Annotated in this window: 52 protein-coding genes and 1 tRNA gene (1 of these 53 running past the window's edge); 32 read left to right on the top strand and 21 right to left on the bottom strand. The window is 37.1% G+C overall.

Annotated features, from left to right (window positions below):
* Positions 1-171: 171 nt before the first annotated feature.
* A tRNA-Gln gene (locus I6U50_RS11420) sits at positions 172-244 on the bottom strand.
* Positions 245-565: 321 nt separating this feature from the next.
* Between I6U50_RS11420 and I6U50_RS11425 the strand changes: the two genes are divergently transcribed.
* Together I6U50_RS11425 and I6U50_RS11430 are read left to right on the top strand one after the other, a co-directional pair.
* Positions 566-3,859, top strand: a complete 3,294-nt coding sequence (locus tag I6U50_RS11425; protein WP_198638929.1) for a DUF2723 domain-containing protein — start codon at positions 566-568, stop codon at positions 3,857-3,859.
* Between the two features lie 121 nt (positions 3,860-3,980).
* The gene (locus I6U50_RS11430) at positions 3,981-4,772 is read left to right on the top strand and encodes a polysaccharide deacetylase family protein (RefSeq protein ID WP_232805927.1); all 792 of its coding nucleotides are present in this window, start codon (positions 3,981-3,983) and stop codon (positions 4,770-4,772) included.
* Here I6U50_RS11430 and I6U50_RS11435 read toward each other — a convergent pair.
* Together I6U50_RS11435 and I6U50_RS11440 are read right to left on the bottom strand one after the other, a co-directional pair.
* Entirely contained in the window at positions 4,769-5,065 is a 297-nt protein-coding gene (locus tag I6U50_RS11435) for a thioredoxin family protein (RefSeq protein ID WP_198638930.1), read from the bottom strand. The two genes, I6U50_RS11430 and I6U50_RS11435, sit on opposite strands and share 4 nt — an antisense overlap.
* Before the next feature lie 125 nt (positions 5,066-5,190).
* Positions 5,191-6,417 carry a metallophosphoesterase gene (locus tag I6U50_RS11440; RefSeq protein WP_198638931.1) on the bottom strand — a complete coding sequence of 409 codons (1,227 nt, stop codon included), beginning with the start codon at positions 6,415-6,417 and terminating at the stop codon, positions 5,191-5,193.
* 204 nt (positions 6,418-6,621) lie between these two features.
* On the opposite strand from I6U50_RS11440, the gene I6U50_RS11445 reads away from it, so the two are divergent.
* The 3 genes from I6U50_RS11445 to polA all read left to right on the top strand — a co-directional run bounded on the left by I6U50_RS11445 (position 6,622) and on the right by polA (position 11,842).
* Positions 6,622-7,593 (top strand): N(4)-(beta-N-acetylglucosaminyl)-L-asparaginase, encoded by a 972-nt coding sequence (locus tag I6U50_RS11445; protein WP_198638932.1) that lies wholly within the window; start codon positions 6,622-6,624, stop codon positions 7,591-7,593.
* Positions 7,594-8,907, top strand: coding sequence for a sugar MFS transporter (locus I6U50_RS11450; protein WP_198638933.1), 1,314 nt, complete (start codon positions 7,594-7,596; stop codon positions 8,905-8,907). It begins immediately after the preceding gene.
* 103 nt (positions 8,908-9,010) lie between these two features.
* Complete coding sequence (gene polA / locus I6U50_RS11455; protein WP_198638934.1) at positions 9,011-11,842, top strand: DNA polymerase I; 2,832 nt, start codon at positions 9,011-9,013, stop codon at positions 11,840-11,842.
* 111 nt (positions 11,843-11,953) lie between these two features.
* On the opposite strand, the gene I6U50_RS11460 is transcribed toward polA, so the two are convergent.
* Positions 11,954-12,544 (bottom strand): lipocalin family protein, encoded by a 591-nt coding sequence (locus tag I6U50_RS11460; protein ID WP_198638935.1) that lies wholly within the window; start codon positions 12,542-12,544, stop codon positions 11,954-11,956.
* A 343-nt stretch (positions 12,545-12,887) separates the two neighbouring features.
* On the opposite strand from I6U50_RS11460, the gene rplM reads away from it, so the two are divergent.
* The 7 genes from rplM to I6U50_RS11495 all read left to right on the top strand — a co-directional run bounded on the left by rplM (position 12,888) and on the right by I6U50_RS11495 (position 18,971).
* Positions 12,888-13,343 (top strand): 50S ribosomal protein L13, encoded by a 456-nt coding sequence (rplM, locus tag I6U50_RS11465; RefSeq protein WP_193710179.1) that lies wholly within the window; start codon positions 12,888-12,890, stop codon positions 13,341-13,343.
* On the top strand, positions 13,343-13,729 hold the full coding sequence (rpsI, locus tag I6U50_RS11470) for a 30S ribosomal protein S9 (protein WP_193710178.1): 387 nt from the start codon (positions 13,343-13,345) through the stop codon (positions 13,727-13,729). Before rplM ends, rpsI begins: the two co-directional genes overlap by 1 nt.
* Positions 13,730-13,895: 166 nt before the next feature.
* The gene (rpsB, locus tag I6U50_RS11475) at positions 13,896-14,780 is read left to right on the top strand and encodes a 30S ribosomal protein S2 (protein WP_193710177.1); all 885 of its coding nucleotides are present in this window, start codon (positions 13,896-13,898) and stop codon (positions 14,778-14,780) included.
* An 89-nt stretch (positions 14,781-14,869) separates the two neighbouring features.
* Positions 14,870-15,697 carry a translation elongation factor Ts gene (gene tsf / locus I6U50_RS11480; protein ID WP_198627949.1) on the top strand — a complete coding sequence of 276 codons (828 nt, stop codon included), beginning with the start codon at positions 14,870-14,872 and terminating at the stop codon, positions 15,695-15,697.
* Between the two features lie 85 nt (positions 15,698-15,782).
* The gene (locus I6U50_RS11485) at positions 15,783-16,505 is read left to right on the top strand and encodes a tRNA1(Val) (adenine(37)-N6)-methyltransferase (RefSeq protein ID WP_198638936.1); all 723 of its coding nucleotides are present in this window, start codon (positions 15,783-15,785) and stop codon (positions 16,503-16,505) included.
* A 56-nt stretch (positions 16,506-16,561) separates the two neighbouring features.
* Positions 16,562-17,740, top strand: coding sequence for an acyl-CoA dehydrogenase family protein (locus I6U50_RS11490; protein WP_198638937.1), 1,179 nt, complete (start codon positions 16,562-16,564; stop codon positions 17,738-17,740).
* Between the two features lie 421 nt (positions 17,741-18,161).
* On the top strand, positions 18,162-18,971 hold the full coding sequence (locus tag I6U50_RS11495; RefSeq protein ID WP_198638938.1) for a DUF3050 domain-containing protein: 810 nt from the start codon (positions 18,162-18,164) through the stop codon (positions 18,969-18,971).
* A gap of 166 nt (positions 18,972-19,137) precedes the next feature.
* Here the strand turns inward: I6U50_RS11495 and I6U50_RS11500 are convergent, their stop codons facing one another.
* The 7 genes from I6U50_RS11500 to trmB form a co-directional block, all read right to left on the bottom strand.
* Positions 19,138-19,473 carry a 2Fe-2S iron-sulfur cluster-binding protein gene (locus I6U50_RS11500; RefSeq protein WP_193710171.1) on the bottom strand — a complete coding sequence of 112 codons (336 nt, stop codon included), beginning with the start codon at positions 19,471-19,473 and terminating at the stop codon, positions 19,138-19,140.
* Positions 19,474-19,523: 50 nt separating this feature from the next.
* Entirely contained in the window at positions 19,524-20,585 is a 1,062-nt protein-coding gene (locus I6U50_RS11505) for an NAD(P)/FAD-dependent oxidoreductase (protein WP_198638939.1), read from the bottom strand.
* Positions 20,586-20,615: 30 nt separating this feature from the next.
* Entirely contained in the window at positions 20,616-20,858 is a 243-nt protein-coding gene (locus tag I6U50_RS11510; RefSeq protein ID WP_193710169.1) for a NifU family protein, read from the bottom strand.
* The gene (locus I6U50_RS11515; RefSeq protein ID WP_198638940.1) at positions 20,859-21,992 is read right to left on the bottom strand and encodes an Mrp/NBP35 family ATP-binding protein; all 1,134 of its coding nucleotides are present in this window, start codon (positions 21,990-21,992) and stop codon (positions 20,859-20,861) included.
* A gap of 195 nt (positions 21,993-22,187) precedes the next feature.
* A complete protein-coding gene (locus I6U50_RS11520; RefSeq protein WP_193710167.1) occupies positions 22,188-22,517 on the bottom strand; it encodes an MGMT family protein in 330 nt (109 codons plus the stop codon).
* 2 nt (positions 22,518-22,519) lie between these two features.
* The gene (locus I6U50_RS11525) at positions 22,520-23,143 is read right to left on the bottom strand and encodes a LysE family translocator (RefSeq protein WP_193710166.1); all 624 of its coding nucleotides are present in this window, start codon (positions 23,141-23,143) and stop codon (positions 22,520-22,522) included.
* 7 nt (positions 23,144-23,150) lie between these two features.
* Positions 23,151-23,825, bottom strand: coding sequence for a tRNA (guanosine(46)-N7)-methyltransferase TrmB (trmB, locus tag I6U50_RS11530; protein WP_193710165.1), 675 nt, complete (start codon positions 23,823-23,825; stop codon positions 23,151-23,153).
* A 68-nt stretch (positions 23,826-23,893) separates the two neighbouring features.
* Between trmB and I6U50_RS11535 the strand changes: the two genes are divergently transcribed.
* Positions 23,894-24,952 (top strand): glycosyltransferase, encoded by a 1,059-nt coding sequence (locus tag I6U50_RS11535; RefSeq protein ID WP_198638941.1) that lies wholly within the window; start codon positions 23,894-23,896, stop codon positions 24,950-24,952.
* On the opposite strand, the gene I6U50_RS11540 is transcribed toward I6U50_RS11535, so the two are convergent.
* The gene (locus I6U50_RS11540; RefSeq protein WP_198638942.1) at positions 24,884-25,969 is read right to left on the bottom strand and encodes a sensor histidine kinase; all 1,086 of its coding nucleotides are present in this window, start codon (positions 25,967-25,969) and stop codon (positions 24,884-24,886) included. The genes I6U50_RS11535 and I6U50_RS11540 overlap by 69 nt on opposite strands.
* Positions 25,969-26,652 (bottom strand): response regulator transcription factor, encoded by a 684-nt coding sequence (locus I6U50_RS11545; RefSeq protein ID WP_193710162.1) that lies wholly within the window; start codon positions 26,650-26,652, stop codon positions 25,969-25,971. The genes I6U50_RS11540 and I6U50_RS11545 overlap by 1 nt, the downstream gene beginning before the upstream one ends.
* Before the next feature lie 175 nt (positions 26,653-26,827).
* Between I6U50_RS11545 and I6U50_RS11550 the strand changes: the two genes are divergently transcribed.
* From I6U50_RS11550 to I6U50_RS11565, 4 genes are all read left to right on the top strand, one after another.
* The gene (locus I6U50_RS11550) at positions 26,828-29,629 is read left to right on the top strand and encodes a TonB-dependent receptor (RefSeq protein WP_198638943.1); all 2,802 of its coding nucleotides are present in this window, start codon (positions 26,828-26,830) and stop codon (positions 29,627-29,629) included.
* Between the two features lie 58 nt (positions 29,630-29,687).
* A complete protein-coding gene (locus tag I6U50_RS11555) occupies positions 29,688-30,728 on the top strand; it encodes a hypothetical protein (protein WP_198638944.1) in 1,041 nt (346 codons plus the stop codon).
* A gap of 163 nt (positions 30,729-30,891) precedes the next feature.
* Entirely contained in the window at positions 30,892-31,236 is a 345-nt protein-coding gene (locus I6U50_RS11560) for a T9SS type A sorting domain-containing protein (RefSeq protein ID WP_198638945.1), read from the top strand.
* 209 nt (positions 31,237-31,445) lie between these two features.
* Positions 31,446-32,423 carry a LuxE/PaaK family acyltransferase gene (locus I6U50_RS11565; RefSeq protein WP_198638946.1) on the top strand — a complete coding sequence of 326 codons (978 nt, stop codon included), beginning with the start codon at positions 31,446-31,448 and terminating at the stop codon, positions 32,421-32,423.
* A gap of 226 nt (positions 32,424-32,649) precedes the next feature.
* Here I6U50_RS11565 and tyrS read toward each other — a convergent pair whose 3' ends face one another.
* Positions 32,650-33,945, bottom strand: coding sequence for a tyrosine--tRNA ligase (gene tyrS, locus I6U50_RS11570; RefSeq protein WP_198638947.1), 1,296 nt, complete (start codon positions 33,943-33,945; stop codon positions 32,650-32,652).
* A gap of 175 nt (positions 33,946-34,120) precedes the next feature.
* Here tyrS and I6U50_RS11575 point away from each other — a divergent pair, with 175 nt between their 5' ends.
* Entirely contained in the window at positions 34,121-35,134 is a 1,014-nt protein-coding gene (locus I6U50_RS11575) for an NAD-dependent epimerase/dehydratase family protein (RefSeq protein WP_198638948.1), read from the top strand.
* On the opposite strand, the gene I6U50_RS11580 is transcribed toward I6U50_RS11575, so the two are convergent.
* Genes I6U50_RS11580 through I6U50_RS11590 form a run of 3 tightly spaced genes read right to left on the bottom strand, consistent with a single transcriptional unit; the run spans position 35,131 to position 37,734 of the window.
* The gene (locus I6U50_RS11580; RefSeq protein ID WP_198638949.1) at positions 35,131-35,658 is read right to left on the bottom strand and encodes a DUF4296 domain-containing protein; all 528 of its coding nucleotides are present in this window, start codon (positions 35,656-35,658) and stop codon (positions 35,131-35,133) included. The genes I6U50_RS11575 and I6U50_RS11580 overlap by 4 nt on opposite strands.
* Before the next feature lies 1 nt (position 35,659).
* The gene (locus I6U50_RS11585; protein WP_193710154.1) at positions 35,660-37,003 is read right to left on the bottom strand and encodes a dihydroorotase; all 1,344 of its coding nucleotides are present in this window, start codon (positions 37,001-37,003) and stop codon (positions 35,660-35,662) included.
* Positions 37,000-37,734, bottom strand: a complete 735-nt coding sequence (locus I6U50_RS11590; protein ID WP_193710153.1) for a polyprenol monophosphomannose synthase — start codon at positions 37,732-37,734, stop codon at positions 37,000-37,002. Before I6U50_RS11590 ends, I6U50_RS11585 begins: the two co-directional genes overlap by 4 nt.
* A gap of 145 nt (positions 37,735-37,879) precedes the next feature.
* Here I6U50_RS11590 and I6U50_RS11595 point away from each other — a divergent pair, with 145 nt between their 5' ends.
* Together I6U50_RS11595 and I6U50_RS11600 are read left to right on the top strand one after the other, a co-directional pair.
* Positions 37,880-38,497 carry a DUF4271 domain-containing protein gene (locus tag I6U50_RS11595; protein ID WP_317192030.1) on the top strand — a complete coding sequence of 206 codons (618 nt, stop codon included), beginning with the start codon at positions 37,880-37,882 and terminating at the stop codon, positions 38,495-38,497.
* 28 nt (positions 38,498-38,525) lie between these two features.
* Positions 38,526-39,272, top strand: coding sequence for a uroporphyrinogen-III synthase (locus I6U50_RS11600; RefSeq protein WP_193710151.1), 747 nt, complete (start codon positions 38,526-38,528; stop codon positions 39,270-39,272).
* A 132-nt stretch (positions 39,273-39,404) separates the two neighbouring features.
* Here the strand turns inward: I6U50_RS11600 and pckA are convergent, their stop codons facing one another.
* Positions 39,405-41,006, bottom strand: a complete 1,602-nt coding sequence (gene pckA / locus I6U50_RS11605; protein ID WP_198638951.1) for a phosphoenolpyruvate carboxykinase (ATP) — start codon at positions 41,004-41,006, stop codon at positions 39,405-39,407.
* 76 nt (positions 41,007-41,082) lie between these two features.
* A complete protein-coding gene (locus tag I6U50_RS11610) occupies positions 41,083-41,472 on the bottom strand; it encodes a DUF423 domain-containing protein (RefSeq protein ID WP_198638952.1) in 390 nt (129 codons plus the stop codon).
* Positions 41,473-41,539: 67 nt separating this feature from the next.
* Between I6U50_RS11610 and I6U50_RS11615 the strand changes: the two genes are divergently transcribed.
* From I6U50_RS11615 to I6U50_RS11630, 4 genes are all read left to right on the top strand, one after another.
* On the top strand, positions 41,540-42,913 hold the full coding sequence (locus I6U50_RS11615) for a saccharopine dehydrogenase family protein (RefSeq protein WP_198638953.1): 1,374 nt from the start codon (positions 41,540-41,542) through the stop codon (positions 42,911-42,913).
* Positions 42,914-42,965: 52 nt separating this feature from the next.
* Positions 42,966-43,436 carry an Lrp/AsnC ligand binding domain-containing protein gene (locus tag I6U50_RS11620; protein ID WP_193710147.1) on the top strand — a complete coding sequence of 157 codons (471 nt, stop codon included), beginning with the start codon at positions 42,966-42,968 and terminating at the stop codon, positions 43,434-43,436.
* Positions 43,437-43,479: 43 nt separating this feature from the next.
* Positions 43,480-43,794 carry a hypothetical protein gene (locus tag I6U50_RS11625; RefSeq protein ID WP_198638954.1) on the top strand — a complete coding sequence of 105 codons (315 nt, stop codon included), beginning with the start codon at positions 43,480-43,482 and terminating at the stop codon, positions 43,792-43,794.
* 83 nt (positions 43,795-43,877) lie between these two features.
* Positions 43,878-44,408, top strand: coding sequence for a ferritin (locus I6U50_RS11630; RefSeq protein WP_193710145.1), 531 nt, complete (start codon positions 43,878-43,880; stop codon positions 44,406-44,408).
* Positions 44,409-44,627: 219 nt separating this feature from the next.
* Here I6U50_RS11630 and I6U50_RS11635 read toward each other — a convergent pair whose 3' ends face one another.
* Positions 44,628-45,314 (bottom strand): zinc metallopeptidase, encoded by a 687-nt coding sequence (locus tag I6U50_RS11635; protein ID WP_193710144.1) that lies wholly within the window; start codon positions 45,312-45,314, stop codon positions 44,628-44,630.
* A gap of 217 nt (positions 45,315-45,531) precedes the next feature.
* On the opposite strand from I6U50_RS11635, the gene pyrH reads away from it, so the two are divergent.
* The 8 genes from pyrH to I6U50_RS11675 all read left to right on the top strand — a co-directional run bounded on the left by pyrH (position 45,532) and on the right by I6U50_RS11675 (position 57,011).
* On the top strand, positions 45,532-46,239 hold the full coding sequence (pyrH, locus tag I6U50_RS11640) for a UMP kinase (protein WP_198627977.1): 708 nt from the start codon (positions 45,532-45,534) through the stop codon (positions 46,237-46,239).
* 28 nt (positions 46,240-46,267) lie between these two features.
* Complete coding sequence (gene frr / locus I6U50_RS11645; protein WP_193710142.1) at positions 46,268-46,822, top strand: ribosome recycling factor; 555 nt, start codon at positions 46,268-46,270, stop codon at positions 46,820-46,822.
* A gap of 209 nt (positions 46,823-47,031) precedes the next feature.
* On the top strand, positions 47,032-49,485 hold the full coding sequence (locus tag I6U50_RS11650; protein ID WP_198638955.1) for a DUF5686 family protein: 2,454 nt from the start codon (positions 47,032-47,034) through the stop codon (positions 49,483-49,485).
* A 78-nt stretch (positions 49,486-49,563) separates the two neighbouring features.
* Positions 49,564-51,987 carry an efflux RND transporter permease subunit gene (locus I6U50_RS11655; RefSeq protein ID WP_193710140.1) on the top strand — a complete coding sequence of 808 codons (2,424 nt, stop codon included), beginning with the start codon at positions 49,564-49,566 and terminating at the stop codon, positions 51,985-51,987.
* A 159-nt stretch (positions 51,988-52,146) separates the two neighbouring features.
* On the top strand, positions 52,147-53,589 hold the full coding sequence (asnS, locus tag I6U50_RS11660; protein ID WP_193710139.1) for an asparagine--tRNA ligase: 1,443 nt from the start codon (positions 52,147-52,149) through the stop codon (positions 53,587-53,589).
* Between the two features lie 136 nt (positions 53,590-53,725).
* Complete coding sequence (locus tag I6U50_RS11665; RefSeq protein ID WP_232805928.1) at positions 53,726-54,631, top strand: RluA family pseudouridine synthase; 906 nt, start codon at positions 53,726-53,728, stop codon at positions 54,629-54,631.
* A 308-nt stretch (positions 54,632-54,939) separates the two neighbouring features.
* Entirely contained in the window at positions 54,940-56,406 is a 1,467-nt protein-coding gene (rpoN, locus tag I6U50_RS11670) for an RNA polymerase factor sigma-54 (protein WP_198638956.1), read from the top strand.
* Complete coding sequence (locus I6U50_RS11675) at positions 56,406-57,011, top strand: hypothetical protein (protein WP_193710137.1); 606 nt, start codon at positions 56,406-56,408, stop codon at positions 57,009-57,011. The genes rpoN and I6U50_RS11675 overlap by 1 nt, the downstream gene beginning before the upstream one ends.
* On the opposite strand, the gene I6U50_RS11680 is transcribed toward I6U50_RS11675, so the two are convergent.
* Positions 57,006-57,671, bottom strand: the 3' portion of a protein-coding gene (locus I6U50_RS11680) for a porin family protein (protein ID WP_198638957.1). Its footprint extends 63 nt past the window's final position; 666 of the gene's 729 nt are visible here — the last part of the coding sequence; the start codon falls outside the window, past its right edge; it ends in the stop codon at positions 57,006-57,008. The genes I6U50_RS11675 and I6U50_RS11680 overlap by 6 nt on opposite strands.

The following is a 57,671-nucleotide window of genomic DNA, read 5'->3' on the forward strand; positions in this document are numbered from 1 at the left end:
CAATTAAGAGGAGTAAGAAATACCGAGTTCTTCCTATTTAGACTCGAAAAATTATTTGCTTAAAAAAGCAAAAACCCAGAAAATGTTCTTGATCCTTGATCCCCCTTTATCCCCCGTCCAGTTTTCTCCAAAACAAAAAACCGAACTCTTTTCAGAATTCGGTTTAATTTGTTGGCCTACTAGGGCTCGAACCTAGACTCTTCTGGACCAAAACCAGACGTGTTGCCAGTTACACCATAGGCCATTACTGTAATGCGGATGCAAATTTAAAACAAAGTTTCTATTGCACAAACTTTTTCCACAAAAAAATTATAGTTTTTTCTTGAGGCCTGAATTCACTTTAAAAAAATGGTACAGAGAGCTTGCAAAACAGCTTCATTTCCAGTCTTTTCAGAAAATATTTTGTTTTAAAGTCCGTTACTAAACTACTTCAGCAAATCTTAAGGCAGTAATGTTGTAAAATAAGCTGTAAGTTCACTTAACCTCAATTCAATTAATTCCCGATTATCGGGCATTCTTATTTTTATTATTAAATTCGCCACATAAGATTCAATTTTACTATAAAATGACAGATTTTAGCTTTAAGAAGTGGAACAAAATATTGGGATGGCTGGTATTTTTAATTGCACTCACCACATACACCCTCACCCTGGAACCAACAGCAAGTTTTTGGGATGCCGGTGAGTATATTGCTACTTCAGCAAACCTTGAAGTAGGGCATCCTCCGGGAGCACCATTATACCAAATGCTAGGTGCATTCTTTGCTACTTTCGCACCCGACAATTCTCAGGTTGCACTTATGGTAAATTTCATGTCTGGGGCCGCCAGTGCTTTTGCTGTGTTGTTTATGTTCTGGTCTATAAGTTTACTGGTTTTAAAAATAGCCGGACCCGCAGAAAAGCTTAAGCCCGCCAATAAAGTGGCGGTTTTAGGAAGTGCCCTTGTTGGATCTTTAGCCTTCACTTTTACAGATAGCTTTTGGTTTAGTGCCGTAGAAGCCGAAGTGTATGCTATGGCCGCCTGTATTATGGCGCTGCTTTTCTATTTAGGCCTACTTTGGGAAAGGGATATGTTTAAACCAAGAGGAAATAAATGGCTTATTTTAATTTCACTGGTAGTAGGTTTATCTTTTGGAGTTCACTTTATGGGCCTACTTACCATTCCTGCAATTGGCTTCTTATACTTCTTTAAAAACTACAAAAAAGTTACTGTAAAGAACTTTATCATTGCAAATATTGTAGTGGTAGCTGTTTTGATGTTTATCTTTAAACTACTCCTACCCTACACCCTTACATTCTTTGCTGCTTCAGAATTGTTCTTTACCAACTCCCTGGGACTTCCCTTTAACACAGGTACCATCATAGCGCTTTTAGCCATTGTAGCCCTCTTTTACTTCGGAATTAATTATACCCGGAAGAAAAATTATTTTCAATTAAACACCCTATTTCTGTGCATTCTTTTTATCCTTATCGGGTTTTCTAGTTGGGTGATGCTTCCTATAAGGTCTAATGCCCCTACGGTTATTAATGAAAACAGCCCCGATAACGCCCGTGAACTATTGGCGTATTATAACAGGGAACAATACGGGGAAACTCATTTGTTTTATGGTCCGCAATTTTCTGAAATGTATGCTGGCCTGGATGCAAACAATCCGTATGCCGATGCAAAACCTAAATACGAGAAAGACGAAGAAGCCGGAAAATATATAATTGTTAACGATTATAAAAACGCAAGACAAAACCTGGACGATTCCCATAAGGCCATTTTGCCGAGAATGTGGAGTTCACAACACGCTGCCAATTATATGGATTTTACCGGCCCGTTGGAATTCACTATAAAACCCGAATACCAGGGCGAAGAGAGACTGGTGAGCGCGGTAAACGAATTTCAAAACAGGTATGCACAGGGTGAGTTAGATAATAACGATTATCATAATTTCCTTCGCCAGTTTGGGGATTACCTCAACATAGAAAAACCATCTTTCGCCTCTAATATTGGGTATTTATTAGAATATCAAATTGGCTATATGTACTGGCGTTATTTTATGTGGAATTTTGTTGGGCGCCAGGACGATAACCAGGGAAAATATACCGATTTGCATGGAAACTGGCTTAGCGGTATAGATTTTATAGACGAGATGCACATAGGGCCTCAGGATAACCTTCCCAGCGATGTTAAAAACAATAAAGCAAGAAACACCTACTATTTCCTTCCTTTAATTTTGGGATTAATAGGACTTGTTTTTCAATTTAAACGTGATAAAAATAATTTTTGGGTATTACTGGTGTTTTTCCTCTTTACAGGAATAGCTTTAAAAATATACCTTAACGAAAGGCCTTTTGAGCCACGTGAGCGTGATTATGCCTTAGTAGGCTCTTTTTATGTATTTGCTATCTGGATAGGTTTTGGCGCATATGCACTATTTGATTGGGCCAAAAAATTCCTAAAACCAAAACTGGCAGCACCTATTGTAATTGCTGCATCTTTACTGGCAGTACCGGTACTTTTAGCTTCAGAAAACTGGGACGACCACGATCGTAGCGGTAGGGACACTACCCTTACTATGGCAAAAATGTACCTGGATTCAGTAGATGAAAATGGAATTATTTTCACCATTGGAGATAACGATACTTTTGCGCTTTGGTATGTACAGCAAATTGAACGTTACCGTACAGATGTAAGAGTTGTAAATACCAGCCTGTTTGCTACCGATTGGTATATAGATCAAATGAAGCAAAAGGCTTTTGACAGCGACCCAATACCTTCGCAATTTGAAAATAAAGATTACAATGGGGTTAATGACGCCGTTTTTGCCAAAGAGGTTACAAACGATACTATTCCCATTAAAACCTGGCTGAATTATATTCAAAATGACGACCCAAGAACGCAAGCCGAATTGCAAAGCGGACAAATGATCAATACTTTCCCTACTAAAAATATTCGTATTCCGGTAGATAAAGAAACTGTGTTAAAAAATGGCATCGTAGACAAGCGATTTGCTGACGAGATTGTAGATGAAATTGTGATCAATATCGATTCAGATGTTATTTATAAGAATACATTGTTGATGCTGGATATTCTTGGAAATAATAACTGGGAAAGACCTATTTATTTCTCCGGGGGAAGCTTTAATGACGAAGATTATCTGTGGATGAAAGAATATCTTCAACTAGAAGGGGTTGCTTATAAATTAGTGCCTATAAAAACCCCGGTAGACCCAAGAAACCCTTATGATATGGGACGTATCAATACAGATAAAATGTACGATATAGTAACAAACTGGGATTGGGGTAATATGGGATCAGACGATATTTATCACGATCCGGAAACACGTAGAAACTCTATTACCTACAGAAGCAACCTGGCCAGGCTGGTAGAAAATCTACTAAATGAGCAAGATACCACAAGAGCCAAAAAAGTACTTGATCTTGCTATGGAAAATATGCCTGTAGAACATTACAATTATTATGCACTACTTGAGCCTTACGTAACCGGTTATTATGAAGTGGGGCAACCTGAAAAAGCCCGGGAAATTTGGAACAAAATCGCCACACATTATAAAGAGAACTTAAACTATTACGGCAGTTGGGATATAGATAGGCAATACCGTAGTTTTAATGAAATTATCTCTAATATTGAACGCTATAGAGCCCTTATAGATATACTTGTAATGCATCAGGATGAAGAGATTATTGAAGAAAAAGCCGATGAGTTTAACAAACATCTGGAAATGTTTAGGCATTTTTACGGTGAAGAAGAAGAAATAACTCCTGAGGCTCCTGAAGAGGTATTACGCGAAGAAGGAATAAATTCTGAATTAAATACAGGCAATTCTCTTAGGATAGATTCATCGGAATAGAAGAAATGGAATATCCAAAAAGCCTATTTTCGTCAAGCTGAACTCGTTTCAGCTTCTAATAGGCTTTTTGATTATCAATATCTAAAGTCCTGAAATAATCCCGAAAAGCTTCCGGGACACAATGAGAATTTTAAAATTTATTTCGACAGCCGATATGAGCTCGTTTTTAGTAAAATATCCTTTCCTTTTAAGAAAGCTTTATCCCAATAGGCTTACAAGACTTGAAGCAGAAAAGACCATTTTCCTAAGCTTTGATGATGGACCAATCCCCGAAATCACTCCCTGGGTTTTGCACACTTTAGAACAATATCATGCAAAAGCCACTTTCTTTTGCATAGGTGATAACATTAGAAAAAACCCGAAAATATTTCAGCAGATATTAAAAGGAGGACATCGTGTGGGAAATCACACTTTTAACCATCTAAACGGATGGAAAACGAAAACCGATGCCTATGTTAACAACGTATTGAAAGCTGAAGAAAGCCTTCTTGAAAATAGAGGCGAGAAAAGAGACAATAGAGAAAAGAGAAAGGGAACAGAAAGCAAGAACAAAAAAGGAAAAACCAGAAACCACGAAACCGGGGAACAAAACCCGCAACTCGCAACCCAGAACTTTCAATCCCAAAGCTTAAACCTAAAACTATTGCGCCCACCTTACGGAAAGATTAAAAATTCACAAGCTGCAGAACTTGTAAAACAGCATTATAAGATCGTTATGTGGGATGTGTTAAGCGGTGATTTTGATCACAGAATCTCTAAAGAAAAATGCTTAAGCAATGTTCTTAAAAATACTTCGGAAGGAAGTATTATTGTTTTTCACGACAGTATCAAGGCTTCAGAACACCTTAAGTATGTACTACCAAAAGTACTAAAACATTATACCGAAAAAGGCTTTGCCTTTAAATCGCTCTAAAGATATTCCTTTAGAATTCCTACGAGGGTTACTGCATCCTGTTCGCCGCTTTGGCGCCATTTCATCTCGCCAGACTTATAAATTATAAGTGTTGGCAATACTTTAACCCGAAGCGCTTCGGCAAGCTGTACATTTTTATCTACATCTATTTTTATCACTTTTACCTTATTGCCCATAGTGGCGGCAACTTCTCGCAAGACCGGGTTCATAAGTTTAGAATCCTCGTTCCATTCGGTATAGAAATCCAGCAACACCGGAATATTGAGGTCTATTAATTCACCAAATTTTGACATGCAGCTTTTGTTTTAATTAAATTCTCAGTCCCCTTTTCAACTTTAAAAATAAGACTGGTAATACAATGGTTAAAATGATAATTCTTTGGAGAAAACACTAATTCAAATATAGTAAATTCTATAAATTATGCGGGTTTTGAACCTTTTTTGAGTTCAATTACACTAATTTCAGGCCAAATTCCCACTCTCCCCGGAAATGCCAAATAGCCAAATCCGCGATTTACATTAATATAACGTCCAAATTCCTCATATATTCCTGCCCAATTTTGATATCTATACTGCACAGGACTCCATCTAAACCAACCGGGAATTTCAATTCCAAACTGCATTCCGTGAGTATGGCCGCTAAGTGTTAAGTGGTAATTCTTTTTGTCGTTTTTTATTTTTTCCTGCCAATAAGAAGGATCGTGACTCAATAAAATTTTAAAATCTTTCTCGCTTAGTCCCGCTCCTGCTTTATCTAAATCGCCAACTTTTTTAAATCCGCCGGCACCCCAGTTTTCCACACCAACCAGGGCAATTTTTTCTCCATTTTTTTCAATAAACTTATGCTCGTTTAGCAAAAGTTTCCAACCCATATTGGCGTGGGTTTCTTTTAAAGTATCTAAATTTTCCTTTTTCTCCCGGGCCGAATTCCATTGCTTATAATCGCCGTAATCGTGATTTCCCAAGACAGAGAAAACTCCGTCCTTAGCTTTTATTTGACCAAATAAGTCTTTCCAGGGCTCCATTTCTGAAGCTTCATTATTCACTAAATCCCCGGTAAAGACAGCGATATCTGCACCTTGTTCGTTTAAAAGGTCTATCCCGTATTTAATCTTTTTTTCATTATCAAAACTGCCACTATGAACATCGCTAATTTGTGCAAGTCTATATCCATCAAAAGCCTCGGGAAGATCTTCAAAATATAACGTATAATTAAGCACCCTAAAATTATACTTTCCTTTATACATACCATATAAAACCGAAGCAAATGGAATGGCCGCTATTCCCAGGGCCAACTGACTTAAAAATTTTCTTCTGGACGGAAGGGAAAAATCTTCTTTAGAGGAAAAGAACTTCTCAAAAGTCCCAACACCCAATCTATAGATATCTTCCCCAAACATTATTAAGGTTAAAATAAGCTTAAATAGGAGCACCGAAAGCAAAAAACCAAAAGCATATCCCCTGGCACCGGTAAGCACACTCCCTTCTACCGGTGTTAACCATTGGTAAAGAAAATTAGCAAATACAGCAAGTGTCACCACAAAATAAAGCAACACCGCCCAGTAATTTCGGGTTATGGTTTTTAATGCCTGGTAGGCGTAAATCTCAATAAATAAGACGAAAATTATAAATAATATCCAACGCATCAGCAATCCCATTTTTTTGCGAATATACTTTTAATCATCATTTTTAAAATTTGGTTTAGCTTTAATTTAACGCCTGTTACAAGCCTTAAACCATATTTACACAAGCACTTAAATAGTGCCAGAAATGTTGTTTAGCTATAAAATTTGACTATACCAGCAATAAGAAGTATTTTTCAAGGCTTTTTAATTATAATAAAACAAGCGATGAAACGAAGAAATTTTATAAAAGCAGCCGGTATATCCGGTGCTGGTGTCACCCTTTTACCGGGCACCTATAATTTACACGCCTCCACTTTTAAAAAACAGGACAAACCTTCCCCTATCTGTATAGCCACCTGGAATTTTCACGAAGCCAGTAAAACTGCCGGCGAGTTACTTTACAAAGGAGCCTCGGCCCTGGATGCCGCAGAACAGGGCGTAAGGGTTGAAGAAGCAAATCTTAACAACACAACGGTTGGAAACGGCGGCGCGCCCGATAGAGATGGAAATGTTACCCTGGATGCCTGTATAATGTCTCCGGAAGGAGAATGTGGCAGCGTGGTTTATTTAAAAGAAATTGAACACCCCGTTTCTGTAGCCAGAAAAGTCATGGAAGAAACACCCCATGTAATGCTTGCCGGGGAGGGAGCTTTCCAATTTGCCATTCAACAAGGGTTTAAACCAAAAAATTTACTGACGAAAGAGTCGGAAGAAAAATGGAAAAAATGGTTAGAAAAGAAAGAATACAAACCAATAATTAATATAGAAAACCACGATACCATTGGAATGCTTTGCCTTGATGAAAAAGGCGATATTGCCGGGGCTTGTACCACTTCTGGACTGGCCTACAAAATGAATGGACGGGTTGGAGATTCTCCTATTATAGGCTCAGGACTTTATATTGATAATGAAATTGGCGGTGCAGTAGCCACGGGAATGGGCGAAGCCATTATGAAAAGTGTAAGCAGTTTTCTTATTGTAGAGTTAATGCGCCAGGGCAAAAGCCCACAAGAAGCTTGTGAAATTGCCATACAGCGAATTGTTAAACAGAACAGCAATTACAAAGATTTTCAGGTAGCTTTATTAGCTTTGGGAAAAAATGGGGAAGTAGGTTCTTATTGCCTCCATAAAGGCTTTACCTTTGTAAAATATCAAGACAACAAAAACACCAATACACCCAGCCAATCTTATCTCTAAATGGAACAAAAAAGATCTTACCGTACTGCATTTATATTTGTAACTATACTTTTTTTCCTTTGGGGGTTTATAACTGTTCTCGTAGATTCTCTTATACCAAGACTTCGGGAAGTATTTACCCTCTCCTATTTTCAGGCCGGAATGGTACAATTCGCCTTTTTTGGGGCTTATTTTTTACTATCTATCCCAGCAGGTTATATTTTATCTAAAATTGGATATAAAAGAGGAATTATTCTAGGGCTTGCAACTATGGCGATGGGCTGCTTATTATTTTATCCGGCGGCCTCCTATCGTGTCTTCGGAATTTTTATGCTGGGATATTTTACACTTGCAGCTGGTATCACCATACTTCAAGTCGCCGCAAACCCCTATGTAACTATTCTTGGACCAGAAAAAACGGCTTCCAGTAGGCTTAACCTTTCACAGGCATTTAATTCACTGGGAACAGCAATTGCACCGGCATTGGGAGCTCTTTTTATTCTTCAGGACAAAGTAAAAACAAGTGCTGAAATTGAAGCTCTAGATGTTACTGCCCAAAAAACCTATTTAGCCGCTGAAGCAGCTGCAGTACAAACCCCATTTTTAGGAATTGCTGCTTTTATAGGAGTGATTGCGCTTGTTTTCTTTTTTGTAAAACTTCCAAAAGTTGGCGATAAAGAGGCGTCTAATGATTACAGAAAAGTACTAAAGAATAAAAATCTTATTCTTGGCGCTATTGGGCTATTCTGTTATGTAGGTGCCGAAGTTGCCCTGGGAAGCTATATGGTAAACTATTTTCTAAGCCTTGATCTTGCCACTACAGTAAGGGAAACTTCTTTTATGCGCAGCATTGCAGAATGGATCCTAACCACCGGTGTTTCAGCATCTAGCGATATGGCTGTAGTAGGAGTCTTTGTTACTTTTTACTGGACAGGAGCTATGATTGGTAGATTTATTGGCTCCTATCTTACCTCTATATTCAACCCGGCAAAAATTCTAAGCATTTTTGCTATTGGAGCCATTGGAATGATCCTTATCTCTAATCTAACAGTAGGGCTTACTGCCATGTGGACCATTATAGGTGTGGGATTATTTAATTCAATAATGTTCCCTACCATTTTTAGTCTTGCGCTAGATGGCCTGGGAGACGATAAAGCCCAGGGTTCGGGAATTTTATGCACCATGATTGTGGGAGGTGCTATTATCCCTCCTGCCTATGGCTACCTTACAGATTCTTTTAACTTTAATGTAGCCCTAATTTTGGTAATGCTTTGCTACGCTTATATTTTTTATTACGCTTATAGGAATAAGAAAAGAAAAGTTGCAGTAGCCTAATTTTATCTGGTGTTAATCTATAAGTTTTTAGCAAGGCCTAAAGCCAGTATGATAATATCTTTGTAGTTTTGGGATATTCAGAAAAAATAATATTCCAAAAGATATGTCTGCTCAAAAACGCCTGTTTCTTGTTGATGCCTATGCCCTAATTTTTAGGGGCTATTACGCCTTTATTAAAAACCCAAGGATAAACTCTAAAGGTTTTGACACTTCGGCCATCATGGGGTTTATGAATTCCCTTTTTGATGTTATTAGACGTGAGAAGCCAGACCATTTGGCCGTTTGTTTTGATAAAGAAGGCAGTCAGGTAAGAACCGAAATGTTTGCCGAGTATAAAGCCAATCGTGATGCAACGCCAGAACCTATAAAAGATGCTATTCCTATTATACAGGATATCTTAAAAGCCATGCATATTCCTGTGGTAGAATTAGCCGGCTGCGAAGCCGATGATATAATAGGAACTCTCGCCAAACAAGCAGAAAAAGAGAACTACCAGGTTTTTATGGTAACCCCCGATAAGGATTTTGCCCAATTGGTATCTGAAAATATTTTTATGTACCGCCCGGCAAGAATGGGAAATGGGATAGAAATTTGGGGAATTCCCGAGGTACAAAAGAAATTTGAAGTAGAGCGTCCCGAGCAGGTGATAGACTTCCTGGGAATGATGGGAGATGCAGTAGACAATATTCCCGGACTTCCTGGAGTGGGCGAAAAAACAGCTAAAAAATTCCTGAAGCAATTTGGAAGCATGGAAGAGCTGTTGGCCAATACCGACCAGTTAAAAGGAAAAATGAAAGAAAAGGTAGAAAGCCATGCCGAACAGGGTATTCTTTCTAAACAACTGGCCGCCATCCTAACCGATTGTGATGTAAAGTTTCACGCTGAAGATTATGAGCTTTCCCAACCTGACGCCAAAAAAGTTCAGGAGATATTTGATGAGCTTGAATTTAGAAGGCTTAAAGATCAATTTATAAAGTTATTTAGCGGCGAAGAAGACGCGCCTCAAACCCAGGTTAGCAACTCTCCTTCAGCTAAAAAAGTTTCAAAAAATGCCGGAGAAGGTCAATTTTCATTGTTTTCAGGAAATGATTCAGAAAAAATTGAAGCTACATCGGGCGGAAGAAAATCTTTAAAAGATACTGCACACGTCTATCAAAGCCTAAACAGCAAAATGGCCAGGCAAATCTTCCTTCAAAATTTGGCAAAACAAAAAAGCGTTTGTATAGATACTGAAACAACCAGCTTGAATGCTTTGGAAGCAGCACTGGTAGGTATTGCTTTTTCATGGGAAACCGGCAAAGGTTTTTACCTTCCTTTTCCCGAAGAAAAAGAAAAAGCACAGGAACTTATTGAGGAGCTAAGACCGTTTTTTGAAGATGAAAACATTGAAAAAATTGGCCAAAACTTAAAATATGACATCAAGGTTTTAGCTAAATATAATATTGAAATAAAAGGGAAGTTATTTGATACTATGATAGCGCATTACCTGATAAATCCGGATATGCGCCATAATATGGATGTTCTTGCCGAAACTTACCTTAACTACACCCCGCAGCCTATTTCAGAATTAATAGGAAAAAAAGGAAAGAACCAAAAATCTATGCGGGAAGTTCCTTTAGACCAGCAAACCGAGTATGGTGTAGAAGATGCCGATGTAACCCTTCAACTTAAAAAATTCTTTGAACAGGAATTAAAAGAAGCAAACACCCGAAAGCTGTTTGATAATATTGAAATCCCATTGGTTCGAGTACTGGCCGCTATGGAATTGGAAGGAATAAAATTAGACGAGAAATTCCTAAAATCACTTTCTGATGCCTTGGATAACGACATTAAAGACCTGGAGAAAAGTATATATGAAGAAGCTGGCGAAGAATTTAAAATAAGCTCCCCAAAACAATTAGGACTTGTTCTTTTTGAAAAAATGAAATTGGTTAAAAAACCAAAAAAGACCAAAACCGGGCAATATTCAACCAGTGAAGATGTACTATCTAATCTGGTTAAAGAACATAAAATCGTAGAAGATGTGTTAATGTATAGAGCTTTGGTTAAATTACAGAATACGTATGTAGATTCACTGCCAAATCAAGTACAAAAGGCTACCGGCAGGATCCATACCGATTATGTTCAAACTATTGCATCCACCGGAAGACTTAGCTCCAACAACCCTAACCTTCAAAATATCCCTATTAGAACCGAACGTGGGCGCCAGGTTAGAAAAGCTTTTGTTCCCAGAGACGAAAACCATATTCTGTTGGCCGCCGATTATTCTCAAATTGAATTACGAATTATCGCAGCGCTTAGCCAGGAAGATAATATGATAAAAGCCTTTAAGGAGGGGAAAGATATTCACGCCGCTACAGCCTCCCAGGTATTTAATGTACCCATAGACGAAGTTAGCAGGGAGCAAAGAAGTAATGCCAAAACGGTGAACTTCGGGATAATCTATGGTGTTTCGGCTTTTGGGTTAAGCAACCAAACCAATTTATCACGGGCCGAAGCCAAGGAACTTATTGACACTTACTATAAAACCTATCCTAAACTAACCGGTTATATTGCCGATCAAATAGATTTTGCTCGTGAAAATGGCTATGTACAAACTATTTTAGGCAGAAGACGTTATTTAAAAGATATTAATTCGCAAAATGCCGTGGTAAGGGGCGCTGCCGAAAGAAATGCTGTAAACGCACCCATACAGGGTAGTGCAGCAGATATTATTAAGTTGGCAATGATTAATATTTATAAGAAATTAAATGAAGGGAAGTTTAAAACAAAAATGCTACTCCAGGTCCATGATGAATTGGTTTTTGACGCCCATAAAGACGAAGTTGAAGAAGTAAAAAAGATAATCCAGTTTGAAATGGAAAACGCTTACAAACTAGATGTTCCTTTAGATGTAGAATTAGGAGAAGGCGAGAACTGGCTGGAAGCACATTAAAAAGCAGTGGGCAGTGGTCCGGTTGGCAGTAGAAATTACGATCTTAATGCAAAAAACCTCACAGCTTAAACTGTGAGGTTTTTCTATCTAACACTAAAAATATTGGCTGGTTTAATTCACTCTTGTGTATTCTAAAGATAAAACCCTAACATCTTCGGCATCGGTTCCATCCGGATTTCCATAATATTGTTCAGATTCAAATTTACTAATGTCAAAAGCGAAAGTATTGGCAGTTCTTTCCAGAACCCTGCTATGGGTTCTTGTGGTGCCATCTATGGTCATGGTAATCACCAAACGCTCTTCATTATTAAGATTTTCAACATCCCAGTTTCCCGAATCTGTGCGGCCAGAAAGACATGCGAATTCATCATCATTGTTTCCGGCTTTAAAATCTAACTTTGAGTTGGTAGTTATCATATCGCCATTTTGTAAAAAATTAACCCCCATATCCTGAAAACAATTTGTTTCCAAAAGTATGTTTGAATTAAAAACACCATCATCATTAAGATCTACTACAGTATCGGTTTCCATAGCCGAAAGTATCCATTCACCTTCAAGATCGGCTGGAGTAATAGTAGCTGTAGCATTGGCAGGATTTAATTGGTTCGAATTCAAATGATCTTCATTAGGCTCGCAAGACACTAAAGCAAGTGCTGCTAAAAATATGCCCATAACATTTTTAAAATTAAGTAGGTACTTCATAGCTAATTCAATTTGAGACTACAAAAATACAAAGCATTCAAACAATTTTATGACTTTTTTAACATAAAATTTACCACTCAACACATTTACAGGCATTTCATCGATATTAAATCTTCTAGATCAGGGAACAAAATAACGCTATACTTGCCTTTTGAAAGTAAATTCCAAATAGTGTGATTCTATTTCCGAGAATAGAAATTAAAGCTATATCCCTCAAAATAAATTAATTAATTTCCAATTTGCTATATGAATTTATAATTGTACATTTGCACCCCAATTTCCCGACATGATTCGTGTTGGGAATTGGGAATGGAATGTTTAATAACAAGTAAATTTAATTAGTGTGGACACATTAAGCTACAAAACAGTATCAGCCAACAAGGCTACCGTGACCAAAGAATGGGTACACGTAGATGCTGAAGGACAGACGTTGGGCCGCCTATCTTCTGTAGTAGCCAAGCTACTAAGAGGTAAGCACAAACCTAACTTCACCCCGCACGTTGATTGTGGTGATAACGTAATTGTTACCAACGCAGAGAAGATCAACTTAACCGGTAAGAAATGGGATTCGAAAGAATACATTCGTCACACAGGTTACCCGGGTGGACAAAAAAGTCTAACAGCCGCTGAATTATTCGAAAAGAATCCGGAGCGAATTATCGAAAAATCAGTAAAAGGAATGCTACCAAAGAACAAACTTGGAGCAGATCTATTTAGAAATTTAAAGGTTTACGCAGGATCTGAACATGATCATACTGCGCAAAAGCCTAAAACTATTAACTTAAACGATCTTAAGTAATGGAGGTTATTCACAAAATTGGCCGTAGAAAAACGGCAGTTGCGCGTGTTTATGTTTCTGAAGGAAGCGGAAAATTTAGCGTGAACAAAAAAGACCTTAAAGACTACTTTACCACAGGTCCTTTACTTTACAAAGTAAATCAGGCCCTTAACCTTACCGGAAACGATGGTAACTTTGATATTACCGCAAATGTTTACGGTGGTGGTATTACCGGACAGGCAGAGGCCATTCGTCTTGCCCTTTCCAGAGCAATGGTAGAGTTAGATGCCGAAAACCGTTCTATATTAAAGCCTGAAGGTTTAATGACCAGGGATCCAAGAATGGTAGAGCGTAAGAAATTTGGACAGAAGAAAGCCCGTAAGAAATTTCAATTCTCTAAACGTTAATTTTTATTGGAATTCATATTCCAAAGTTCATTTAATATTAAAAAGAATTTTGTTGTTATCCCAGTTGCTATTGGGAGTTAGTTTAGCATCTAAACAGGTAAGGCCGTGTTTTTAAAACAGCCACTTACGTGTTGCTATCTTCAACAGAACGTAAACTATTACAAAAATGGCAAATAAAGTAGAAGTAAAAGAATTACTTGATGCAGGTGTACATTTTGGACACCTTACAAGAAGATGGAATCCAAATATGGCCCCATATATCTATATGGAACGTAATGGGATTCACATCATCAACCTATACAAAAGTGCTGCTAAAATGCAGGAGGCAGGTGATGCCCTTGCCAAGATTGCAGCCAGCGGTAGAAAAATACTTTTCGTAGCTACCAAAAAACAAGCTAAAGAAATAGTAGCCGAACAAGCTGAAAAAGCAAATATGCCATACATTACCGAGCGTTGGCCCGGTGGTATGCTTACCAACTTTGTAACTATTCGTAGAGCCGTTAAAAAAATGGCCTCTATAGATAGAATGAAAAAAGATGGTACCTTTAATACACTTTCTAAAAAAGAACGCCTTCAGGTAGATCGTTTAAGAGCTAAATTAGAAAAGAACCTTGGTTCGATTTCTGATATGAGCCGACTTCCAGGAGCGCTTTTTGTTGTTGATATTACTCGTGAACACATTGCTATTAAAGAAGCTCAAAAATTAAACATTCCAATTTTCGCAATGGTAGATACAAACTCAGATCCTCGTGAGGTTGAGTACGTAATCCCATCTAATGACGATGCTTCAAAGTCTATCAACAAAGTAGTTTCTTATGTAGCTGATGCTATTGTAGACGGCCTTTCTGAAAGAAAAGCTTCAAAAGAGTCTAAAAAAGAGAAAGCTGATAAGGAAGAGAAAGCCCCAAAGGCTGCTGCCAAGCAACCAGAGGGAGAAGTTCCTTCTAAAGATGCTGAAGACAAAAAGGCAATGAAAGAAGCTAAAAAAGATGTGAAACTTGAGTCTAAAAAAGAAACTTTAGACAAAGCTGCATCTAACGAAGAAGAATAAAAACAACATTTTATAACCTTCAAAAAGTCGTTTAGTTTCTTTCTTAACAGTTGGTCTCTAAACGACTTTTTTAAATAAAAAATAATACTATGGCTAAAATAACCGCCGCAGAAGTAAATAAATTAAGAAAAGCTACCGGTGCCGGAATGATGGATTGCAAAAAGGCACTTGTAGAGGCAGAAGGTGATTTTGATAAAGCTATTGAAGTTCTTCGTAAAAAAGGACAGAAAGTTGCTGCTAAGAGAGCCGATAGAGATTCAGCCGAAGGTGCTGCCATCGCTAAAGTAAACGACGATAACACCAAAGGTGTTATTATTTCTCTTAACTGTGAAACCGACTTTGTTGCCAAAAACGACGATTTCATCAAAATGGCCAACAATTTTGCCGATATCGCGCTTACAGTTTCTTCTAAAGAAGAGTTACTTAAAGCAGATTACAACGGGATTTCAGTTGAAGATAAATTAACTGAGCAAACAGGAGTAATTGGTGAGAAAATAGAAATTGGTGCTTTTAAATCTTTAGAAGCTCCTTTCGTAGGTTCTTACATCCACGCAGGAAATAAAATTGCTGTAGTTACAGGTCTTTCTAAAAATGTTGAAGGTGCCGATGAAGCAGCAAAAAATGTTTCTATGCAAGCTGCCGCTATGAATCCTATTGCCCTTAATGAAGAAGGTGTAGACCAGGAAACCATAGACAAAGAAATAGAAATCGCTAAAGATACCCTTCGTCAGGAAGGTAAACCTGAAGAAATGCTAGACAAAATAGCAAAAGGAAAAATTCAGCGTTACTTTAAAGACAACACTTTAGTTAACCAGGCTTTTATTAAAGACAGCAAACAAAGCGTTGCAGGTTATGTAAAGACCCTGGACGCAGATCTTACTGTTGTAGGTTTTGAAAGAGTTGCTTTAGGAGAGTAATAAAGTCATTTCCGCGAAGACGGGAAGTCTCAATAAACTCAAAAACCGCTTCATTATTCTGAAGCGGTTTTTTTAATTTCACAAAATGTCAGAAAAAGCTTTTCAATTTAAAGAATTCAAGATAGAACAAGATCGCTGCGCCATGAAAATTGGCACCGATGGTGTTCTCTTAGCCGCCTGGACAACACTAGACACGAAACCCGAAAGTATTCTTGATATTGGCACAGGAACCGGCCTAATCGCTTTAATGTTAGCCCAACGTTCTAACGCAACACTAATAGATGCCCTGGAAATTGATGAAGATGCCTACGAACAAGCTGTAGACAATTTTGAAAACAGCCCCTGGGGAGATCGCCTGTTTTGCTACCATGCCGCCTTTGATGAATTTGTAGAGGAAATGCAGGATGAGGAAAAATATGAACTCATAATCTCCAATCCACCTTTCTATGTTGAAGATTATATTTCTGAAAACGAAAGTAGAAAAAAGGCTCGTTTCGCCGAAGCCCTACCCTTTTCACAACTAACCGAAGGTGTTTCAAAATTACTTCATCCAGAAGGGGAATTTAATACTATTATTCCGTTTAAAGAAGAAACAAATTTTATTGGCCTAGCCGCGGAATTCGGTCTTTTTCCCAGGAGAATTACCAGAGTTAAAGGCAACGAAGCTTCCCCAATTAAAAGAAGTTTACTGAGTTTTGGGTTTAAAGAAAACAAAATCACCAAAGATGAACTTATTATAGAAATTTCACGCCATCATTATACAAATGATTACAAAAACCTGGTAAAAGACTTCTATCTTAAATTATAATCTTAAAATTGTTTGCTTTAAAAAGCTTGGTTACATTTGTGTAAAACACCACACAAATGAGAACAGATAACTTCCAGGCTCCTGATTATTACAATCTTGACGAGCTACTTACAGATGAACATAAAATAGTGCGTGATGCCGCCCGAAAATGGGTAAAACGACAGGTGTCTCCAATAATAGAAGATGCTGCCCAAAAAGCAGAATTCCCAAAATCTATAATTAGCGGCTTAGCCGAGATTGGAGCTTTTGGCCCATATATTCCAGAGGAATACGGTGGCGCCGGCCTGGATCAAATCTCATACGGACTTATCATGCAGGAAATTGAACGCGGCGACAGCGGGGTACGTTCTACAGCATCTGTTCAAAGTTCGTTGGTAATGTATCCAATTTTTAAATATGGTACAGAAGAACAGCGCAAAAAATACCTTCCAAAATTAGCTTCAGGAGAATTTATAGGCTGTTTTGGTCTTACCGAACCAGATCACGGCTCTAATCCCGGTGGAATGACCACCAATTTTAAAGATAAGGGTGATCATTATCTACTTAATGGAGCTAAAATGTGGATCTCTAACGCTCCTTTTGCCGATCTTGCTATAGTTTGGGCCAAAGACGAAAACAACCGTATTCACGGACTCATAGTAGAAAGAGGTATGGAAGGTTTTTCTACTCCCGAAACCCATAATAAATGGTCGCTACGTGCCAGTGCAACCGGGGAGCTTATCTTTGATAACGTAAAAGTACCTAAAGAAAATTTATTGCCGAATAAAAGCGGACTGGGAGCCCCTTTAGGCTGCCTTGACTCTGCACGCTACGGTATTGCCTGGGGCGCCATAGGCGCAGCTATGGATTGTTATGATACTGCCTTGCGCTATGCAAAAGAACGCATACAGTTTGATAAACCAATTGCCGCCACACAACTTCAGCAGAAAAAATTGGCAGAAATGATTACTGAAATCACCAAGGCACAGCTTATAGCCTGGAGACTTGGAGTGTTACGAAATGAAAACAAAGCTACATCAGCTCAAATCTCTATGGCGAAAAGGAATAATGTGGAGATGGCTATAAATATTGCCCGTGAAGCACGCCAGGTTTTAGGTGGAATGGGAATTACCGGCGAATACAGCATCATGAGACATATGATGAACCTGGAAAGTGTAATTACTTACGAAGGTACTCACGATATACATTTACTAATAACTGGAATGGATATTACCGGAATCCCGGCATTTCAATAATTAGACATTTTACGAAACCCATTAAAGCGTCATGCTAAATTTCGTCATCTCGAGCCCAGCATCTAAGCTTGTTAAAAGACATAATATATTAAATCCTGACCTCTCAACTCCGCTCGAAGTGACCAATCAGGTTGACTTATTATTACAATAAATCAAAGCAAGGGCAGCGTTTACAACGTTTGCCCTTTTTGTATTTTTCACAGCATTCTTTTTTAAGGGGTTTTGGTTTTTTGGCCACTACCCCATCTAATTGCAAATAATCTTTAGACTTATTTGAATAAAAAACGATCACATTATAAAATTGCAAACCCTGAAATTTCATAGGTTTAATATACTTCAAAAAGCTGAAATTGAGCGTTAATTCAATTTTAAATCAATGTTTATATTTTACAAATCCTAAAGAGAAGCTTACTTTTGCAGCATGGGAAAGAAAAATAAAATAGACGAGGTAAACAGGGCGCTACAGCCTAAAGTAAACCAACTTTTAGATCATTCTTTATATCAACAAATAACCACCCCCGAGCATTTACGGATATTCATGGAGCATCACGTTTTTGCCGTTTGGGATTTTATGTCGTTGCTTACTGCTTTACAGGAAAAATTTACCAGAACCACTAATCCGTGGGTTCCGGTTGGCAATCCGGAGATAAGATATCTAATCAATGAAATTGTACTGGCCGAAGAAACCGATATTAATTACTTCGGAGATCGTCAAAGCCATTTTGAAATGTACCTGGATGCTATGGAAAAAAGCGGTGCTGACACAAAAAAAATCACCGATTTTTTACTACAGGTTTCCCATGGTACAGATATTTTTCTACTAATTGCAGCCACAAAACTTCCCCATAATATAAAAATCTTTCTGAAAAACACTTTTGAAGTTATTGATGAAGGAGAAACCCATAAAATAGCCTCGGCCTTTACATTTGGCCGCGAAGGCTTAATCCCCAGCATGTTTAACTCTATTATAGAGAACGTACAAAAGAATTTCCCTAAAGAAGACCTTAGCCTTTTTAAATACTATTTTGACAGGCATATAGAGCTAGATGGTGATGAGCACGGCCCCATGGCTTTTAAAATGATAGAAGAGCTTTGTGGCAATGATGAAGAAAAATGGAAAGAAGTCTATCTTACCGCAGAAAAAGCCCTTGATGCCCGTTTAGAACTATGGAAGGGCATTGAAAAGGAAATTTCAGAGAATATAGATTCCAGAAAATTACAAACGGTTTAAAGGATTCCTTTAACAACAAATAAACCTTACACCATCGTCCTTCTGTTGCAAAAGCTTTCGGGATTATTTCAGAGCCTGCCCCGATTTTTTATCGGGGATCTAAAATATTGATAATCAAAACATCTTAGAAGCTGAAACAAGTTCAGGGTGACGTCTAAAAATAATTTTAAGGTGCTTCAGGAGCAAGCTTTACCTCCAAACCATCTAATTGTTCAGTAATAGGAATCTGGCAACTTAATCGGCTATTATCTTCCACAAAAAATGCCTGGTCTAGCATATCTTCCTCCTCCATACTTTGCTCGGGTAAAACATGTTCTAAATTAAGAATATAGCACTGGCACGAGGCACACATAGCCATACCTCCACAAATTCCAATGGTACCTTCCTGGGCAAGTTCATAAGAACGAACTACCTCCATAAGGTTCATATTCATATCTGTTGGAGCATCTACCACATGAGCTTCCCCTTCCCGGTCTATTATTGTTATTTTTATATCAGACATAATCTTATGTAAGACCTCACAGATATTGAAAGCCCATGAGGTTTAATCTTTTAATTTATACTCTTTACAACTTCTTTTTTCGCCTCCTTTTTACTACCATCAAAACCATTAACTCCACTTACAGTAGTATACTTCATCACATACTTTTTATCTGGAAATATACGTTGGTAAGCACTTTGACACATAATGGCCGCCTCGTGAAAACCACATAAAATCAATTTTAGTTTTCCGGGATAAGTGTTCACATCTCCAATAGCATAAACCCCGGGGATATTGGTTTGGTAATCGTAAGAATTATCAACTTTAATCGCATTCTTTTCTATCTCCAATCCCCAGTCGGCAATAGGACCCAATTTTGGGGAAAGACCAAATAGAGGAATAAAGTAATCGGTCTCCTTAATTTCTTTTTCGGAAGCTGAAGCCTTATGGGTAATCACTACACTTTCCAACTCATTTTCCCCTTTAAGATCAGTTACCTCAGCATTGGTAATAAGGTTTATTTTTCCAATTTTTGAAAGTTCTTCTACTTTCTCTACAGAATCTAAAGCACCGCGGAAATCGTTTCTTCGGTGTACCAGCGATACTTCTGAAGCAACATCTGCTAAATAAATAGCCCAATCTAACGCTGAATCGCCACCACCGGCAATTACCACTTTTTTATCCCGATAAACCTCAGGCTCCCTAATGATATAAGCTACCCCTTTGTCTTCGAAATTGGCTATATTGGCAATTGGGGGTTTTCTTGGCTCAAAACTTCCCAAACCACCCGCTATTACAACAACAGGAGCGTGATGTTTAGTTCCCTTATTAGTGGTAACTATAAAACTACCGTCCTCTTGTTTATCTATGGTCTGCGCCCGTTCCCCAAGCGTAAACCCCGGTTCAAAAGGCTTTATTTGTTCCATTAAATTCGTTACCAGATCTCCGGCCAAAACCTCGGGAAATCCCGGAATATCGTAGATTGGCTTTTTTGGATAAATCTCTGAACATTGCCCTCCCGGTTGGGGAAGCGCATCTATCAAATGACATTTTAGTTTTAATAATCCGGCTTCAAAAACCGCAAAAAGGCCCGTTGGACCCGCACCAATTATAAGTATATCGGTTTTAATCATGTTGTCTGCAAATTTGTACCAGGCTAGAACCTATTTTTGAATATTTACCACACTTTCTATTTGCGGTACATACTTTTTAATTGTCATTTCTACTCCAGATTTAAGCGTCATTTGGTTTACGGTACAGTCTACACACGCACCTTCCAAACGAACTTTAACCAACCGATCGTTCTCGATAGAGATCAAAGAAATATTACCACCATCACTTTCCAAAAAAGGACGGATCTCGTCTAGCGCTTTCTCTACATTTATTTTTACTTCTTCGCTCGTCATTTATTTTTGTTTAACTGCACTACATCCTGCCATTGTAGTAATCTTAATGGCTTCTGTTGGAGGTAGACTTTTGTTCCTATTTACTGTTTCCTGTACCATTTCCCGGGTAATATTTTGAAAAGCGGTTTCCAGGGGTGTTGACTCTTGCAAGGCTGCAGGGCGACCAATATCTCCAGATTCCCTTAAACTTTGAACAAGTGGAATTTCACCTAAAAACGGTGCATCAATATCTTTTGAAAGATTTTTAGCACCTTCTTTTCCGAAGATATAATATTTATTTTCCGGCAACTCTTCTGGCGTAAAATAAGCCATATTCTCTACGATACCCAAAACAGGAACATTAATGCTTTCCTGGCGGAACATCGCTACTCCTTTCTTAGCATCGGCCAAAGCAACATTTTGAGGGGTACTAACCACTACCGAACCGGTAATTGGAAGTGACTGCATAATTGATAGATGGATATCTCCGGTTCCCGGGGGAAGGTCTACCAGTAAAAAATCCAGCTCGCCCCAGGCTGCATCAAATATCATTTGATTTAAAGCTTTAGCGGCCATTGGCCCACGCCAAATTACTGCCTGATTTGGTTTGGTAAAAAAACCGATAGAAAGAACTTTTACGCCGTAATTTTCTACAGGCTTCATTTTAGACTTTCCGTCTACATTTACCGAAAGAGGTCTTTCAGCTTCTACATCGAACATCATAGGAATAGAAGGTCCATAAATATCGGCATCTAAAATTCCTACTCTAAAACCCATTTTAGACAAAGTTACTGCCAGGTTCGCCGTTACCGTAGATTTACCAACCCCTCCTTTTCCGGAAGCTACAGCAATAATATTGGAAATTCCGGGAATAGCTTTTCCTTTAATTTCCGGCTTTTTATCGGCAGCTTCTACTTTTATATTTACTTTTACCTTTGCTTTTTGGTTTACATGCTCATGGATAGCCTTCATTACATCTACCTCTGCCCGTTTTTTAATATGTAAAGCAGGAGTTTGCATCACCAAATCTACCACTACCTCGTCCCCAAAGCTCATTACATTTTGAACAATCCCGCTTTCCACCATGTTTTTACCTTCTCCGGCCACAGAGATAGTTCCAAGCGCTTTTAATATTTCTTTTCTGTCTAACTTCATTTAAAAAATATTTATTATCCCAAAAAGTCAGGATACTTTTAGCTGCCTGTTAAATATTTTCTATAATTCATGCAGCTTATATAGATTCATTCTAAACGCAAATATAAGTGTAAAAGCTAAGAAAACGAAGTATTTGACCATAATTGATTTATTCAGGAATAAAGCAAAGCTATAGTGTTATTATGAGCAAAATTTCTATTTTATTTCTTCCACGGGATCCCAAAAGTATTTTTCAAGATCCTGCACTTTATTATCCTTCACTTTAACACCTTCGGCAGCTAACATTTGTTGCATTGCACTATGATCGCCAAAATGACTTTTACCGGTAAGGAGTCCATTTCTATTCACCACCCGGTGTGCAGGCACATCGTCCAGGTCTTTTGCCGAATTCATAGCATAGCCCACCATTCTCGCACTTTTTGCCGCACCTATACTTTTTGCGATCGCACCATAAGATGTAACTTTTCCGCCTGGTATTTGTCTCACCACATCGTAAACCCTTTCAAAAAAACTTTTTTCTTCCAAAACTAGGCGTAATAAATTCTTATAAGCGTAACAATAACTAAGATGAGCATTAGTGCGGTCATAAAATAATTGGAATATTTTGAAAAAGCTTCTGCCTGTTTTTCAATTCTAACAAAAGAAAGCACATAAGCATACAAGGTAGTAAAACTGCCCAGGGAAGCGGCCAAAATAAACGCGACAATCCGGGACCAATCGTAAGAGCTTCCCACCCCAATATTTAATGCCCCTGCTATGGCCACAAAGTAAGGAACCGGAAAAATATTTAGGCCGGCCACCAGCATTCCCTTAAAGATGCTATTGGAATTTGCCTTGCTTGATTTATGTTCAATACCCCCTCGCTTTTTTGCCTGAATAAAAAAATAAATACTTAAGAGTATAAATACAACCAGGCCTGTACGCAGTAGAACATTCTGGACAAATTCATTTTTAAATATATATTTTGCCAGTAAAACAGCAACGGTAGCTTGAATAATAACTACAATAGTAGCCCCAAATGCAACATAAAGCCCATTTTTCTTTCCTTTTTCAACACAGGTTTTAGCCACGGTCATATTTACCAAACCCGGCGGCACGACTCCAAGTAGTGCCGCAAAATAAGTAATTAGAAAAAGCTTTGTTTCTTCCAAAAGGGACTTATTTTATTCTAAATTGAATATAGGTTATTGGTTTTCCCCGCTCAAGATACTGTTTTTCGTAGAAAGTTTGAATCTCCCTTACTTCTTTTGGAGAATATTCATTTTTATAGATATCGTGATGCGCATAAAGAACTTCATGACCTTCGCCATGAAGCAAGCCAAGCGTGTAGCCATGCATAAATTCACTATCGGTTTTAAGGTTCACCAGTCCTTCGGCTTTTAAAATATGTTTATATTTTTGAAGAAACTCGCTGTTTGTTAAGCGGTGTTTGGTACGCTTATATTTAATTTGCGGATCGGGAAAAGTGATCCAAATTTCATCTACCTCGTCTTCTGCAAAAACCCGATCTATTAATTCTATTTGAGTTCTTAGAAAAGCAACGTTTGCCAGGTCTTCTTCCAGGGCAGTTTTTGCTCCTCTCCAAAAACGGGCACCTTTAATGTCTATTCCTATAAAATTCTTTCCCGAATCCTGTTTAGAAAGACCTATGGTATATTCTCCTTTCCCACAACCCAATTCCAACACTATAGGATTATTGTTTTTAAAGAAATCTTTTTTCCAATTTCCTTTTAATTTAAACTGGTCCTTCTCCAATTCTTCCCGGGAGGGCTGTATTACATTTTCAAATGTTTCGTTCTCCCTAAATCGTCTTAGTTTATTTTTACTTCCCACGCCTTAATTTAATATTTTGGTAAAACTAAAGAAAATAGCGCACAGGCCATTAATAATATATTTGATATATGCCTAAGAAACGAATTTTAGTAGCGGTTTTAAATTGGGGACTTGGCCATGCTACACGATGTACCCCAATTATTAAAGCCTTGCAAGAGCACGATTTCAAGGTTTTTATCGCTTCAGACGGGGCTGCGCTGGAATTACTAAAAAAAGAATTCCCCAATATTAGAGCTTTCGAACTACCTTCCTATAATATTTCCTATAGCAAATCTGCCCACACTTTTAAATGGAAATTACTTAGGGAAACTCCAGGAATTCTAAAAGCAATAAATAGGGAAAAAAAGGAGGTTAAAAGGCTTGTTGAAGCTTATAAATTTTCCGGAATAATTTCAGACAACCGATTTGGCTGCAGACATAGTAAAATTAACTCTGTTTTTATTACCCATCAGCTAAATGTTCTAAGTGGCAGCACCACCTATTTAAGCAGTAATATGCACCAAAAATATATTTCAAAGTTTAATGAATGTTGGGTTCCCGATCTACCTGGAAGCAACAATTTAAGCGGTATGATGGGACATTTAAAAAAAACACCTGCAAATGTGAAGTATATTGGGCCGCTTAGCCGATTTAAGAATACGCCTCTACCAAAAAAATATAATTATGCAGTAATCTTATCGGGGCCAGAACCCCAAAGAACAATGCTTGAAAAAAAGTTACTTTACTCGTTTAAAGCATCTGACAAAAAAATTATCCTGGTAAGAGGAGTGATAAACGAAAAGGAGATGTTATCTAGTAATAAGAATATCTACATCAAAAATTACTTAACTTCAGAAGCCCTGCAAAAAGTGATTCTGGAAAGCGATTTAATTATTTGCCGTTCTGGATACTCCAGTATAATGGATTTGGCCAAACTAGAAAAAAAAGCATTTTTTATCCCTACCCCGGGACAATACGAACAACAGTATTTAGCCAAAAAATTTATGAAACAAGGTGTTGCAGCTTATTGTCAACAGGAAAATTTTACAATTTCAAAACTTGAGGATTCAAAATATTTTTCAGGCTTCGGGGGTTGCAATTTCAGTGTCGATTTCGGGGATATCTTTACTTTTTTCGAGCGTAAATGAAAATTCACTACCCACACCAAAAACACTTTCTACATATATTTTTTCATCGTGGGCTTCAATAATATGCTTCACTATAGAGAGCCCTAAACCCGAACCGCCTTCCTTTCTGGAGCCACTTTTATCTACACGGTAAAACCTTTCAAAAACACGAGGGAGGTTTTCTTCTTCAATTCCTTCACCATTATCGGTTACCCGAACTATCACCTTATTTTTTATAAGGTTTTCTATACTAATTTCGGTAGTCCCGTCCTCCTTTCCATATTTGATAGAGTTTACAATTAGATTCGTTAAAATCTGCTGAATTCGATCCCTGTCGCCATAAACCCAAATAGGTTTATCGTAATCAATATCAAAAGTAAGCGTGATATTCTTTTTTGCAGCCTTCATTTCCAGAAGGTCAAATGAGCCCTGAATTATTTCTACAATATTAAAATCTTCTTTTTCTAAATGGAGGTCTCCTGTCTCCAGTTTGGTAATCATATCTAAATCCCGAACTATATAAATAAGACGTTCTACACCTTTACTTGCACGCTGCAAATATTTTTTACGTATCGTTTTATCTTTCATGGCACCATCAAGCAAGGTAAGTATGTACCCCTGAACTGTAAATAAAGGAGTTTTAAGTTCGTGGGAGACATTACCCATAAATTCTTTTCTATAGGTTTCGCGAACCTTAAGGCTATCTATCTCCAGCTTCTTGTCTTTGGTAAATTTTTCAACTTCGCGGGTAAGTGTAGCCATATCGGTAGTAACCCGGTTAGGACTTAGGCTAGTAGATTCCAGAAGTGAAACATTATCGTATATCTTTTTTATTCGCTTATAAATAAAATGTTCTACCCTATATTGGATAATAAAAAAAGAAACAAAATAGGTAATAAGTATAAAAGTAAAAAAAGGGCCAAGTAAAAGGCCACTGGTAAAATGTGCAAAGCCTGCCAACACCACACTCAAAAATACGGTAATATAGAGTGAAGTCTTTATCGCAAACTTATATGAACGTTTAAACTTTTTTGCCATTAAACAACAAACTTATAGCCCACACCTTTTACAGTTTTAAAACATTCGTCGCCAATTTTTTCCCTCAACTTTCTAATGTGTACGTCTATTGTACGTCCGCCAACTACAACTTCCGCACCCCATACATTATCAAGGATATCTTCTCGTTTAAAGACTTTTCCCGGTTTTGAGGCCAGCAATGAGAGTAATTCAAACTCTTTTCTTGGTAAAATTATCTCTTCACCACTCTTAATTACTTTATACTCGTCTCGGTTAATAATAAGGTCTTTAATTTTTACAACATTAGAAGTGGTCGTATCATCTTTAAAGCGTCTAAGCAAAGCTTTTACCTTGCTCACTAAAACTTTTGGCTTAATAGGCTTGGTTATATAATCGTCTGCTCCGGCATCAAAACCGGCCATTTGAGAATAATCCTCTCCCCTTGCGGTAAGAAAGGTGATAATTGTATCTTCCAGCTCCGGCAATTTTCTAATCTGGGAGCAGGCTTCAATACCATCCATTTCGGGCATCATCACATCAAGGATAATAAGCTGTGGTTTTTTCTTTTTTGCAAGCTTTACCCCATCGGCACCATTATCTGCTGTTATTACCTGGTAACCTTCCGAAGAAAGATTGTAAGCAACAATTTCCAGAATATCCGGCTCATCGTCTACCAGTAAAATTTTGATGTCTTTTTTTTTCATTTCGGTCTTATTGAATTGGTAAATATGAGGTAAAAGTAACCATAAATTTGAACTTTTGTAAGCCCACCCCACTTGGTAACCTTAACCTAACATAATAATCACAAACGCATAATTTCAACTTAACAAAGGCTTTACACTACACCCTTTAATTTGCAGCACAGAATGAAACACAGTGATGAAGAATTATCTATCTATTTTTAGCTTGCTTTTGTTAAGTACAACAATGCTAGCGCAAAACGAAACTACCGGTACAATTGCCGGAAGATTATCTGACAATGAGACAGAGAACCAACCTTTGCCTTTTGCCAATGTAATTATTAAAGACATAAACAAAGGAACTACTTCAGATTTTGACGGTTTATATGCTTTAAAAAATATTGAACCCGGAACTTATAGCGTAGAATTTAGCTTTATAGGTTACGAAACACTGGAAATTCCAAATGTAGAAGTTGTTGCCGGAAAAGTTACCGAAGTTAACACAGGACTTGGAGCCAGTGCAGCATCATTAGATGAAGTTGTTATTTCTACGGTTTCAAGACAGGATTCTGAAGTAGCATTACTTTTAGAACAAAAAAGTGCCATACAAATAAAGGAGAGTATTGGCGCCCAGGAATTGGCCAAAATAGGGGTCTCTGATGCCGGTACTGCTACCACTAAAATCTCAGGGGTAACCAGTAGTGAGGCTTCCGGGGATATCTTTGTTAGAGGTTTAGGTGACCGCTACCTTTATACTACTTTAAACGGATTACCAATCCCATCAGACGATGTGGAACGTAAAAATATAGACTTAGGCCTTTTTCCAACACGAGTTATTAAAAGTGTAGGAATAAGCAAAACTTATTCTCCCTCTTACTCTGCAGATCAGGCTTCGGGAAATATAGATATTGAATCCCGTGAATTAGTAGGAAGCGAAGAGTTTGACCTGGGAATTAGAGCAGGCGTTAACACCAATGCGATAGGCCAGTTTGGCGATTTTAAGGTAAGTCCAAACCAAGACAACGCTTATTTTGGTTTTCATACACAAAATATCCCTGTTGAATATAGCCTTTACAATCAAACCTGGAACCCGCAAACCGCAGATGCACCTATTAACCGCAGATATGCTTTAACAGCCGGAAAGAAATTTGGCGAAAAACTAAAAGTACTCTTAACGGCTTCACAGTCGCGCAAATTTGAATATCGTGAAGGTGAATTTACCGAATACCGAAACAATAACCGCTACGATTATTTTACCGATGTAGAGAACTTCACTCAAACCGACAATACCACCGGAATGCTTGATGTGCTTTACGAAATTAACGAGAATAACGAGATTAAAGCGACAAGCCTTTTTATAAACAAACTTACCGATGAAGTTTACGAAAGTGGTAGAAATGGCGAAGGCGTTGTTTTTGAAGAAACCAATCCCGGCGAAGGCCTTAACCAGTTTGTACGCGACCAAAATATAAAGCAAACTCGCTTATGGATTAATCAGTTGCACGGTACACACAAACTAGCAGACAACAACCAATTAAATTGGGGGCTAGGTTATAACCTTGTTAATGCCGATGAGCCAAACCGAATAAGAAATGAAGTGAATTACGATGGCGAAGATTTTATTCAATTGGGAAGAACGGGCGGTTACCAACAAAGAAAATCTTCGCAAAAAATTAAAGACAACGAGATAAATGCATATGTCGAGGATAGAATCACCTTTGTAAACCCGCAAGAAAATGAAGAAATTACCAAAAATATCTTTGTTGACTTTGGCGGAAGCTACAGAAACAAACAAAGAGATTTTGTTTCCCGTTTTTTCGGCGTTATTGAAGGAAAAACAAACACCTTTAACCCTACTTCTTTAGATAATTTATCAAGCATTTTTGTTATAGATAACTTTAGAAGTGGAGACCTAAAAATTAAAAAGCTAACCCCCGATTTTTATAATGCCGAATTACAATCTTATGGTGGCTTTGTAAATTTCAACTATGGAAAAGACAATTGGAATGTAAACTTAGGAGCTCGTTTTCAGGAGGACAAACTTAATGTAGACTTTGATGTTAACAACTATCCTACAAACCTCCCGGAGTTTTCCAATCAGTCATATAATAACATTTATCCGAGTTTAAATTTCAAGTTATCCCCAACCGAGAATTCAAATATCAGGTTCTCGGCAAGCAAAACAATTACACTACCTGAATTTAAAGAAATTGCCCCTTTTGAGTATGTTTCTCAAACAGGGCAGGTAACAAGGGGAAATCCAAATCTTGATGCTTCCAACAATTTAAATTTCGATTTAAAATACGAACTATTTCCGTCTTCAGGACAGTTAATCTCCTTAACCGGATTCTATAAAAACATCGCTAACCCTATTAATAAAGTTCAGGATAGAGGAGCTGCAGGTATATTCTCTTACTTCAACGCAGGAGAGGAAGCTAATATTTACGGGCTGGAACTAGAGACAAGACTAGAGGTAATTGATAATGAAACCCCGGAAGGACTCGACCTTGATATTGCTTTTAACGCTTCAAGAATGTGGCACAAGCAAGATCTTAAAGATGTATTTGACGGAGAAACCTTTATTAGAACTTTTAAATACAATAACAAAAGTGAAATTGGCCTTCAGGGAGCCTCAGATTGGATTTTCAATGGTTCTTTAAATTTCTCCACCGAATCAGAGAACCCTTTTAGTGCCTCGTTAGTTGGTAATTACGCTTCAGATAAAATATATGCACTTGGTGCTCCTGAAGCTCAGAATGATGGCGATATATTCTATAACGACGAAATTATTGAAAAAGGTTTTGTAACTCTGGATCTTGTGGTAAGCAAAAGCTTTGGCGAGCATTGGGGATTTCAATTCCGCGGGCAAAATCTTTTAAATCCTGAAATAGAAAGAGTACAGGATATTAGACCTAGCTCAACGGGTATAGAAGCCACACAAACTGTAAGGTCTTATACCAGAGGCGCTATTTTAAGTCTTGGAGTAAACTATTCATTTTAATAATTAATAAGCATTCAATTATAAATTTTAACCATTCAATTTTATTAAAACCTAAATTATGAAGATTTTTAAAAACAGATTTTTACCAACACTAGCCCTTACACTTGGGCTTAGCATCACAAGCTGTAGCTCTGATGATTCATTTGAAAGACTGGATGACGACGATCCATCAACAACACCAGAAGGAACCGAACTTAAAGGTAGCCTGGAAGAAGATCGCACCTTAGATGCGAGTGAAACTTATAATCTTACCGGCATATTTTCTGTAGAAGCAGGAGTAACCTTAACCATCCCGGCCGGTACTGAAATTATTGCAGATTCTGATGAAGATGCAACAGGTGTTTATATTGTAGTACAAAAAGGAGCTATGATAGATATTCAGGGTACTGCTACGGCACCGGTAGTTATGAGATCATCCAGTGCCGAAAGAGGAAGCTGGGGCGGACTCATTATTGCCGGTGATGCTGAAACTACCGCTGGTGTAAATGCCACTGCCGAAGTTGGTGGAATTATCTATGGCGGGAGTAATCCTGAAGACAACTCTGGTTCTATAGAGTACCTTATACTTGCCGATGCCGGAGCTCAAATTAGCTTAGATTCCCAGTACAACGGACTTTCTCTTTATGGAGTTGGGTCTGAAACAACTGTTGAAAACATCGCCATCTTAAACGGTTCTGATGATGGAGTTGAATTCTTTGGTGGTTCGGTTTCAGCTACCAATCTATATTTAGAAAACAACGAAGATGATGCAGTAGACTGGACAGAAGGCTGGAACGGTACTGTTACAAACACCTATGTTTATCATGATATAGAAAATTTCTCTACTGCCATTGAAGCAGATGGAGTAAACGGAAATCCAACTATAGAAAACTTTACTGCTGTTTCTTCAACCGGAGGTGTAGCATTACAGTTTAAGGCACAGTCTGGAGCCACAATAAATGGACTTTCACTTTCTGGATACGACACCGCTATTGATATTACAGAAGAGGAAAGAACCGATCTTTCTGCAATTCAAATTGAAGGAGAAACTGCAAGCCTGGAAGCAACATATGAAATAGATGCTACAGTAGATATTGCCTTATTTAACTGGGTAAAATAATATAAAACAGGTTTAGTAAGAATAACTTAGCTTAAATGGGCTGTTTGAAAAGATTTTCAGACAGCCCATTTTTTTAATAAAAAATTAATACTCAAAGAGCAATAAACTTGGCAGGATTTTTGAAAATTTTATTGTAAGTTTGTACAAACCCCTAGCACAAAGAATGAAGCAATACTACTTCTATACTTTCATAATAGCTGTTTTCCTAACGTTTGCTGCTCCAAATGCAGTTTATGCTCAGGATACTACCAGCCTGGGGAATAAAACTGAAATTCCTATAGAAGGCCTATCTATTTATCCTAATCCGGTTACCAACGGAAAAGTCTACATTAGCACTTCACAAAACAAGTACAAGGATATTGAGATTTATAATGTTTTAGGGAAGCCTGTACAACGTACAAAATTAAGAGGAAGAGAGCTTGATGTGTCCGATCTTAGCGCAGGGATCTATATTCTAAAAATTAAGGAAGAAAAAGCTACGGCAACCAGAAAATTAGTGGTGCGGTAATTCGCTTTGCAATAGGTTCCTAAAAAATCTGCCAGCAAACTACCTAAAGCCAAGCCCACGAGGCATTAGTTGGAAATAAACTTTTAATTTCAAAGCAAGCTTTAAAGTCACAATAACTACCGTGATAAACCGCGATTATCAAGTAAAGTTATTTACGGCAAACTGCTACCCAATATTTCTTACCTTCGCTTTTCTAAATTCCTATAAGAATGCTAGCTGAAAGAATTTTTAATATTTCTAGCCAACAAGATTTTGACGAGATTAGCCTTGAAGTTTTTTCTTATCAGTTTCAACATAATCCTGTTTATAAAGAGTTTTGTTTATTACTACAACGTACTCCTCAAAACGTTTTTCTGGTAGAAGATATTCCATTTTTACCCATAGAATTTTTTAAAAAAAAGAAAATTGTTTCTTCGCGAGCCAAAACTGAAATTACTTTTACCAGTAGCGGAACTACCGGCAACACTACCAGCAAGCATTACGTTACCGATTTAAGGGTTTACGAAGAAAGCTTTTTTAAAGCTTTTAAAGAATTTTATGGAAATCCCGAAGAAATGGTAATTTTAGCACTTCTACCCTCTTATTTAGAACGCCAGGGTTCGTCATTAATCTATATGGCCGATAGCTTAATAAAATGCAGTAAGCACCCCGAAAGCGGCTTCTATCTTGACAATCTTAAAGCTCTACAAGAACAACTTAAAGTCTTAGATAAGAACGGCAAAAAAATCTTGTTGTTAGGAGTTTCGTTTGCATTGCTGGATTTGATAGAAACCTACGATTTTCAGCTAAAAAATACCATAATCATGGAAACCGGTGGAATGAAGGGAAGACGTAAAGAAATGATTCGCGAAGAATTGCACAAGGTTCTTGCCAACGGATTTGGAGTAGGCAAAATTCATAGTGAATATGGAATGACAGAATTACTTTCGCAAGCCTACTCTACTGGCGATGGTATTTTTGAGACTCCTGCCTGGATGAAACTTCTTATACGGGATCCCGAAGATGCCCTAAATTACCTCCCACATAACAAAACCGGCGGCATAAACGTAATAGATCTGGCAAATTTTAACTCTTGTTCATTTATAGCCACACAAGATTTAGGGAGAAAAAAAGATAAAAACCTCACAGAGATTCTTGGAAGGTTTGATAATAGCGATATTAGAGGGTGCAACCTCTTAGTCCTATAAAATAATCAAGAAAAACATTAGCTAATAAAAACTTAAAAATCAATCAGTTATAGTTAAAAAATATTAAACTCTGTAAATTTTCAGGGGTTTTATCGACTTACTATATGTAAGATGACAATTCAATAAACTGCGTTGATTCTTACAACTAAGTGAAATTTTTTCATATTAGATTGGTTAGTTAGTTGCAAGCCCCGCAAACATCCTGTTTACGGGGTTTTGTATTTATCTACACCACTCTAATTATATAGGTATTTTTCTTTCCTTTATTAAGAATTACATATTTATTATTAATAAGATCATTTGTGGTAATGGTGTAATCCTCTTTTACCTTTTCTTTATTTACAGAAACAGAATTTTCTTTAAGGGCTCTTCTGGCTTCACCATTAGACTGTAAAAAATTGGTTTTAGCAGCTAGAGCTCCAATCATATCCAAACCGGCTTCTATTTCGGTTTTAGTAATTTCGGCCTGGGGAACCCCTTCAAAAACATCTAAAAAAGTAGCTTCATCTAAAGATTTTAAATCGGTAGCGGTACTTTTTCCAAAGAGCACTTCAGAAGCTTTTAAAGCATTCTCATAATCTTCTCTAGAATGTACCATAACAGTCACTTCTTCTGCTAAAGTTTTTTGCAGCAAACGCATATGAGGGGCTTCTTTATGCTCCTTTACAATTTTTTCAACCTCTTCCTTATTTAAAAGAGTAAATATTTTAATATACTTTTCGGCATCAACATCACTGGTATTTAGCCAGTATTGGTAGAATTTATAGGGAGAAGTACGCTTGGGATCAAGCCAAACATTCCCACCTTCAGTTTTCCCAAATTTAGTCCCATCGGCTTTGGTTATCAGCGGGCAGGTTAAAGCATAACCTTTCCCATTACCTATACGCCTAATCATCTCTGTACCGGTGGTAATGTTACCCCATTGGTCGCTACCACCCATTTGCAGCGTGCAATCCTTTTCTTTGAATAAATGCAGAAAATCATAGCCCTGCACCATTTGATACGTAAATTCGGTAAAAGACATTCCTTCGGCAGCGTCAGAAGTTAATCGTTTCTTAACCGAATCTTTGGCCATCATATAATTTACAGTAATATGCTTGCCTACATCACGAATAAACTCAAGAAAACTAAAGTTTTTCATCCAGTCGTAGTTATTCACCATTACCGCGGCATTTTCTTCATCCTTTCCAAACTCCAAAAATTTAGAAAGCTGGTTTTTTATTGCCTGTTGATTATGCTGCAAAGTCTTTTCATCAAGTAGATTTCGTTCTGCAGATTTTCCAGATGGATCGCCAATCATTCCTGTAGCACCACCAATTAAAGCATAAGGTTTATGCCCACACAACTGAAAATGCTTAAGCATCATAACACTCACTAAATGGCCTATATGAAGAGAATCTGCAGTGGGATCTATTCCAACATAGGCAGATCGCATTGCTTCTTTTAAATGCTCTTCGGTACCAGGCATTACATCATGCAACATACCTCTCCAGGTAAGCTCTTCTACAAAGTTCTTATTCATAATTCTAATAATTTTGCACAAAAATAATAGTATCTCCCTTAAAGCCAGCACCACAAAAGCACTATTAACGAAAATTTTAAACTTCAGTAAAAAGCCGGGAGAAATAAAATAGGATTAAAAAGTAAAGATAATATAAACTCTTATTTTTCCTAAGTGGTTTTGGTATATTTACCACATGATTTTAGTTACAGGCGGCACCGGACTTGTAGGTTCACATTTATTGTTGAATTTATTAAAAGCCGGTAAAAAAATTAGGGCTCTTCACAGAAAAAATAGCGATCTAAAAGCAGTTGAGCGTGTTTTTAAATATTATACTTCTATAGAAGAAGCAACAAGCCTATTCAAAAAGATTGAATGGTTTGAAGCCGATATCACAAATATACCTCAACTCAATAAAGCTTTCGAGAATGTAGCCTATGTTTATCATTGTGCAGCACTGGTTTCTTTTAATCCTACAGATGACAAAGAGCTTAGAAAAATTAATATTGAAGGTACTGCTAACATAGTTAATCTTTGCATCGCATTTAATATTAAGAAGTTGTGTTACGTAAGTAGTGTGGCTGCCCTTGGAAAAAGTTTAAAAAACAAGGAAATTAACGAAGGAAGTATTTGGAACCCCGAAGAAGACCACAGCGACTACGCCATATCTAAGTATGGTGCCGAAATTGAGATTTGGCGAGGCACCCAGGAAGGTGTTCCTACCGTAATTGTAAAGCCCGGGATTATTATTGGACCGGGGTTTTGGAGAGAAGGTACCGGCCAAATTTTCTCAAAAATTAATAAGGGAATGAAATATCACTTCCCCAAAACAGCTGGTTTCGTTGGCGTAAAGGATGTAGTTTGTGCAATGCAACAACTAATGGAGAGCGAGATTAAAACCGAAGATTACATATTGGTCTCAGAAAATCTTAGCTTTAAAACGGTTTTTGACCTAACCGCCACTGCATTAAACAAGCCTACGCCTAAAAAAGAACTCAAAAAATGGATGCTATGGATGGGATGGTTTTTCCAGAAAATTGGCGGCTTTTTTGGTGCAAAAAAAAGCATTACAAAAAATACGGTGAAGACTTTATTTCAGGATAGTTTTTATACCAACCAAAAGATTAGGCAACATATTGATTTTAAATTTACCCCAGTAAAAGAAGTAATTATTGAAACAGCTAAGTTTTATAAAAAAGACAACACCTAATTTCTAGACACCGGCGTAGTAAGACTATCAACAACCGGTTTAGTTTCAATAAGGCTGTCTTTTTCTTTTGTAATTGTATCTGACAACTCCTCAAAATCTGGCTCTATAGTATCTCCCGCTTTCTTTAAAGAATCTTTTCTCGCGGTAGCAATAGAGTCTTTAATCCTCTTTTCCTGTAGCTGCAGAGTATCTAATTTCACTTTCAGCCTTTCAAAACCCTGCTTTACACTATCATAAATACGCTGATAAATTTCATAATTATCAGCGTAATAATCGTTGCTGCGTTTAAATTGGATACTATCTATTTTATACTTCTCAAATACGTATTCCTGCCCTTGAATCCCGGTACTTTCAAAAATACGTTTACTAAAGTTCCTGGCAGATTGCAACAGGGAAATTTCTGTAATAATATCTACCATTTTATCTTCAGGGATAAGGTTTTCCGGTTTTTCAGATTTTTCAATATTCTGGCAGGCGATAAATGTCGCAACAACACAAAGCAATAAAATAATTTTCTTCAACATATTATCTATCAAACTGCAAACGCTCTGCTACCGGAGCAAAAGCCTGATGCTTGAAATTTCTATATACTAAATTTCCATTTACAAAGGTATGAGTTACCCTAGATTTAAAAGTCACGCCCTCAAAAGGAGACCAGCCACACTTATACTGAATATTATCTGCCTGAACCGACCAGGGTGCATTAAGATCTACCAGGACTAAATCGGCTTTATAACCTTCCCTAATAAATCCGCGATCTTTTATTTGAAACAAGATTGCCGGATTATGGCACATTTTTTCAACAATTTTCTCTAAAGAAATTTTTTCCTGGTGATAGAATTGTAACATTGCTGCAAGTGAGTGCTGCACTAATGGGCCACCGCTTGGGGCTTTGGTATATACATTTTTCTTTTCTTCTTTGGTATGTGGTGCATGATCTGTAGCCACCACATCCAACAAATCGTTATTTAAAGCTTTCATCAAAGCTTCCTGATCTTGTTTAGTCTTTACAGCAGGATTCCATTTTATTAAGGTTCCTTTTTTCTTATAATCTGAATCATTAAACCAAAGATGATGAATACAAACCTCTGCAGTTATTTTCTTGTCTTTTAGCTTTTGTTTATTGCTAAATAAACTTAATTCTTTTTCTGTAGAAACATGAAACACGTGTAATCTGGCTCCTGTTTTCTTGGCAAGCGCCACAGCTCGGGAAGAAGATTTATAACACGCCTCGGCACTTCTAATATTAGGATGTTCTTCAATTGGAATATCATCTCCATAACGTTCTATATATTCCTGAAGGTTATTTTGTATGGTTTCTTCATCTTCGCAATGAACAGCGATAAGTAAAGGGGATTTTGAAAAAATTTGCTCCAAGACTTTTTCATTATCTACCAACATATTACCTGTAGAAGAACCTAAAAACAATTTTAGAGCCGCTGTAGTTTTGGGATCTACCTTTAGAATCTCTTCCAGGTTATCGTTGGTTCCACCAAACATAAAAGAATAGTTAGCATAAGATTTAGCTTCAGCCAGTTTAAACTTTTCTTCAAGTTTTTCGATGGTAGTTGTTTGTGGAAGCGTATTGGGCATTTCTATAAAAGAGGTAATTCCCCCGGCCACTGCTGCCTTCGAACCCATTTCTATGTTTTCTTTATGGGTAAGTCCCGGTTCTCTAAAATGCACCTGATCGTCTATTACTCCGGGTAGTAAATGCGTACCTTCGGCATCAAAGATTTGTACATCGGGGGATTTAGCACTAATACTTTCTGAAATTTCTACAATAATTCCGCCTTCAATAAAAACATCGGCTTCAATTATTTTACCCTCATTTACAATCTTCGCATTTTTTATTAAGACCTTCTTCATTTCAATTTAATCTGCTTAAAAAGACTTTTTATCTTCATTATTATTACACCAAAAATAGCTTCGGAAATTATAGAGCCACTCATTTTCGAAGTTCCCTGTGTTCTATCGGTAAATATCACAGGAACTTCCTCTAATTTATATTTTAACAAATATGCTTTAAACTTCATTTCTATCTGAAACGCATAGCCCACAAACTGAATACTATCCAGGTCTATAGTTTCGAGCACTTTCCGTTTATAACAAATAAAACCGGCCGTGGTATCATGAATATCCATACCGGTAATAAATCTTACATATTTAGACGCCAACCAGGATAATAAAACCCTGCTCATGGGCCAGTTAATTACGTTTACACCGGTAACATAGCGGGAACCTATAGCCACATCGGCATCATTTCTTTTACAGGTATTAAACAATCTTACCAGGTCGTTTGGGTTATGGGAAAAATCGGCATCCATCTCAAAAACATATTCATAATCCCGTTGTAAGGCCCATTTAAAACCGTGAATGTAAGCAGTTCCCAAACCAAGTTTCCCTACTCTCTCTTCAAGAAAAAGACTATCGTGAAACTCGGCTTGCAATGTTCTAACCCTGGTTGCGGTGCCATCTGGAGAGTTATCGTCTACCACCAAAATATGAAATTCTTTCTGCTGCGAAAACACATTTCTAACCAGACGCTCAATGTTTTCAATCTCATTATAGGTGGGTATAATAACTATCCCCTTTACCATCTTACCAGTTTTTGCACAAATGTAGGCATTTTAAATCTTCGTTTCCCTTCTTAATCTTCAAGTTTTAACCTCAAAATAATTATACATTTGCATAAAAATTTTAATACTGGAAGCTGTAGAAAGACATATAAGCTCTATAGATTGGATTACCCTAACCTTAATGGGGGCATTCCTAATATTAGCCATCGTGAGAACCGCATATCCGCAGCGGTTCGACGATTTTATGTCCCTACTTGCCTCTAACAAATTTATGGTGTTTAGAGGAAAAAAGAACAAGGCTTTTCATCCTTTTAACATATTGCTTTTCTTTGTTCACCTTATCTCTTTCTCGCTTATTTTTTTCTTGTTTTTTAATTTCTTCTGGACAGAATCGTCTTTAGAGCCGCTTTTTTTATTCATTAGAATTGCCACCGCTTATGCTAGTTTTGTATTGTTAAAGTTTGGGCTGGAGAAAATTATTGGAAACGTTTTTTATTTAGACGCCCAGATAGACGCCTACCTCTATCAAAAAATAAGCTATCGAAATTTTATAGGACTTGTATTATTAATTCCGGGTTCAATATTTATTTACACCTTTACTCCTACTGCCTTGAGCTTATATAGCTTGTTAGGTATTTTAGTCCTATCCAATATATTTAGCCTGTTATTGATTTACAGAAAAAATCAAAGTCTTATTACAGCTAATTGGTTTTATTTTATTTTGTACCTTTGCGCTCTCGAAATTTCCCCTTATATTATTTTGTACAAGCTAATTACAATTTAAAAAAGGGATAAAATAAAAGTATTGACATATGAAAGTGAAAACAATTTTAGTTTCCCAACCCGAGCCTAAAGTAGAAAACTCTCCTTATTTTGAGCTTGAGGAAAAACAAAAAGTAAAAATTGATTTCATCCCTTTTATCCATGTAGAAGGCGTTTCTTCTAAAGAGGTTCGCCAGCAGAAAGTAGATCTTAGCCGCTATTCAGCTATTATTCTTACTAGCCGTAACGCTGTAGATCACTTCTTTAGGATCGCCGAGGATTTACGTTACAAAGTGCCAGATAGTCTTAAATACTTTTGTTTGAGTGAAGCCGTAGCCTATTATCTACAAAAATATGTGGTGTATAGAAAACGAAAAATTTATGTAGGAAAAAGAACCTTTGCCGACCTTTCTCCGCTTATAAAGAAATATAAGAACGAGAAATTCTTATTACCCTCTTCAGATATGCTTAAGCCAGATGTTCCTAAAACCTTAAACAAACTAGGTGTGGAGTGGAAACAGGCAACCTTTTACAAAACAGTGGTAAGCGATCTATCTGACCTGCGGGACGTAACTTATGATATTTTGGTTTTCTTTAGCCCAAGCGGTATAAAATCATTATTCGAAAATTTTCCCGATTTTAAACAAAATCAAACTAAAATAGCAGTATTTGGCAACACCACTATCAAAGCGGCCAAGGAGCACGGGCTAACCGTAAACATAAAAGCTCCAACACCAGATACCCCCTCTATGACTATGGCGCTGCAAAAATATATTGCAGAAACCAACAAGAAATAAACCTATAGAAGAATTTTAAACCTCAATTATTGAGTTAAGATTACCTTCCATTTATATATTTTTTTAATAAAAAATCCGGTACAATTTGCACCGGATTTTTTTTTGAATTCAATTAACTAATTAAAAACAATGCTAAGAGGAAGTTGGCCCGCCGGCCATAATTTCATCATTAGCATATTCTTCAAATTTTTTAAAGTTTGTTTTAAAGGAATTTGCCAGTTCAAAGGCTTTTTTATCGTAAGCAGTTTTATCTTCCCAGGTAGCTTTCGGGTTTAGAACCTCATCTGGAACATTAGGGCAGTGTACAGGCATTTGCAAACCAAAAACCTGGTGAGCAGTAAAGTCTACATCCGCTAACTCCCCTTTAAGTGCAGCACTAATCATGGCACGGGTATATTTAAGTTTCATTCGGTTACCGGTTCCATAAGATCCACCTGTCCAACCGGTATTAATTAACCATACATTCACACCTGCCTCCTTCATTTTAGCGCTTAGCATCTCGGCATATTTAGTGGGATGTAATGGCATAAAAGGCGCACCAAAACAAGCCGAAAAGCTTGGCAAAGGCTCTTCAATACCGGCTTCTGTACCTGCAACTTTAGCAGTGTAACCGCTTATAAAATGATAAGCAGCCTGCCCGGGGGTAAGTTTACTTATAGGAGGTAACACTCCAAAGGCATCTGCCGCCAGGAAAAAAATATTTCTGGGGTTATCGCCTACCGAAGGCACCTGAATGTTATCTATATGATGAATAGGGTAACTTACCCTTGTATTTTGAGTAATGCTTGTATCAGTAAAATCTACATTGCCTTCATCATTTAGTATAACATTCTCTAAAATGGCGCCCGGTTTTATAGCCCGGTATATCTCCGGTTCATTTTCTTCAGTAAGATTAATCACTTTAGCATAACACCCACCTTCAAAATTAAATATCTTATTTTCTTTAGTCCAACCGTGCTCGTCATCACCAATAAGTCGGCGGTTCGGGTCTGCAGAAAGAGTGGTTTTTCCGGTTCCTGAAAGTCCAAAAAATATAGCGGTATCTCCATCCTCTCCTACATTGGCCGAGCAGTGCATTGGAAGTGTATCTTTATAAACCGGCAGAATAAAATTTAAAGCTGAAAAAATACCTTTTTTTATCTCCCCGGTATAACCGGTTCCTCCAATTAAAGCAATTTTCTCACTAAAGTTAAGAATCGCAAAATTCTCCTGCCTTGTCCCATCTACCTCAGGGTTTGCTTTAAAGCCGGGAGCGTTTAAAACCAACCAATCTTCTTTAAAGTTGTTCAGTTCACTTTCCTCTGGGCGTAAAAACATATTATAAGCAAACATATTAGACCAGGGATATTCGTTAATAAGCCTAATATTTAAGCGATACTCATCTTCTGCACACGCATAAGCATCACGTGTATAAATTTCTTTATCAGAAAGATACGAAGCCACTTTAGCGTAAAGCTTATCAAACTTATCTGCATCAAAAGGGATATTGATGTCTCCCCACCAAACTTTATCACGAGTCACTTCATCTCTTACAATAAATCGGTCTTTTGGAGATCTTCCTGTAAATTTACCGGTATTAATTGCTAAAGCACCAGAATTTGTTTCTGTTCCAAGGTCATGTTCAATGGTATCATAATGAAGTTCTTCAGGAGATAATTGGTAATGTACCCTATTGGTTTTAATTCCATATTTCTCTAACGAAATCGTTTTCGTAGTTTGGGTATGTACATCCATAAATAAAAATGTGTGGTTTGTTTATGGATACAAAATTATAAATCTTATAGAGATAAACTGCTAAACTTTCTTAAAATTATTTGCGCTTTATTTTAATAAATTCAATCAATAAAAATACCCAGCCCCCTATTAATAACGTGCCACCAAGCGGGGTAACTAATGCAATACCAGTGAAATCTATAGGTGTTAAATTATTGGTTGCAAGCAAATAAATTGATCCTGAAAAGCAAATCACACCAAATAAAAGCAAGAAAAAAACCTGTTTTCGAAAGTTGAATTGCTTGCGGTTCACACTTCCCAATAAAAGAAATAGCAAAGCATGGTACATTTGGTATTTTACTCCAGTTTCAAATGAATTAATAGCCGCTTCGCTTAGTAAAGGTTTTAATCCATGTGCAGCAAAAGCCCCAATTATTACCGATAAAAGCCCAAAAAAAGCTCCTGTTATTAAAAATCTTCTATCCATTTAGGTGATTTTTTATCAATTAAATATTTAATACATTCGTAACCACCACACAAAATTAGTTTATTTTATGAAAGAGATCTTAATAATAGGGGCGGGAAAATCTACTTCTGTCTTAATTGAACATCTTTTGTCTAAAACCGAGATCGAAGATTTATTTTTAAAAATTGGAGACATCGACCTTGAAAATGCTAAAAAAGCCTGCAAAGACAAAAATCATTGCAAGGCATTTCATTTAGATGTTTTTAATGCGGAAGCCAGGGAAAATGCTGTGAAAAATGCCGATATCGTGATTTCTATGCTTCCGGCAAGATTTCATATTGAAGTTGCCAAAGCTTGTGTAAAGTTCAAAAAAAACATGGTGACCGCTTCCTATATCAGCAAAGAAATGAAAGCTTTAGATGCTGATGTAAAGAAAAACGGACTCATATTTATGAATGAAATTGGGGTAGATCCCGGCATAGATCATATGAGTGCTATGCAGGTAATAGACCGAATTAGGGCAAAAGGCGGGAAAATCCTCCTATTTGAATCCTTTACCGGAGGGCTTGTTGCCCCAGAAAGCGACACCAATCTTTGGAATTACAAATTCACCTGGAACCCAAGAAACGTGGTAGTTGCCGGACAAGGAGGCGTTGCAAAATTTATACAGGAAGGAAAGTATAAATATATCCCATATCACCGTTTGTTTAGAAGAACTGAACTTTTAGAAATAGAAAATTATGGGAAATTTGAAGGCTATGCTAATAGAAACTCTCTGGATTATATGAGTATTTACGGCCTTGATGATGTACTAACACTTTACAGGGGCACCATTAGAAGGGTTGGTTTTAGCCGCGCCTGGAATATGTTTGTACAGCTGGGAATGACAGATGATAGCTTTAGCATAAAAGATTCAGAAAATATGAGCTATCGTGATTTTGTGAATTCCTTTCTCCCCTATTCCCCTACAGATTCTGTAGAGCTTAAACTTAGACACAACCTTAAAATAGACCAGGACGACCTTATGTGGGAAAAGCTGTTAGAATTAGACATCTTCAATAGAGATAAAAAAATAGGTATTAAAGAAGCTACTCCCGCCCAGGCTCTTCAAAAAATTTTAATGGATAAATGGAGCCTTGCCCCAGATGATAAAGATATGATTGTGATGTATCATAAATTTGGCTACGAACTCAATGGAAAGAAAAAACAGATAGACGCCACTATGGTACATATTGGAAAAGACCAGGCAGAAACTGCAATGGCTAAAACGGTAGGCCTTCCAGTAGCAATAGCTACTTTAAAAATTTTAAAGGGAGAGATAACCAGCCCGGGGGTTCAACTTCCCATAAAAAAGGAAGTTTACGAACCTATATTGCAAGAATTGGAAAAGCACCATATTGTTTTTAAAGAAAAAGAAACCGAATATTTGGGATATAACCCTTTTGGTGAAGTAGGAAATTAAATTTTTGAATTCAATTTCCTACTTTAGCTTTTTAACCCAACAAACCCCACCAATGAAAGTAGTAAACGAAAATGTTGTTATAGATGGTATAGATAAAACCATTTTAAATTTCCTAATGGAAGATGCCAAGAAACCTATTCTTGAAATTGCAAGGATTATTGGAATTACAGGTGCAGCTGTACATCAACGTTTGCGAAAATTGGAGAAAGCCGGTTTAATTGAAGGCTCGAAACTCATGATAAACCCTCGCTTACTTGGTTATAAAACCCTGGCTTTTGTGGGGGTATATTTAGACAAAGCTGTTAGTAATCCGCAAGCTGTAAAGCAGCTTAGCGAAATCCCTGAAGTAATAGAATGCCACTATACAACCGGTAACTGGTCTATTTTCATAAAAATTCTATGTAAAGATAACGAGCATTTAATGCAAGTATTGAATAAAAACATTCAAGCTATTGAAGGTATATCACGCACAGAAACCTTTATTTCTTTAAATCAGCAAATAAAAAGGCAAATCAAAATTTAATTCTTTGGATTTATTCTAAATAAGAATTAATTTTGGCGTCAGTATGAAAGTATTACACCAGTCGCAATTCTTTACTTCTTATCAATGCGATAAGAAACGATGCTTTTTTATAGCGTTTCCCCATAAAACAATTCAGCTTGGTTTTTGCCAGTTGTTGGCATTTAGGCAGCAGGTAAATAAAATTGATTTGGAAACACATTTTAACGGAGAAAATCATCACGGAATGGAAATGTTAATGCTTTGTAACCGTCAGCATTTCTTTATATTTAATACTTTAGAAAGCATAGACCTTAAAGAATTTATTACCGGCACTTTTGCTATGCTGGAACTCAACTCCCTTTTAACCACATCAGCTTAAAAGCTGCACTTTAGACTATTTCTAAATTCAATTTACAATTAGGTTCTTAGTTTCTGTTTGGCTAATTTTATAAAAAATGAACCATGAAAGATTTAGTAAGACAAAAATTAAGCATCCATGTAGACATCATGGACCTTTTAAACAAACAAATTGAAAAAGAGGCACATTCCTCTTCGGCTTATTTAGCAATGGCCTCCTGGTGCGACCATAATGCTCTAAGCTATAGTGCCGATTTCTTTTATGAACAGTCTCTGGAAGAAAGGGAACATATGATGAAAATCTTTAGGTACATTAATGATAATGGCGGCACTGCATTTTCTCCGGAAGTGAACAATATAAATCACGATTTTAAATCTTTGGAAGAAATTTTTGAAACGGCTTTAGACCAGGAGATTTCTATTACCAAATCTATTCACAACCTGGTGGGAAAATGCCGAAAACTAAACGATTATACGACAGAGCATTTTCTACAATGGTTTATCCAGGAGCAAATGGAGGAAGAACAAACCATGCGCCGTGCACTAGAGTTATTTGATCTTATGGGAACCGATGGTCTGGGGCTTAAATTACTGGATGAACGCATTCCACAAATTAGAGAAAAACGCCCTGAATAGGCTTTAGAGTTAAAGTATTTATTTTGAAATTTAGCTTCCTTTTACATCCTTATTCTGAATTTATTTCAGAATCTAAGATTTCTCAGTATCAAAACTTTTTAGAAGCTAAAACTAGTTCAGCTTGATGAATAAAGGCTTTCTAATTATACTAAATAAATAAACCCGCTTCAACTGAAGCGGGTTTTCTTTTATTATTTTTCCGAAGAAATAATTTCAATATTAGTCTCTTCCCATATAAATGCTAAGGAAATAAAGTAAGGTAGCTAAAGAACCAACTGCAGCAACCACATAGGTTCTGGCTGCCCATTTTAAAGAATCTTCGGCTGCCTTATGCTCTTCGCCCGAAACCATATTCTCGGTTTCTAACCAGGCCAGGGCACGTTTACTCGCATCATATTCTACCGGAAGGGTAATAAAGCTAAACAAGGTTCCCATTCCAAACATTATAATTCCTAAAAGCAAAACAGTACTTCCAATAGCCGTTGTTGCCATTAGGATTAAACCTCCAAAAATAACCCATTGCGAAAATCTTGAGGCTACACTTACCACCGGCACCAACTGGCTTCTCATGGTTAACCAGCTGTAGGCATTTGCATGCTGTATAGCGTGACCGGTTTCGTGAGTGGCTACTGCCGCTGCAGCAGCGTTTCGCTGGCTATAGACCCCTTCAGAAAGGTTGATGGTCTTTTTTTGCGGATTGTAATGATCGGTTAACATTCCCGGCGTAGAAATAACTTTTACATCGTGAATATTATTATCACGCAACATCTTTTCGGCCAGCTCCTTTCCGCTCATGCCATTCTGCAAATGAACCTTTGAGTATTTTTTAAATTTGCTTTTCAGCCTGTTACTCACATACATGCTCACTATAAAAATAAGCCCGGCAATTATATAATATCCTAACATAGTTTTATTAATTTTTAGTGTTTCAAAGATAGCAAAAACCTCGCCATTTAAAATCTTAAGTATGTATGTCACGATAAATTAAATTGGAATAATTTTAACTGAATTCAAGCTTCGGCTTCCACAAAAAAATTAGTAATTAGCGGAAGATTGATTGTGAATATGTTATTTCTCAATTTAAGATATTACCTATATTTGCATCAATCACTACAAAAAAACTATGCAGTATAAAAGAATACTTTTAAAACTATCGGGAGAGGCATTAATGGGAGAGCGCCAATATGGCATAGACCCCGATCGGTTGGCAGAATACGCCGCAGAAATTAAACAAGTAACCGACAAAGGAATAGAAGTAGCCATAGTTATTGGTGGCGGAAATATATTTAGAGGTGTTGCCGGAGCCAGCAAAGGTATGGACCGTGTGCAAGGCGACCATATGGGCATGTTGGCTACCGTAATTAATGGACTGGCCTTACAAAGTGCCCTGGAAGATGCCGAAGTAGAAACCAGGTTGCAATCGGCTGTAAAAATAAATGAAGTTGCTGAGCCTTTTATTAGAAGAAAGGCTATACGACACTTAGAAAAAGGCCGGGTGGTAATTTTTGGAGGTGGTACCGGAAACCCCTATTTTACAACAGATTCTGCCGCAGTATTAAGAGCCATAGAAATTCAGGCCGATGTAATTTTAAAAGGAACCCGTGTTGATGGAATTTACAATGCCGATCCTGAAAAAGACAAAGAAGCGACAAAGTTCGATTTTATTTCTTTTGATGATGTGATTAGAAAAGGTTTAAAAGTAATGGATACCACTGCCTTTACTTTAAGCCAGGAAAACGAACTTCCTATTATTGTTTTTGATATGAATACCCCGGGAAATCTATTAAAAGTGGTTACAGGTGAAAGAATAGGCACTAAAGTTAATTTATAAAAATTTACGCGCAATAAATATTTTAAAAATGGAAGATGATATTGAATTTATTATAGACTCTGCCAAAGAAGGCATGGAAAACGCAATTGAACACCTAAAAAAGCAATTGCAAAATATACGTGCGGGGAAAGCAAACCCTGCAATGCTTGGCAGTGTAAAGGTAGAGTACTATGGAGCTTTAACTCCTTTACAACAGGTAGCTAACGTAAATACACCAGATGCCCGAACCATTTCTGTACAGCCCTTTGAGAAAAAACTAATTCCTGAAATTGAAAAAGGAATTATGCAGGCTAACCTTGGGTTTAACCCAATGAATAACGGTGAAAATGTTATTATAAACGTCCCACCACTTACCGAAGAGCGTCGTAAACAACTCACCAAACAGGCGAAAGCAGAAGCAGAGGATGCTAAAATTGGCGTAAGAAACGATAGAAAGTCTGCTAATAACGAATTAAAGAAATTAGATATTTCTGAAGATGCACAAAGAGATGCCGAAAATGAAGTTCAGGAATTAACCAATACCTACATTAGCCGTATTGACTCAATTCTTGAAAACAAGGAAAAAGAAATTATGACTATATAATAAAAAGTCGGTTTCTTATACTAATTTAGAGGCTGTTTGAAGAATTATAATTCGTCCTGAACAAGTTTCAGGGTCTAAGATGTTGAAAATTAAAGCATATTAGAAGCTAAATTACCCCAATAAATTGGGCAGCTTAACGAAATAAATTTTTCACACAGCTTCTTCTATTTTAGGGCTTCAGCAAAATTATTTAAAATTCAGAAAACACTATGCGCCATTTGTTATTGCTTATTTTTCTGCTTTTTACAGGTATTTGCTTTGCCCAGCAAGAGCTTAAAGGCAGAGTATTAGATAAACAAACCGGTAAGCCGTTAGCCTATGCAAAAATACAATATCAGGGCCGCGAAATCCTTAGCAAAATAGACGGCAGCTTTAGCCTTAGCCTTACCAAAGACCAAACAGAACTTAAATTTTCTTATGTAGGTTTTGAACCTCAAAACTTTACAGTTTCACAAGCCGTTGAATATATTAGGGTAAAGCTAACCCCTAAGCCACAATGGCTTACACCGGTTACCATTATTTCTGAAACCAATAAAGCAAATGGTATTATTAAAAAAGCCATTGCTCGTAAAACTCAAAATGCCCCTCAAGAGCGTCTAATAAGTTATCATTTTAAGAATTACAACAAGTTTTTAATAGATAATGAAAACAATGGGCTAGAACTACAAAGTGACAGTACCAATTTTGAATTAAGCACTGTTATAAACTCTGAGGCCAGTTATTTTTCAGAAAAAGTATCACAATTCTATTTTTCAAAAAAACAAGGATTAAAAGAAGAGGTGCTGGGCTTAAGAAACGCCGGCTTTAAAAAGCCTATTTATGAGATTCTTTTGCTATCTGTAAATCCGTTTTCTTTTTACCATAAAGATGTTCGCATTTTTGAAACCGATTACGCCGGGCCGTTACAGAAATCGGCTTTTAAAAATTATGAATTTAAAATTCTTGACACTACAGCTACCGCCAGACCTGCTTATGTAATCTATTTTAAACCAAAAAGACAGCATAGCGTTGCCGGTTTGGAAGGCGTACTTTATTTAGACAAACAAAGTCTTGCTATTCAAAAAACAAAAGCACAACTTTTGGGCGCCGTAAAACTCGAAATAGATCAGGAATACCAATATTTCCCTAATGAGAATTTATGGTTTCCAAAAACACAAAAAACCACCATAAGACCGGGAAATGGTGGAAAATCTATTTCTGTTTTTGGAGGGATGATTTCTTCGGGGACTGTACAAAAAAAGCAATCTATCATTAATAATATCCTGACTCCGGGAAAGTCTGACCCCAATTTATATCTTACAACTACCAGTACCAATTTTGACATTGACTTAAATGCCGGGAAAAACTTTAATTCTTCCGCAGAAATCACTGTAAACCCCAAAGCAAATTTCCGTCCGGAATCTTTTTGGAGAGAAAGTAGAACTGAAGATTTAAGCTCTCAAGATAAAATTACCCGGAAAAAAGCCGAATGGCTGATTAAAGAGAAGAAAATTGAGGAACAAATAAATTTAAAGAATACAGTTTCTCTGGGTTATTATCCGGTGAAATTCTGGGATTTTGACCTTGGTAAATTTTTTAAGTTCAATAATTATGAAGGAATTAGATTGGGCTTTGGCGGAAAAACCAATAATCAAATTTCAAATAAATTCAATTTAAACGGCTATTTGGTTTATGGCACAAAAGATGAGCTTTTTAAATATAGTCTGGGCACTTCAATCTATCTTCATAAAGCCACCGAAACCAATTTTAATTTAAACTATACGCGCGATATTATTGAAACTGGAAGTTTTAATTATTTACAGGGAAAAAATGAATTTTCTATTCTAGAGCCGCGTTTTGTAAACATTAATTTTTTCTATAAACATCATACGATAAGCAGTGGCTTTACCCATAGGTTTGGATCTGATTTTAAGACCGAACTTCAATTTACCAAAAGCGATATTTATCAAACCAAAGATTACAGTTTTCTTTTAAACGGTCGGGAATTTTCAAATTACAAGCTTTCTGAAGCTACATTTTCCTTTTTATGGCGCCCGTTTGCGACCTTCTTAAAAACCCCAAATTCGACTAAATTAATAGAAAAAGGCTACCCCAAGTTTACCGGGCAAATCACCAAAGGCTTTTCTGGTATTTTTGGAGGCGATTTTGACTACACTAAATTTGGGCTGTTGGTAGAACACGAAATTAAAAGACTCAACCAGTCTCGAACAGAAATTATCCTGGAAGGCAATTATGCCACGGGGCAGGTACCGCTCACGCATTTATTTCATGCCTTACCAAATAGCCCCAGGCGAAACGGTATCTTAAGAAGGTTTTCGGTGGCAGGTAGGCGCAGCTTTGAAACCATGTACTACAATGAATTTTTTAGCGACAAACAAGCCATGTTGCATCTTAAACATCAACTAAGGCCCATAACTATACATAAGTTAATTAAACCAGAGCTCGTTTTTATATCCCGTCATGCAATTGGAGATATTAGTAATCCCGAAAGACACAGTATTCCAATAAAAAGTTTAAAGCATGGCTACCATGAATTTGGAATAGAATTACAAAAAGTATTATTAGGTTTTGGGCTAGGAGCCGCCTATAGATATGGCCCTTATAGCCTATCTACTTTTGATGAAAACTTCGCCTTTAAATTCACCTTTCATTTAGATATCTAAACAAGTTTTACTTTAGTTGCTTAAAGCCTGATTAATAGGCTTCCTTTTTATACCTTTGCGCTCGCTTAAAAATTTCCCATGGCCAAGATTTTTAGTTTCGGATTTTGGAATTCTATTGCGCGTTTAATATTGCGTAACAGAATTATTATACTTCTACTTATTATAGCTACCACTGTGTTTTTTGCCAGCCAGTGGAAGAATATGCGCTTTTCTTTTACAGAAGCCAATCTTTTGCCCGACGATCATCAAGACAATATTGCTTATAACGAATTTTTAGATAAGTTTGGCGAAGAGGGAAACGTAGTACTACTTGGAATTCAGGATTCGGCACTTTTTGAACCTGAAAATTTTCAGGCCTGGAAGAAGCTAACCCACACATTAGAGTCTTCTCCAGCCGTAGATTTTACCATATCCCTAAGCAATCTTCAACAATTAAAAAAGTTTGAAGATCCCAGCCGATTTGAGATGGTTCCTTTTATTAGTGAAGAAAAACCTACAAAAGAAGCACTTCAACAATATCAGGACAAACTTTATAACCAACTTCCTTTTTACGAAAACCTGGTGTATAGCTCGCACTCCAATACGGTACAGTCGGCGATCTATATGAACAAAGAAATTGTAAACTCTAAAGAGCGTAAAACCTTTATAATAGATGAGCTACAACCACTTATTCTCAATTTTGAAGAAAATACAGGCATAGATGTAAAAGTATCGGGGATGCCTTATATAAGAACCCTGAATTCACAGAATATTATAGATGAAATCGAGCTTTTTATCCTCGCAGCACTTGCGGTTACTTCGCTTATATTCTTCTTCTTTTTCAGGTCTATTAGGGCAACCATTATTTCAATGATCACCGTTTGCATTGGTGTAATGTGGGCTTTTGGAGTTATTGGTTTTTTACATTACGAAATAACAGTACTTACCGCACTTATTCCGCCGCTAATAATCGTAATAGGAATTCCCAATTGCATTTTCCTGATAAATAAATACCAACAGGAAATAAAAAAACATGGAAATCAGGCTAAATCCTTACAACGTGTAATTACTAAAGTAGGAAATGCCACCTTAATGACCAATATTACCACGGCATCTGGTTTCGCTACTTTTATACTTACCGACAGCACTTTATTAAAAGAGTTTGGCATCGTAGCTTCCATTAATATTGTTGCCATATTTATTCTAAGTCTATTGATAATTCCTATTATCTATAGTTATATGAATTTACCGAAATACAAACACCTAAAACATCTTAATAAACGATGGATTGGTGGTTTTGTAAACTGGATGGAGCAAATGGTACGGCATCACCGTATTAGTATTTATATTACATCAATAATACTCCTGGTAGCTAGTATTATTGGAATTTATACTATAAAAATATCAGGAAGTTTATTAGAAGATATGCCTGAAGAAGCTGCGTTTTTTCAGGATATAAAATTCTTCGAAAAAGAATTTGACGGGGTAATGCCTTTAGAAATTCTTGTAGACACTAAAAGAAAGAATGGCGTTTTAAAATTGGCTACACTTAAACGCATGGAAGAATTACAAAACCATCTTGCCGAAATACCCGAGTTTTCACAACCAATTTCGGTAACAAGACTTGTAAAATATTCCAAGCAGGCATTTTATAATGGTGAAGCTAAATATTATCAGCTGCCCAGTTCCCAGGAACAAAATTTTATTATGCCCTACGCAAAAGGTTTTTCGTCAGGAGAGAATTTACTGTCTTCCTATGTAGATAGCACCGGAAGATATGCCAGAATTACCACCTACATGAAAGACATTGGCACCGATAAAATGGAAGATTTAGAAGAAGACCTTTGGCCAAAAATAAACAAGATTTTCCCCGAAGAACGTTACGAGGTTTCCATGACAGGAAAAGCCCTTATTTTTCAAAAAGGAACCAACTATTTGGTTAAGAACCTTGTGCTATCCCTTTCCCTGGCCATTCTATTAATCGCCCTGCTTATGGCCTGGATGTTTAGGTCTTTTAGAATGATTATTGTATCCCTTGTCCCCAACCTATTACCATTGTTGGTAACCGCCGGAATGATGGGGTTCCTGGGCGTTCCCATAAAACCTTCTACCATCCTGGTTTTTAGTATTGCTTTTGGAATTTCGGTAGACGATACCATTCACTTCTTAGCCAAATACAGGCAGGAACTTAAAGCCAACAATTGGAAAATTAAACGTTCGGTTTATGGCGCTTTACGTGAAACCGGCGTGAGCATGTTTTATACCTCTATCGTACTTTTCTTTGGATTTTCGGTATTTATGATAAGTAGTTTTGGAGGTACGGTGGCCCTTGGTGGCCTGGTTTCGGCAACTTTGCTTTTTGCCATGCTTGCCAATTTACTATTACTACCTTCTTTATTACTTTCTTTAGAGAAGAATATTGCCAATAAAAAGGTATTAAAGGAACCGGCCATGAAAATTATTGACACCGAAGAAGACGAAGATGAAATTGAAAAAGAAACATCAAAAAGTTCTAAAAGATAATTAAGCCTCGTGGCTAGTCTCTTGAGGTTTAGTGAAAAATTATTTTAATTGTAGCAGGCCGCCGGAAAATTAATGTATTTATAAAGATTAATAAAAACCGGCTTGCTTTGCAGGCTGAGACGGATAAATTATATTTGTTTCTTCTAAAATCTTACATAAATGATACAAGCAAAAATTGCTGAAATATTAGACAGCAATCAATTCCTACAGGAATTTGAGGTGAACGGCTGGGTACGTTCTTTTAGGAGCAATCGCTTTATTGCCTTAAACGATGGTTCTACCATTAACAACCTACAATGTGTAATAGATTTTGAAAATTTTGACCAGGACGAACTCAAACGAATCACTGTTGGCTCGGCAATTTCGGTAAAAGGTACGCTGGTTGAAAGCCAGGGAAATCAACAAAGAGTTGAAATTGAAGTAAAGGAATTTAAAATTCTGGGAGATGCCAATCCTGAAGAAGTGAAGCTTACCATCCTTTCTCCAAAGCGTCACAGCCTCGAGAAATTGAGACAGCAGGCCCATTTAAGGGTTCGTACCAATACTTTTGGCGCTATTATGCGTGTACGTTCAAAACTGTCTTTCGCAGTACACAGTTATTTTCAGCAAAATAATTTCCACTATGTAAATACACCAATTATTACTGGAAGTGATGCCGAAGGAGCCGGGGAAATGTTTAGAGTGAGTGCTTTAGATATGGAAAACCCACCAAAGAAAGAAGATGGCAGCATCGATTTTAGTGAAGATTTCTTCGGAAAAGAAACCAATTTAACCGTTTCGGGACAACTAGAAGGAGAGGCTTATGCCATGGGACTTGGTCAAATTTATACCTTTGGACCCACTTTTAGGGCCGAAAACTCAAACACTTCACGCCATTTAGCTGAATTCTGGATGATAGAGCCCGAAGTAGCTTTCTGCGATCTTGACGGCAATATGGATTTAGCTGAAGATTTTATAAAATATGTGTTGAAATATATCTTAGAAAACTGCCAGGACGACCTGGAATTCTTAGATAAACGCTTTAAGACCGAAGAAGAATCTAAACCAAAGGCAGAACGCACCGGGATGGGACTTCTGGAAAAACTTCACTTTGTTTTAGACAATAATTTTAAAAGGGTAAGCTATACTGAGGCAATAGAGATCCTTAAAAATTGTAAGCCCAACAAAAAGAAGAAATTCAACTATATTATTGAAGAATGGGGCGCCGATCTACAAAGTGAACACGAACGTTATTTAGTAGAAAAACATTTTAAATGCCCTGTAATTTTATTTGATTACCCGGCAAATATCAAGGCCTTTTATATGCGCCTAAACGAAGATGGCAAAACCGTAAGGGCTATGGATATACTTTTCCCCGGAATTGGTGAAATTGTTGGTGGTTCGCAAAGAGAAGAGCGCCTGGATATACTTCGAGGTAAAATGAAAGAACTGGATATAGACGAAAAAGAACTCTGGTGGTATCTGGATACCCGTAAATTCGGGACCTGCGTGCATAGTGGTTTTGGACTTGGTTTTGAAAGACTGGTACAATTTGTAACCGGAATGGGAAATATACGCGATGTAATTCCTTTCCCCAGAACTCCGCAAAACGCCGAGTTTTAAGATATTCTCAAGCCTCACAGGTTTTAAAACCTGTGAGGTTTTTTATTAGTAATCGTCAAGCTAAACTTGTTTTAACTTCCAGGATGATTTTAGCTTCATCAGATCCTGAAATAAATTCAGCTTGACGATCTTAAAAATGGAATATGATTTCTTCCCAACAACCAACTACCCATTGAAAATAAAAGAAACGCATATTGTTCCCGCGATTACAGAAAAAATCAGGCTACAGGAATATGCAGTTGCAATTTTCCCTTCCCTTCCCACTAAAAGCTCCCTTAAAAAAGCTCTAAAAAAGGAACTCATTCTATTAAACGGCCAGCCCGCAAAGACTTCAGATTGGATTAAAGAAGGTCAAAAAATAGAGTTGCTGGAATCAAGAGAAAAACCACAAAAGCTGTTTACCAAAAAATTGCAGGTTATTTTTGAAGACGATTATCTTGCCGTAATACATAAACCTGCCGGAATTCCTACCAGCGGAAATTATTTTAAAACCATCAGCAATGCCCTCCCATTTAATTTAAACACATCCCACCAAAAAGATGCTTTGCCGGCTCCTCTGCCGGTACATAGATTAGATAATCCAACCTCGGGAATATTATTAATTGCAAAAACCAAAGCTGCGCAGGTGTCTTTAAATAGGCTTTTTGAAGAAAAAAAAATAGAAAAAACCTATCATGCCCTGGTATTAGGCAGTCTATCAAATTCTGTTGTTATAAATAAATCTATCGAAAACAAAAACGCCGAAACCAAAATAGAACTTATTGAAGAGTTTCTGTTTAAAAATGAATCATTTAGTTTGGTAAAAGCGTTTCCAAAAACAGGGAGAACGCATCAAATAAGAATTCATTTGGCTGAAAATGGAAATGCGATTGTTGGCGACAAAATATATGGAAAGGCTTCAGAAAATATAAAAAAAAGAGGTTTATTTTTAGCAGCTACTGCCATTGAGTTTAAACACCCCATAACAGAAAAATTGCTTTATTTTGAGCTCGATCTTCCAAAGAGATTTAGAGATTTTAAGGAATTAGTTAAGAATACTTAACAAAATTTTACCACAATCATTTACTGTGCCAAAGCCTAACTAGCGTTGTTTTGCCTATTTTTGTAGTAAGACACCCAGATAGTTTATAGGTCTTATAATTAGAGACAACAAACATATCAAAGCGGCGTTGAATAGGTTAACTGATTAAACAAAAAGAAAAGGAGGCTGCCTGAAAGTCTATTTAGATCAAGCTGAAATTCGTTTCAGTTTCTAACATGCTCACTGAGTACAAAACATGTTAGATCTTGAAGTAAACTTAAGGTGACGGCTTTTAAAAGCAGCTCTTTTAAATCTCGATTATAAAATTTATGCTTAAACAGCAATTAAATCTCAAATTATCTCAAAAGCTTTCTCCGCAGCAGATACAGCTCATGAAGCTTATACAACTTCCTACGCAAGCATTTGAGCAGCGTATAAAACAGGAATTAGAGGAAAATCCGGCTTTGGAAGATGGCAAATTAGAAGCCAGAGATGAATTTGAGGAGTATGAAGATGATTACAAGGAAAGAGATCGTGAAGATGAAGGAACCGAATCTATTGAGGCTGAAATAGATGTTGACGAATATTTAAGTGATGATGAGGTACCTAACTATAGGCTTCAAGCCAATAATTATAGTCCCGATGATGACGAAAAAAGCGTACCTTATGCAGCCGGCACTTCGTTTACACAATACCTAACCACTCAATTAAGTACACTTAGATTTGATGAAACCGAAGAACAAATAGCTGCCTTTCTGGTAGGTAGCGTAGATGAAAGTGGTTATTTAAGAAGAGAGCTGCAGGATATTGTAGATGACCTGGCCTTTACCCAAAATATTTATACAGATGAAGATGCGGTAGAGAAGGTACTTAAAAAGGTGCAGGAATTGGATCCAGCTGGTGTAGGAGCCAGATCTCTTCAAGAATGTCTTCTTATTCAACTTAGACGCAAAGAGCCTACAAAAGCCGTAGAATTAGCCGAAGATATCCTGGACCGCTCGTTTGACCAATTCAGCAAAAAACATTACACCAAAATAATTTCTAGGCACGATATTTCGGAAGATGAACTTCGGGAAGCTATAGATGTTATTGAACATTTAAACCCGAAACCGGGAGGTTCTTATTCTGGAAACACCAGAATGATAGAGCACGTAATCCCAGACTTTACCATTAAAATTGTAGATGGAGATTTAGAGTTAAGCCTTAATGGCCGCAATGCACCACAAATGCACGTCTCTCGCGATTATAGCGACATGCTAAAAGGCTATAAAGAATCTAAAGAAAAAACAAAGGCACAGAAAGATGCAGTTATGTTTATAAAACAAAAGCTGGATGCCGCAAAATGGTTTATTGAAGCCATACAGCAAAGACAACAAACGCTTATGGTTACCATGAGTGCTATTATGAACTACCAAAAAGAATATTTCTTGACCGGCGACGAGCGAAACCTTAGGCCCATGATCTTAAAGGATATTGCCGATGAGATAGAGATGGATGTTTCTACGGTTTCCAGGGTGGCCAACAGTAAATATGTAGACACACCTTACGGAACCAAACTTATTAAGGAATTCTTCTCTGAGTCTATGAAAAACGATCAGGGAGAAGATGTTTCCACCAGAGAGATTAAAAAAATACTGGAAATTTCTATCGAGGAAGAAGATAAACGTAAACCCCTTACCGATGAAAAACTCGCAAAGGTATTAAAAGATAAAGGCTATCCAATTGCACGAAGAACGGTTGCAAAATATAGAGAACAATTAGACATTCCTGTGGCCAGACTTCGAAAAGAAATTTAATGAGATTCCTTTTAAAAAGTGCATCTTTTATTTTCCACCCGCTATGGTTGCCATTAGCGGCAAGTTTTTTCTACTTTATTTTTACCCCCAGGTTTTTTCCTGAAGGTATAGCAAAAGCAAAATTATTGGCAATAGCCATACTTACTATATTTATACCTATTGTATTTTATTTCCTATTAAAAAATTTGGGAAAAGCACAATCTATCTTTTTAATAAATACCAGAGAACGAAAGTGGCCACTATTATTCTACGCGATTCTAATTACTATGGTACTAAACCAGATTTTAAACGCTTATAATTATGCTGCGCTTTATTACTACTTTACTGGAATTCTATTCGCCACTATAGTCGCCTTTGTCCTGGTTTTATTAAAAGTAAAACTGAGTTTACATATGATGGGCATGGGCGCCCTTTTGGTTTTTCTAATTGGCATCAGTTTAAATTTTAAAATAAATTTAGTATATACCATTAGTTTTTTAATACTTGCACTGGGGCTAACAGCCTCTTCAAGGATTTATTACAAAGCACATACAATCAACGAATTAGTATTAGGCCTTGCTTGCGGAATCTTAACGCAAATTATAGTACTAAACTTATGGCTATAATATATAAAACATAAGCCCCACTCTAAATACCGAAATATCTATTGGCGCACCATTCACTGATGCATCAGGAAACAATGGGTTTAAACTATAATACAAATGAAAATTAAAGGTGTTGTAACCAAAAGTAAAAGTTGCCCCCATTCGAAAGCGATCTAATTCTGGAACATCGGTTTGGACAACCTCGTTCCCGGGCTGAATAAATTTACTTTTAAAGTGATAGATGTATCCAAATCGCAATCCGGTATAAATCCTCCAGAACTTATAAGTTTCAGCCGTAGAAGTGCGCCATCTAAACTCTAAAGGCACCTCTATTAGTTGTGTAGTAAATCTATTAACACTATAGTCGATATTATTTGTCAGTTCCCTAAAAATACTTTTTCCACTATTATCTTCCCCTATAAAGAGGTTTTGACTATAGCTATTTAAAGAAAAACCTACTCCGGCTGCTATAGCGACATTTCGACGTTTATTAAGTGGAAAATCCCTGGTAAATCCGGCATGAATACCTCCTGAAAAACCAGATTGCGAAATAGCCTCAGGCTTATTACTAATAAAATTAAAGCTTAGTCCCAGGTAGAATTGATCTTCGCGATATAAACTATCTAAAATATATGGAACCGAATCAGGTATACGTTCCAATTCTTCCTCTATCTCGGTTTG

This window comes from Salegentibacter maritimus (assembly GCF_016236975.1).
In the GTDB taxonomy this organism is placed as follows: Bacteria; Bacteroidota; Bacteroidia; order Flavobacteriales; family Flavobacteriaceae; genus Salegentibacter; species Salegentibacter maritimus.

What these genes read in the sequence shown, in the direction of transcription:
- I6U50_RS11425 (WP_198638929.1), top strand. Translation starts at nt 566, where the DNA reads ATGACAGATTTTAGCTTTAAGAAGTGGAACAAAATATTGGGATGGCTG.
- I6U50_RS11430 (WP_232805927.1), top strand. Translation starts at nt 3,981, where the DNA reads ATGAGAATTTTAAAATTTATTTCGACAGCCGATATGAGCTCGTTTTTA.
- I6U50_RS11435 (WP_198638930.1), bottom strand. Translation starts at nt 5,065, where the DNA reads ATGTCAAAATTTGGTGAATTAATAGACCTCAATATTCCGGTGTTGCTG.
- I6U50_RS11440 (WP_198638931.1), bottom strand. Translation starts at nt 6,417, where the DNA reads ATGCGTTGGATATTATTTATAATTTTCGTCTTATTTATTGAGATTTAC.
- I6U50_RS11445 (WP_198638932.1), top strand. Translation starts at nt 6,622, where the DNA reads ATGAAACGAAGAAATTTTATAAAAGCAGCCGGTATATCCGGTGCTGGT.
- I6U50_RS11450 (WP_198638933.1), top strand. Translation starts at nt 7,594, where the DNA reads ATGGAACAAAAAAGATCTTACCGTACTGCATTTATATTTGTAACTATA.
- polA (WP_198638934.1), top strand. Translation starts at nt 9,011, where the DNA reads ATGTCTGCTCAAAAACGCCTGTTTCTTGTTGATGCCTATGCCCTAATT.
- I6U50_RS11460 (WP_198638935.1), bottom strand. Translation starts at nt 12,544, where the DNA reads ATGAAGTACCTACTTAATTTTAAAAATGTTATGGGCATATTTTTAGCA.
- rpsI (WP_193710178.1), top strand. Translation starts at nt 13,343, where the DNA reads ATGGAGGTTATTCACAAAATTGGCCGTAGAAAAACGGCAGTTGCGCGT.
- rpsB (WP_193710177.1), top strand. Translation starts at nt 13,896, where the DNA reads ATGGCAAATAAAGTAGAAGTAAAAGAATTACTTGATGCAGGTGTACAT.
- tsf (WP_198627949.1), top strand. Translation starts at nt 14,870, where the DNA reads ATGGCTAAAATAACCGCCGCAGAAGTAAATAAATTAAGAAAAGCTACC.
- I6U50_RS11485 (WP_198638936.1), top strand. Translation starts at nt 15,783, where the DNA reads ATGTCAGAAAAAGCTTTTCAATTTAAAGAATTCAAGATAGAACAAGAT.
- I6U50_RS11490 (WP_198638937.1), top strand. Translation starts at nt 16,562, where the DNA reads ATGAGAACAGATAACTTCCAGGCTCCTGATTATTACAATCTTGACGAG.
- I6U50_RS11495 (WP_198638938.1), top strand. Translation starts at nt 18,162, where the DNA reads ATGGGAAAGAAAAATAAAATAGACGAGGTAAACAGGGCGCTACAGCCT.
- I6U50_RS11500 (WP_193710171.1), bottom strand. Translation starts at nt 19,473, where the DNA reads ATGTCTGATATAAAAATAACAATAATAGACCGGGAAGGGGAAGCTCAT.
- I6U50_RS11505 (WP_198638939.1), bottom strand. Translation starts at nt 20,585, where the DNA reads ATGATTAAAACCGATATACTTATAATTGGTGCGGGTCCAACGGGCCTT.
- I6U50_RS11510 (WP_193710169.1), bottom strand. Translation starts at nt 20,858, where the DNA reads ATGACGAGCGAAGAAGTAAAAATAAATGTAGAGAAAGCGCTAGACGAG.
- I6U50_RS11515 (WP_198638940.1), bottom strand. Translation starts at nt 21,992, where the DNA reads ATGAAGTTAGACAGAAAAGAAATATTAAAAGCGCTTGGAACTATCTCT.
- I6U50_RS11535 (WP_198638941.1), top strand. Translation starts at nt 23,894, where the DNA reads ATGCCTAAGAAACGAATTTTAGTAGCGGTTTTAAATTGGGGACTTGGC.
- I6U50_RS11540 (WP_198638942.1), bottom strand. Translation starts at nt 25,969, where the DNA reads ATGGCAAAAAAGTTTAAACGTTCATATAAGTTTGCGATAAAGACTTCA.
- I6U50_RS11545 (WP_193710162.1), bottom strand. Translation starts at nt 26,652, where the DNA reads ATGAAAAAAAAAGACATCAAAATTTTACTGGTAGACGATGAGCCGGAT.
- I6U50_RS11550 (WP_198638943.1), top strand. Translation starts at nt 26,828, where the DNA reads ATGAAGAATTATCTATCTATTTTTAGCTTGCTTTTGTTAAGTACAACA.
- I6U50_RS11555 (WP_198638944.1), top strand. Translation starts at nt 29,688, where the DNA reads ATGAAGATTTTTAAAAACAGATTTTTACCAACACTAGCCCTTACACTT.
- I6U50_RS11560 (WP_198638945.1), top strand. Translation starts at nt 30,892, where the DNA reads ATGAAGCAATACTACTTCTATACTTTCATAATAGCTGTTTTCCTAACG.
- I6U50_RS11565 (WP_198638946.1), top strand. Translation starts at nt 31,446, where the DNA reads ATGCTAGCTGAAAGAATTTTTAATATTTCTAGCCAACAAGATTTTGAC.
- tyrS (WP_198638947.1), bottom strand. Translation starts at nt 33,945, where the DNA reads ATGAATAAGAACTTTGTAGAAGAGCTTACCTGGAGAGGTATGTTGCAT.
- I6U50_RS11575 (WP_198638948.1), top strand. Translation starts at nt 34,121, where the DNA reads ATGATTTTAGTTACAGGCGGCACCGGACTTGTAGGTTCACATTTATTG.
- I6U50_RS11580 (WP_198638949.1), bottom strand. Translation starts at nt 35,658, where the DNA reads ATGTTGAAGAAAATTATTTTATTGCTTTGTGTTGTTGCGACATTTATC.
- I6U50_RS11585 (WP_193710154.1), bottom strand. Translation starts at nt 37,003, where the DNA reads ATGAAGAAGGTCTTAATAAAAAATGCGAAGATTGTAAATGAGGGTAAA.
- I6U50_RS11590 (WP_193710153.1), bottom strand. Translation starts at nt 37,734, where the DNA reads ATGGTAAAGGGGATAGTTATTATACCCACCTATAATGAGATTGAAAAC.
- I6U50_RS11600 (WP_193710151.1), top strand. Translation starts at nt 38,526, where the DNA reads ATGAAAGTGAAAACAATTTTAGTTTCCCAACCCGAGCCTAAAGTAGAA.
- pckA (WP_198638951.1), bottom strand. Translation starts at nt 41,006, where the DNA reads ATGGATGTACATACCCAAACTACGAAAACGATTTCGTTAGAGAAATAT.
- I6U50_RS11610 (WP_198638952.1), bottom strand. Translation starts at nt 41,472, where the DNA reads ATGGATAGAAGATTTTTAATAACAGGAGCTTTTTTTGGGCTTTTATCG.
- I6U50_RS11615 (WP_198638953.1), top strand. Translation starts at nt 41,540, where the DNA reads ATGAAAGAGATCTTAATAATAGGGGCGGGAAAATCTACTTCTGTCTTA.
- I6U50_RS11620 (WP_193710147.1), top strand. Translation starts at nt 42,966, where the DNA reads ATGAAAGTAGTAAACGAAAATGTTGTTATAGATGGTATAGATAAAACC.
- I6U50_RS11625 (WP_198638954.1), top strand. Translation starts at nt 43,480, where the DNA reads ATGAAAGTATTACACCAGTCGCAATTCTTTACTTCTTATCAATGCGAT.
- I6U50_RS11630 (WP_193710145.1), top strand. Translation starts at nt 43,878, where the DNA reads ATGAAAGATTTAGTAAGACAAAAATTAAGCATCCATGTAGACATCATG.
- I6U50_RS11635 (WP_193710144.1), bottom strand. Translation starts at nt 45,314, where the DNA reads ATGTTAGGATATTATATAATTGCCGGGCTTATTTTTATAGTGAGCATG.
- pyrH (WP_198627977.1), top strand. Translation starts at nt 45,532, where the DNA reads ATGCAGTATAAAAGAATACTTTTAAAACTATCGGGAGAGGCATTAATG.
- frr (WP_193710142.1), top strand. Translation starts at nt 46,268, where the DNA reads ATGGAAGATGATATTGAATTTATTATAGACTCTGCCAAAGAAGGCATG.
- I6U50_RS11650 (WP_198638955.1), top strand. Translation starts at nt 47,032, where the DNA reads ATGCGCCATTTGTTATTGCTTATTTTTCTGCTTTTTACAGGTATTTGC.
- I6U50_RS11655 (WP_193710140.1), top strand. Translation starts at nt 49,564, where the DNA reads ATGGCCAAGATTTTTAGTTTCGGATTTTGGAATTCTATTGCGCGTTTA.
- asnS (WP_193710139.1), top strand. Translation starts at nt 52,147, where the DNA reads ATGATACAAGCAAAAATTGCTGAAATATTAGACAGCAATCAATTCCTA.
- I6U50_RS11665 (WP_232805928.1), top strand. Translation starts at nt 53,726, where the DNA reads ATGGAATATGATTTCTTCCCAACAACCAACTACCCATTGAAAATAAAA.
- rpoN (WP_198638956.1), top strand. Translation starts at nt 54,940, where the DNA reads ATGCTTAAACAGCAATTAAATCTCAAATTATCTCAAAAGCTTTCTCCG.
- I6U50_RS11675 (WP_193710137.1), top strand. Translation starts at nt 56,406, where the DNA reads ATGAGATTCCTTTTAAAAAGTGCATCTTTTATTTTCCACCCGCTATGG.